Annotated in this window: 51 protein-coding genes and 1 pseudogene (1 of these 52 running past the window's edge); 31 read left to right on the top strand and 21 right to left on the bottom strand. The window is 61.0% G+C overall.

Translation table 11 applies throughout. The features are described from left to right. The 3 genes from JQ566_RS16955 to JQ566_RS16945 form a co-directional block, all read left to right on the top strand. Nucleotides 1-50, top strand: the end of a protein-coding gene (locus tag JQ566_RS16955; protein ID WP_212373651.1) for a GumC domain-containing protein. It extends 1525 nt beyond the left edge of the window; the window shows 50 of its 1575 coding nt (coding positions 1526-1575); its start codon lies beyond the left edge, outside the window; the stop codon is at nt 48-50. 73 nt (nt 51-123) lie between these two features. Further along, nucleotides 124-1047, top strand: a complete 924-nt coding sequence (locus JQ566_RS16950) for a glycosyltransferase family 2 protein (protein WP_212373650.1) — start codon at nt 124-126, stop codon at nt 1045-1047. A gap of 72 nt (nt 1048-1119) precedes the next feature. Beyond that, complete coding sequence (locus tag JQ566_RS16945) at nt 1120-1845, top strand: FkbM family methyltransferase (RefSeq protein WP_212373648.1); 726 nt, start codon at nt 1120-1122, stop codon at nt 1843-1845. A 28-nt stretch (nt 1846-1873) separates the two neighbouring features. On the opposite strand, the gene JQ566_RS16940 is transcribed toward JQ566_RS16945, so the two are convergent. From JQ566_RS16940 to JQ566_RS16930, 3 genes are all read right to left on the bottom strand, one after another. After that, on the bottom strand, nt 1874-3160 hold the full coding sequence (locus tag JQ566_RS16940) for a lipopolysaccharide biosynthesis protein (protein ID WP_212373646.1): 1287 nt from the start codon (nt 3158-3160) through the stop codon (nt 1874-1876). A 215-nt stretch (nt 3161-3375) separates the two neighbouring features. Next, nucleotides 3376-4395: a glycosyltransferase family 2 protein gene (locus JQ566_RS16935; protein WP_349643330.1), complete on the bottom strand. Its 1020-nt coding sequence runs from the start codon at nt 4393-4395 to the stop codon at nt 3376-3378. A 285-nt stretch (nt 4396-4680) separates the two neighbouring features. After that, nucleotides 4681-7173, bottom strand: a complete 2493-nt coding sequence (locus tag JQ566_RS16930) for an Ig-like domain-containing protein (RefSeq protein ID WP_212373643.1) — start codon at nt 7171-7173, stop codon at nt 4681-4683. Nucleotides 7174-7940: 767 nt separating this feature from the next. On the opposite strand from JQ566_RS16930, the pseudogene JQ566_RS34600 reads away from it, so the two are divergent. After that, nucleotides 7941-9050: pseudogene (locus tag JQ566_RS34600) on the top strand (acyltransferase family protein); the annotation flags it as partial. A gap of 261 nt (nt 9051-9311) precedes the next feature. Continuing rightward, nucleotides 9312-10181, top strand: a complete 870-nt coding sequence (locus tag JQ566_RS34595) for an aldo/keto reductase (RefSeq protein WP_249139536.1) — start codon at nt 9312-9314, stop codon at nt 10179-10181. A gap of 50 nt (nt 10182-10231) precedes the next feature. Here the strand turns inward: JQ566_RS34595 and JQ566_RS16920 are convergent, their stop codons facing one another. Beyond that, complete coding sequence (locus JQ566_RS16920; protein WP_249139519.1) at nt 10232-11389, bottom strand: acyltransferase family protein; 1158 nt, start codon at nt 11387-11389, stop codon at nt 10232-10234. A gap of 254 nt (nt 11390-11643) precedes the next feature. On the opposite strand from JQ566_RS16920, the gene rfbF reads away from it, so the two are divergent. From rfbF to JQ566_RS16900, 4 genes are all read left to right on the top strand, one after another. Continuing rightward, a complete protein-coding gene (gene rfbF / locus JQ566_RS16915) occupies nt 11644-12486 on the top strand; it encodes a glucose-1-phosphate cytidylyltransferase (protein WP_212373641.1) in 843 nt (280 codons plus the stop codon). A gap of 13 nt (nt 12487-12499) precedes the next feature. Next, nucleotides 12500-13558 (top strand): NAD-dependent epimerase/dehydratase family protein, encoded by a 1059-nt coding sequence (locus JQ566_RS16910; RefSeq protein WP_212373640.1) that lies wholly within the window; start codon nt 12500-12502, stop codon nt 13556-13558. A gap of 297 nt (nt 13559-13855) precedes the next feature. After that, on the top strand, nt 13856-14656 hold the full coding sequence (locus tag JQ566_RS34975; RefSeq protein ID WP_212373639.1) for a LuxR C-terminal-related transcriptional regulator: 801 nt from the start codon (nt 13856-13858) through the stop codon (nt 14654-14656). A gap of 766 nt (nt 14657-15422) precedes the next feature. After that, nucleotides 15423-16088: a Crp/Fnr family transcriptional regulator gene (locus JQ566_RS16900; protein WP_212373638.1), complete on the top strand. Its 666-nt coding sequence runs from the start codon at nt 15423-15425 to the stop codon at nt 16086-16088. Between the two features lie 147 nt (nt 16089-16235). Here the strand turns inward: JQ566_RS16900 and JQ566_RS16895 are convergent, their stop codons facing one another. Then, complete coding sequence (locus JQ566_RS16895) at nt 16236-17630, bottom strand: glutamate-1-semialdehyde 2,1-aminomutase (protein ID WP_212374113.1); 1395 nt, start codon at nt 17628-17630, stop codon at nt 16236-16238. A gap of 543 nt (nt 17631-18173) precedes the next feature. Between JQ566_RS16895 and rfbC the strand changes: the two genes are divergently transcribed. From rfbC to JQ566_RS16875, 4 genes are all read left to right on the top strand, one after another. Then, the gene (gene rfbC / locus JQ566_RS16890; RefSeq protein ID WP_212373636.1) at nt 18174-18749 is read left to right on the top strand and encodes a dTDP-4-dehydrorhamnose 3,5-epimerase; all 576 of its coding nucleotides are present in this window, start codon (nt 18174-18176) and stop codon (nt 18747-18749) included. Nucleotides 18750-18921: 172 nt separating this feature from the next. Then, on the top strand, nt 18922-20157 hold the full coding sequence (locus JQ566_RS16885; protein ID WP_212374111.1) for a class I SAM-dependent methyltransferase: 1236 nt from the start codon (nt 18922-18924) through the stop codon (nt 20155-20157). A 28-nt stretch (nt 20158-20185) separates the two neighbouring features. Next, complete coding sequence (locus JQ566_RS16880) at nt 20186-21547, top strand: DUF4910 domain-containing protein (RefSeq protein WP_212373634.1); 1362 nt, start codon at nt 20186-20188, stop codon at nt 21545-21547. Nucleotides 21548-21670: 123 nt separating this feature from the next. Further along, on the top strand, nt 21671-22051 hold the full coding sequence (locus JQ566_RS16875) for a VanZ family protein (RefSeq protein WP_212373632.1): 381 nt from the start codon (nt 21671-21673) through the stop codon (nt 22049-22051). A gap of 45 nt (nt 22052-22096) precedes the next feature. On the opposite strand, the gene JQ566_RS16870 is transcribed toward JQ566_RS16875, so the two are convergent. Together JQ566_RS16870 and JQ566_RS16865 are read right to left on the bottom strand one after the other, a co-directional pair. Beyond that, nucleotides 22097-24130 (bottom strand): HlyD family type I secretion periplasmic adaptor subunit, encoded by a 2034-nt coding sequence (locus JQ566_RS16870; protein ID WP_212373630.1) that lies wholly within the window; start codon nt 24128-24130, stop codon nt 22097-22099. Nucleotides 24131-24199: 69 nt separating this feature from the next. Beyond that, complete coding sequence (locus JQ566_RS16865; protein ID WP_212373629.1) at nt 24200-26341, bottom strand: type I secretion system permease/ATPase; 2142 nt, start codon at nt 26339-26341, stop codon at nt 24200-24202. Between the two features lie 348 nt (nt 26342-26689). On the opposite strand from JQ566_RS16865, the gene JQ566_RS16860 reads away from it, so the two are divergent. The 4 genes from JQ566_RS16860 (at nt 26690) to JQ566_RS16845 (ending at nt 31503) form a co-directional block, all read left to right on the top strand. Then, on the top strand, nt 26690-28045 hold the full coding sequence (locus JQ566_RS16860; protein ID WP_249139518.1) for a glycosyltransferase family 4 protein: 1356 nt from the start codon (nt 26690-26692) through the stop codon (nt 28043-28045). A 1-nt stretch (nt 28046) separates the two neighbouring features. Next, nucleotides 28047-29180, top strand: a complete 1134-nt coding sequence (locus tag JQ566_RS16855; protein ID WP_212373628.1) for a radical SAM protein — start codon at nt 28047-28049, stop codon at nt 29178-29180. A gap of 17 nt (nt 29181-29197) precedes the next feature. Continuing rightward, the gene (locus JQ566_RS16850) at nt 29198-30397 is read left to right on the top strand and encodes a glycosyltransferase family 4 protein (RefSeq protein WP_212373627.1); all 1200 of its coding nucleotides are present in this window, start codon (nt 29198-29200) and stop codon (nt 30395-30397) included. 389 nt (nt 30398-30786) lie between these two features. Then, nucleotides 30787-31503, top strand: a complete 717-nt coding sequence (locus JQ566_RS16845; protein WP_212373626.1) for a hypothetical protein — start codon at nt 30787-30789, stop codon at nt 31501-31503. Nucleotides 31504-31536: 33 nt separating this feature from the next. Here JQ566_RS16845 and JQ566_RS16840 read toward each other — a convergent pair whose 3' ends face one another. The 6 genes from JQ566_RS16840 to JQ566_RS16815 form a co-directional block, all read right to left on the bottom strand. Next, nucleotides 31537-31764 carry a cold-shock protein gene (locus tag JQ566_RS16840; RefSeq protein WP_212374107.1) on the bottom strand — a complete coding sequence of 76 codons (228 nt, stop codon included), beginning with the start codon at nt 31762-31764 and terminating at the stop codon, nt 31537-31539. Between the two features lie 621 nt (nt 31765-32385). Further along, nucleotides 32386-32631, bottom strand: coding sequence for a DUF1488 family protein (locus tag JQ566_RS16835; RefSeq protein ID WP_212373625.1), 246 nt, complete (start codon nt 32629-32631; stop codon nt 32386-32388). Nucleotides 32632-32842: 211 nt separating this feature from the next. Continuing rightward, a complete protein-coding gene (locus JQ566_RS16830) occupies nt 32843-33658 on the bottom strand; it encodes an IclR family transcriptional regulator (RefSeq protein WP_212373624.1) in 816 nt (271 codons plus the stop codon). A 114-nt stretch (nt 33659-33772) separates the two neighbouring features. Next, a complete protein-coding gene (locus JQ566_RS16825) occupies nt 33773-34867 on the bottom strand; it encodes an extracellular solute-binding protein (protein WP_212373622.1) in 1095 nt (364 codons plus the stop codon). 32 nt (nt 34868-34899) lie between these two features. Continuing rightward, nucleotides 34900-36690 carry an ABC transporter permease subunit gene (locus JQ566_RS16820; protein WP_212373621.1) on the bottom strand — a complete coding sequence of 597 codons (1791 nt, stop codon included), beginning with the start codon at nt 36688-36690 and terminating at the stop codon, nt 34900-34902. Beyond that, on the bottom strand, nt 36687-37841 hold the full coding sequence (locus JQ566_RS16815; RefSeq protein WP_212373620.1) for an ABC transporter ATP-binding protein: 1155 nt from the start codon (nt 37839-37841) through the stop codon (nt 36687-36689). The genes JQ566_RS16820 and JQ566_RS16815 overlap by 4 nt, the downstream gene beginning before the upstream one ends. 245 nt (nt 37842-38086) lie before the next feature. Here JQ566_RS16815 and JQ566_RS16810 point away from each other — a divergent pair, with 245 nt between their 5' ends. From JQ566_RS16810 to JQ566_RS16770, 9 genes are all read left to right on the top strand, one after another. Further along, a complete protein-coding gene (locus JQ566_RS16810) occupies nt 38087-38896 on the top strand; it encodes a CoA transferase subunit A (protein ID WP_212374105.1) in 810 nt (269 codons plus the stop codon). Then, complete coding sequence (locus JQ566_RS16805) at nt 38896-39654, top strand: CoA transferase (protein ID WP_212373619.1); 759 nt, start codon at nt 38896-38898, stop codon at nt 39652-39654. The genes JQ566_RS16810 and JQ566_RS16805 overlap by 1 nt, the downstream gene beginning before the upstream one ends. Then, a complete protein-coding gene (locus JQ566_RS16800) occupies nt 39651-41963 on the top strand; it encodes a molybdopterin-dependent oxidoreductase (RefSeq protein WP_212373616.1) in 2313 nt (770 codons plus the stop codon). The genes JQ566_RS16805 and JQ566_RS16800 overlap by 4 nt, the downstream gene beginning before the upstream one ends. Nucleotides 41964-41977: 14 nt before the next feature. Further along, a complete protein-coding gene (locus JQ566_RS16795; protein ID WP_212373614.1) occupies nt 41978-42547 on the top strand; it encodes a peroxidase-related enzyme in 570 nt (189 codons plus the stop codon). A gap of 21 nt (nt 42548-42568) precedes the next feature. Continuing rightward, entirely contained in the window at nt 42569-43333 is a 765-nt protein-coding gene (locus JQ566_RS16790; protein WP_212373613.1) for a hotdog family protein, read from the top strand. A 19-nt stretch (nt 43334-43352) separates the two neighbouring features. After that, a complete protein-coding gene (locus JQ566_RS16785; RefSeq protein WP_212373611.1) occupies nt 43353-44045 on the top strand; it encodes an L-fuculose-phosphate aldolase in 693 nt (230 codons plus the stop codon). Nucleotides 44046-44077: 32 nt separating this feature from the next. Continuing rightward, nucleotides 44078-45040 carry a carbohydrate kinase family protein gene (locus JQ566_RS16780; RefSeq protein ID WP_212373609.1) on the top strand — a complete coding sequence of 321 codons (963 nt, stop codon included), beginning with the start codon at nt 44078-44080 and terminating at the stop codon, nt 45038-45040. Nucleotides 45041-45093: 53 nt separating this feature from the next. Then, nucleotides 45094-45840, top strand: a complete 747-nt coding sequence (locus JQ566_RS16775; RefSeq protein WP_212373608.1) for an SDR family NAD(P)-dependent oxidoreductase — start codon at nt 45094-45096, stop codon at nt 45838-45840. Between the two features lie 179 nt (nt 45841-46019). Then, nucleotides 46020-46211, top strand: a complete 192-nt coding sequence (locus tag JQ566_RS16770) for a hypothetical protein (RefSeq protein WP_212374133.1) — start codon at nt 46020-46022, stop codon at nt 46209-46211. On the opposite strand, the gene JQ566_RS16765 is transcribed toward JQ566_RS16770, so the two are convergent. From JQ566_RS16765 to JQ566_RS16755, 3 genes are read right to left on the bottom strand one after another with little or no spacing between them, the layout of a single operon-like run. After that, nucleotides 46193-46405, bottom strand: coding sequence for a universal stress protein (locus JQ566_RS16765; protein ID WP_249139534.1), 213 nt, complete (start codon nt 46403-46405; stop codon nt 46193-46195). The genes JQ566_RS16770 and JQ566_RS16765 overlap by 19 nt on opposite strands. A 48-nt stretch (nt 46406-46453) precedes the next feature. Further along, nucleotides 46454-47215 (bottom strand): dienelactone hydrolase family protein, encoded by a 762-nt coding sequence (locus JQ566_RS16760; RefSeq protein ID WP_249139517.1) that lies wholly within the window; start codon nt 47213-47215, stop codon nt 46454-46456. Further along, nucleotides 47137-47565 carry a DUF2267 domain-containing protein gene (locus tag JQ566_RS16755; RefSeq protein ID WP_212373606.1) on the bottom strand — a complete coding sequence of 143 codons (429 nt, stop codon included), beginning with the start codon at nt 47563-47565 and terminating at the stop codon, nt 47137-47139. The genes JQ566_RS16760 and JQ566_RS16755 overlap by 79 nt, the downstream gene beginning before the upstream one ends. Nucleotides 47566-47739: 174 nt before the next feature. Here JQ566_RS16755 and JQ566_RS16750 point away from each other — a divergent pair, with 174 nt between their 5' ends. Then, a complete protein-coding gene (locus tag JQ566_RS16750; RefSeq protein WP_212373605.1) occupies nt 47740-48306 on the top strand; it encodes an HPF/RaiA family ribosome-associated protein in 567 nt (188 codons plus the stop codon). Between the two features lie 31 nt (nt 48307-48337). Continuing rightward, the gene (locus JQ566_RS16745; protein WP_249139516.1) at nt 48338-49366 is read left to right on the top strand and encodes a ribose-phosphate diphosphokinase; all 1029 of its coding nucleotides are present in this window, start codon (nt 48338-48340) and stop codon (nt 49364-49366) included. 6 nt (nt 49367-49372) lie between these two features. On the opposite strand, the gene JQ566_RS16740 is transcribed toward JQ566_RS16745, so the two are convergent. Then, entirely contained in the window at nt 49373-50554 is a 1182-nt protein-coding gene (locus JQ566_RS16740) for a hypothetical protein (protein WP_212373604.1), read from the bottom strand. Between JQ566_RS16740 and JQ566_RS16735 the strand changes: the two genes are divergently transcribed. Further along, on the top strand, nt 50553-51218 hold the full coding sequence (locus JQ566_RS16735; RefSeq protein WP_212374100.1) for a phosphoribosyltransferase: 666 nt from the start codon (nt 50553-50555) through the stop codon (nt 51216-51218). The genes JQ566_RS16740 and JQ566_RS16735 overlap by 2 nt on opposite strands. A gap of 90 nt (nt 51219-51308) precedes the next feature. On the opposite strand, the gene JQ566_RS16730 is transcribed toward JQ566_RS16735, so the two are convergent. Then, nucleotides 51309-52199, bottom strand: coding sequence for a helix-turn-helix domain-containing protein (locus JQ566_RS16730; RefSeq protein ID WP_349643329.1), 891 nt, complete (start codon nt 52197-52199; stop codon nt 51309-51311). 1069 nt (nt 52200-53268) lie between these two features. Between JQ566_RS16730 and JQ566_RS16725 the strand changes: the two genes are divergently transcribed. Then, nucleotides 53269-54243, top strand: a complete 975-nt coding sequence (locus JQ566_RS16725) for a tripartite tricarboxylate transporter substrate binding protein (protein WP_212373602.1) — start codon at nt 53269-53271, stop codon at nt 54241-54243. Nucleotides 54244-54276: 33 nt separating this feature from the next. On the opposite strand, the gene JQ566_RS16720 is transcribed toward JQ566_RS16725, so the two are convergent. Further along, nucleotides 54277-54603, bottom strand: a complete 327-nt coding sequence (locus JQ566_RS16720; RefSeq protein ID WP_212373600.1) for a hypothetical protein — start codon at nt 54601-54603, stop codon at nt 54277-54279. Between the two features lie 110 nt (nt 54604-54713). After that, nucleotides 54714-54938: a hypothetical protein gene (locus tag JQ566_RS16715; protein WP_080135715.1), complete on the bottom strand. Its 225-nt coding sequence runs from the start codon at nt 54936-54938 to the stop codon at nt 54714-54716. Nucleotides 54939-55203: 265 nt separating this feature from the next. On the opposite strand from JQ566_RS16715, the gene JQ566_RS16710 reads away from it, so the two are divergent. Continuing rightward, complete coding sequence (locus tag JQ566_RS16710) at nt 55204-56163, top strand: N-carbamoyl-D-amino-acid hydrolase (protein ID WP_212373598.1); 960 nt, start codon at nt 55204-55206, stop codon at nt 56161-56163. A 73-nt stretch (nt 56164-56236) separates the two neighbouring features. Here JQ566_RS16710 and JQ566_RS16705 read toward each other — a convergent pair whose 3' ends face one another. Beyond that, nucleotides 56237-56401, bottom strand: coding sequence for a hypothetical protein (locus tag JQ566_RS16705; RefSeq protein ID WP_212373596.1), 165 nt, complete (start codon nt 56399-56401; stop codon nt 56237-56239). Between the last annotated feature and the right edge of the window lie 646 nt (nt 56402-57047).

Here is a 57047-nt window from a genome sequence, read left to right as displayed (position 1 = left end):
GCGTCGCGCTTGGCGCACGATCGCCCAGAATGCCTCCCTTGAAGGGGTGAATACAGTGATGCCACGCGAGTGCTGCCATGTGAGGCGTCGGTAACCGTCGCCGGCACCAAGGGGGAGCCCGACATGAAAATATTCAGCATTTGTTGCGTTCGAGACGAAAATGACATCGTCGGAGAGACGCTGAAAGCGGCTCTCGACTGGAGCGATCGGATCTTCGTCTTCGACAATGGAAGTGTCGATGGCACCTGGGAGAGGCTTCAGGATCTCGCGAAATGCCATCCCAGGATCGAGCTTGTTGGCCATGACGATCGGACCTTTACCGATGAGCTCCGGGGAGAAATATTCGAAACGCGGCGGCACGTCGCTGCACCGGGAGACTGGTGGTGCAGGCTCGATTCTGATGAGTTCTTCATCGATGATCCGGCGCAGTTCCTTGCGAACGTGCCCCAGAGCTATGGATTCGTTCTTTCGGCGACGATGAACTTCTACTTCACGGATGCCGATTTGAAGAACTACGAAGAGAATCCGACGGAATGGCTCGCCCGTCCCGTGCAAGAACGGCTCAGGTACTATCAGAACAATTGGAGCGAACCGCGCTTCGTTCGCCATCGGGCCGATCTGCGTTGGGGAGGACTGATCTGGCCCCACAATCGCGGGCGGACGTTTCCATCGCGGATACGTTTGAGGCATTTCCCCTATCGCTCGCCGGCGCAGATATCCAAGCGATTGGCGATACGTCAACAGCAGCCGGGACTGTTCAAGCACGAGGCGAACCGGGCGCTTGCGAAGGGTCTGCAGCCCGACTGGACGGACAAGGGGACGATGCCCCTGCACGAGCTCGCATCCTGGCGCGATCGCGTGAGGGAGGCCGCCGAATGCGACGTTGATCGGGGCGACGGGAATTTCGTCACACGCGATGATCTGATGCCTCCGCTTCCATCGCCGGCCTTCGACCTGGTGAAGGTCGGTCTGCGGCGGACCCAGGTTGGGAGAGCCATCGTGTCGCCGCTCCTGAGATGGCGTCGGAGCCAATTCGGCTGGCGGTGAGCCGCTTGCCCAACCCGTCCGCGATATCAACGGCCTCGCCGAAGCTGGACCGAAATTGACAGGAGGAGAGACATGCTGGTGAAGGACAGACTGAAATCATTCGTGAGGTCAGCAGGATACGAAATTCGCCGTCATCATCCGAATTTGGCGGAGTTCCTCCAATCTCGTTCCGTAAATCTCGTCCTGGATGTCGGCGCGAACGAGGGCCAGTTTGCGCAAGATCTCAGGTTGCAGGGGTATACGGGGAGGGTCGTCTCCTTCGAGCCCGTGCTCGATGTGTTCAAAAGGCTCGAGAAAAGGTGCGAGGCCGATCAGAAATGGGACTGCCGAAATACCGCTCTGGGCGATGTCAATGGTGTCATCCAGATCAATGTGAGCAAGAACACGGCCATGAGTTCGATAGTCAACCAGACCGAGATCGGCCGGAACAGCATCTACGAATCCGAGGTCGTCCGCATCGACGAGGTCGAGATCGCCACGCTCGATTCGATATTCGAGGAGTTTGCCGGCGAACGCGTGTTCCTGAAGGTCGATACGCAGGGATTTGAGCAGAGTGTCCTGCGCGGGGCGGCAAACTCGCTTCATAGCCTGCTTGGCGTTCAACTGGAGTTGCCCCTGGTCCATCTTTATGAGGATACCTGGAAGTTCGATGAAGCACTTCGCTTCATGCGAGAGGCTGGCTTTACCCTGAGTCAGTTGCGCCCTGTGACCTACTACTCCCAGGATCCTGCGTCACTGCTCGAGGTGGATTGCCTGTTCAGGCGGACCGATTACGCCGATGGTCTCAGCTACCACTAGGATTTCCGAGGTCGCTCCAGACCTGCAATCAGGCGCCCACGCGGCGGGAATAGCCGTTCGAGATCGGGAAGCCGAACAGCAACGAATAGCGCCACAGTAGCATGATGAGCGCCGTCAACAGGATTGCTGCTCCGGCGCCATGGAGTCCGGCGAGCGGCAGCAGCGCCAATTGTGCCATCACGAGAACGCCCACGGAGGTCAGGTTTGTGACCGTCACCAGGCGGTCAAGATGCGCCGTGAACAGGGCCAGGGTGCCGAAATCGGCCATATAGCGAACAGCCAGTCCTGCGACGATCAGCCAGAACGCCGACCACTGGGCGGTGAGCGCGGGCTGAGCGACCCATGGCAGAAGCACCTGGAATGTAAATCCGACCGCGGTGCTCAGCGCCGCAGTCGCGAGTGCGGTCGTCTGCAGGAAGCGCCAGGCCAGTTGGCGGTGCGCGGAGGGGCCGCTGGTCCGATAAGCGCTGATCAGCGATGGCCGCTGCCTTTGTTGAAGGACCAGCGCCAGGAAGGTGGTTGCGGAGCTGCCGACGGTCCAGAACAGGAAGTAGATGCCGGCGACCTTCAAACCCAGGAACAGTGTGATCAGGTAGCGATCGATGTACTGGCTCGTAATGAAGCCGAGGTCGCTCAACAGCATGAGGAAGGACTTCTGGATCGCCTCGGTGATCACGGACAGCCTGAATGGCTGAGAGAAGGATGCCAGCCACGGCCATGACCGGCTGAGGAAAGCGAACAGCCCCACCGAAGCCATGCATCCCACCAGCCAGAAGCCGAACAGATACGGAAGCGATCTGAAGCTGGAGTCCCAGATCGCGAGCGGAACATAGATGAGGATCCAGGCCGCCCCGCGGATGAAGCCGATGGCGTTTGCCCAGACGTGGCGCTGCAGGCTGGAAAGCAGGTAGAAGATGTCGTTGCCAACATGTTCGAACATGATCACGGCGACGATGAGGATCCAGAGAGACGGAGTGCCGAACAGGACGGTCACCAGCGTCGCTATCGTCAGAAGAACCGTGTACGCAAACGTCACGAAGCCCCAATAGTGGCGCATGCTGTCGATCATCTCGCTGGGGGAGGCCGTGACGGCGTCGCGCATCAGCAAGTGGTTCATACCAAGATTGACCACGATCGGAACGGCCGCGATCGCGCCGGCGGCGAGGCCATAGAGACCCAGCGACGAAAGGTCGAGATAGCGGGCAATGAACAGGGCGAGGCCGAATTTGCAGCCCATGACGCTCGCCCGCATGGCCATGACCATGAGATCGACGAGAAGGCGGCTGGGGGAGTCGGGCAGGGCTGGTGCGCTCATGATGCAGTCAGTGAGTTAGGCATAACAGGCCACCATCGCTTGAACTCGCGTCCGGTCCGCTTGATCTAAGAATCTGACTCTCGGCGCAGCCTATGGGTGCCGCAGTCGGGCGAATTTGAGAGGTATCAATAACGGTTTAAGCCGAGAAACTGCGGCCGGCCGCGCGCGTGGCGTCGGTCTCGTCCAGAGACGGACCATAATCCGTACCGTTGCGGTCAGGCGAGTTGTTCCGGGATGCTTCGCCTCAGACGGCGCAGGCGAGCGGCGAGAGACGGCGGACAAAGGGTGATGGCAGCGAAACGAAGGATGGCTTGCACGCTCGCGCCCTGGAGATCCCGGCGAAAGTGCCAAGCCATGCTCAACATGTCGAGCATGCTCGCGCCGCTCTTACGAAAATCCGTCAACGTGATCAGGCCTCGACGCGCAAAGCAACGCCAAGCCTGGAGCTGGATGGTCTCACGCAATTGCGCGTCATGAACATGAGTCTCCGCAGTGTGCGCAATCAAATCGGCGACCTTGCGTCCGTCGTGCAGAAGCCGCTCCACCCCCAATCGGGCCGTCTCGGAATCGTCATGATAGGTGTAGGTCGCGCAGGCCTCGTTGACGAGACCGGCTTTGCCGAGAAGGAGCAGCGGCGCCCACGCAGCGACGTCGGCGGTGTGCGGCAGATCGAGCGGAATGCCGCCGCGTTCGCGCAGAAAGGCCGTACGCATCACCACGCCGCACATATTGACGGTGATCTGGTCTGTGAGAAACTCATTCAGAATCGCAGAGCCGTCCCGAATGCCGGTATCGAGCGTCCGGCTGGCGCGCGGGGAACGCGTTTGACCGAGCGAAGCCGCGTGTAAATTGCTCAGGGTGATGACAATCGGAAGTTGCGGGTGTTGGTCGATAAGCGCCACGCATCGCTCGAGCAGCGCCGGCATGATCCTGTCGTCATCGGATACGAAGATGATGTAGTCGCCTCTGGCATTCGCAAGGCATGCATTCCAATTCGGGAGCAGGCCGATATTCGTTTCCTGGGTGATGACGCGCAATCGTGCGTCGCTGAACTGGCCCAAGATCCGTGCCGTATCGTCTGGCGAAGCGTTGTTCGAGACGAGAACCTCGAAATGAGGGTAGGTCTGCGCCAAGGCGGATGCGATGCATCCCTTCAGAAGCGTGGCCCTGTTGTATGTAGGAATTGCGATCGTCACGTAAGGGCGGGCCGTCTCGGCCGGAAATGCGGTGCTCACGGCCCCGCTCGCATAAGGCGCGGGTGAACACTCCGTGATTTGTCCCGAGTGTGTCATGGATTTCGATTGTCAGACCTATCGTCGCGGCAATCGCCATGGAGAGGCTCGCCCCGGCATCATCTGAACTGAAACCAGCACCCCCGAGTTGACGGCTATCAATTCCGCTGGGTAGCTCGTAGAGCGGCACCTGCTGGCTGCAGGGCATTCCTCCGGGGCGGTCCCAATGCAAAACGCGGGGACGCAAATCTGCGCCCCCGCGTCTACTCACAGCCTATCGCCGGAAAACTAGTGTTGGGCAGGCAACGAGAGCGTCTGCGTGAGCAAGGCGTTCGTATCGGTTGCGAGCGGCCCATTCGTCACTGCGGCGGTCGTGATTCCGTCGGTCGCGGCAAACTGATTCATCAGGGCGACTGCCTGACTTGTACTGCTCAGCAGAGTCGCCGAGGTGGAGCTCGACGGCTTTGCAACCAGGGAGACATTGTCATAGAGAGCGCCGAGCCCATCACCGCCCTGGCCCGCAACCTCGCGGAATGTCAGGCGGTCCTGTCCGCCTGTTCCGGTCACCGTGAAATCATAGTTCTTCCAGTTGCCGTCGGGCGGAACCACGCCAACGACCGAGCCATTCCACAGGACTTCGATCGAACAGGTCGAGCTAGAGAAACCCGGCCGCGAACGCGCATCGAAGGAAAGAACGTATTGCTGACCGGCGACGGTCTTCACATCCTGATAAAGTCCATCACGGGCTCCGACATAGTCCAGTTCGCCGAAGTTGACGCCGTCACTTGCTTTCACGCCGTTCAGATTGTTCCAGAGCTCGATGGTTCCGCCACTGATGGCGTGCCAGCCTGGAATGGCATCGAAGGCCCCCCAGCGGCCGCCTCCGTGCGGCGCCAATGAAGACGACTCGAACGATCCGTTCACCAGGAGATTCGGATCCGCGGTCCCGGGAGTGGTTGGCGTCGCGGTGGCGACGGTGAGTTCGATATTGTCGTAGAGAGCACCCAAGCCGTCGCCACCCTGGCTGGCGACCTCTCGGAAGGTCAGGCGATCGTTGCTGCCAGTGCCCACGACCTTGAAGTCGTAGCTGTCCCAGGCGGTGCCAGGCGGAACAGTCGCGACGACTGAGCCATTCCACAACACCTCTATCGAGCAGGTCGCGCCGCTGAAGCCAGGTCGCGAGCGTGCATCGAAGGACAGTTGGTAAACTTGTCCCGCGACGGTCTTTACGTCCTGATAGAATCCATCGCGCGTGCCGACATAGTCGAGCTCGCCATAATTGCCGCCATCGCTCGCCCTGACTCCCCCGAGATTGTTCCAGAGCTCGATCGTGCCGCCCGAGATCGCGGTCCAGCCCGAAACCGACTTGTAGGCTCCCCAGCGTCCGTCAGCGTAGGGTGCCAAGGTGCTCGCTTCGAACGACCCGTTGACCAGCAAGTTCTTGCCATTTGCCGGCGGCGAGGTGACAGCCCCGCTGACCGTTACATTCAGGGCAGCAGATTTCGTGCTGACATTGCCTGCGGCGTCAGTGGCCATCGCAGTAAAGGCGTGGCTCCCGGCAGCCAACTGTGCCGTTGTCAGGCTCCAGGCGCCGCCCGCGTCGGCTTTGGTCGTGCCGATCACGGTCGTTCCCTCAACGACCTTGACCGTACTGCCTGCCTCCGCCGTACCACTCAGCGTCAACCGTCTCGCATTCGTGGTCTTGTCCCCGACGGTACCACTATCCGGCGTGAATTCCGTGATCTTGGGAGCCCCCGGCGCAAGCGTGTCTACGCGCATGCTGAGGGAAGCGGATTTTTGACTGACGTTGCCTGCAGCGTCCGTGGCGGTCGCATTGAAGGTATGATTCCCGTCTGCCAATTGGGCTGTGGTCAGACTCCAGGTGCCATTCGCACCGGCCTTGACCGTGCCAACGACGGTCGTCCCCTCGAATACCTTGACCGTGCTGCCCGCTTCTGCCGTTCCGCTCAACGTCAATTGCTTGGCGTTGGTGATTTGGTCACCGGCGGTACCCGTATCCGGCGTGACTGCCACGATCTTGGGCGATGCCGGCGCCAATGTATCGGAAGGCTCGACCGGAGGCGGTTGAGTCGATCCAAGCAGCGGCGGAGGCAGGTTTGCCTGGAAGGCCGCAGTGCTCATGGAATAATAGCCGATCGTCTTCCATTGGGTCGATAGCTCGATCCAGTTGCTGCCGCCGATACCCGGATTGTTGCTGTGGTCGGCAAGATACGGAGCTGTCGCGTTACGCCACCAGTCCACGCCGACCATGCCCACCAGCTTCGCGTTGGGATCGGTCGTCCTCATGTCCATCTGGACGTAAACGCCGTCGACGGTGCCAGCCGTGTAGGTCCCGCGCGCTCCATACCAGAAATGATCGTTGTATCCCGTCGGAGGCGCATCAAAGCTCGCCGCTCCGCTTGACAGGCGAGTCACCTTCATCGGGTAAGCTGAATTGCCGGAGAAATCAGGGACGAAATGCCCGCCTGCGATTCCAAGCTTGGACTGGTCCTGGACGAGCAGCCACTGACCGGTCTCCTTGATATGCACGTAGGTCTTTGCGTTCGCGAGCTCGACGTCCGCATTTGGAGACGCGGGAGCCCCTTCCTCCGTATAGACCTGTCCCCAGCCTTCGACCGCGGTGAAGCCGGCAGGCGGGGTCAGCTGACCACCCGGATTCCAGCCCTTGTACCAACTATAGCTGTGCGGAACATCGGCAGGATATCCCTCGCTCTGCCCAAGCGTGTTCTGTTTGATCAGCTCTGCTAATGAAATCCCCATTTCACCTTCCCAGTTGTTCGAATGTGAGTGTGTGAGACAGCATTCAAGGGTGACCACGACGATGCGAGGCCAGAAGGTGTGATCGACATCACACCGTTCGCGCCAACCAATCGCTGCTTCTGCTGATACTCGACAGTGCAAGAACCGGCCGAACGCCCCGCGGCCACTGTCCTACATTACCGAAATCGGGCTTACCGAATCACGTTGAGCCTTTCCCGAAAGCATGAACCAAGCCGGCGTGAAGTTCAATCGACCCGTCGCAACGAACTCTTCGCGGTTCTTGTGGTTGCACTCAATTTGAGCAGGCGGTTGTCGGAGCAACGCCCTTTACGAAGGCAACCAAGCGCATATGCAAATTCACGCTCGCAACAGATTCTGTCATCAATGTGATTGCTTTGTTGCGGAATGGGGTGCCAGTGAGGCCTTCTCCCAACATTGCCCTCCAATGGTGATGTCTGGCTCTTGAAGCAGCAAGAGCTGCGCGATCACTGTCGTTGCTATCGCAAGGAAACGTCGGCTGTTTTTGGCGTTTGCTCGCCGTGGCACGATCGAAGATTGAGCACATTGCGTCGAATTGTCCCGCCTCGGAGACACGCTTGCCGCTTCCGACGTTTGAAGCTTAGAGCACCGTCCCTCGCCGGCGAGAGCGGTACTCGCGATCCGTGCGACGACAGGTCTCCGCCTCACACTCTTGCACCGTCCATTATTGAGCATCGTCAACTCGATTGGAAAGGTCGGAGCTAAGCGAGAGGAATGGCGTCTCTTCTGTGTTCGCTGAGAGGGTTCGAGACGGAAGGCATCACGTGATCGGCTTTCGCGCGCAAACCGGAGTATCGAGCGGTCTGTCGGACTGGCTTGACCTTGCGCGTGGCCTCGCCGCCGTCGAGGTCCTGACGTTTCATTCCTATCAGTTGATGTTCATGGAGAAGCTGCCGGGCGAGAGTTACGACCCGGCGATCAGAATGGTCTACTCCATCCTGTGGGCGGCCAGCGCGAACGGCCCCGCCGCTGTTCTCGTGTTCTTCGTCTTGAGCGGTTATCTCGTGGGAGGCCCCGCTCTGGTCAGGGGCTTGCGAGGACGATTGAGTGCCGCCGACTATTTCTCTGCGCGCTTGTCGCGCCTCTATGTCGTGCTCCTGCCCGCGCTGACGATATCCTTCTGCCTCTATGTCTCCGCGCGGCAGTCAAGCGGGTGGCAGGCCTATGTGACCTCGCATCAGGACATCTACGACAGTCAGGTCATCTTTCACGCGCCTGTTGGCGTGGCGGCTGCGATCTGCAACAGCCTGTTTCTCCAGACGATAGCTTGTCCGGAATTCGCAGGAAATGTCGCTCTGTGGAGCCTGTCGAACGAGTTTTGGTACTACGTGCTGTTCTTTGCGCTGATTTCGGTACGCAAGAAGCCGGGGTATATCGCAATGATCGTCACCGTCCTGGGACTGTTTGCGCTCGCCGAACACCTTGACGCCGGAGGCACGCATATCGGCCTCAAGCTTCTCTTCTTTTTCTTCGTCTGGTGTCTCGGCGTGATCGCCTATGCGCTGGTTATTCCGGCCTGGGCGTGGTGTTGCGGCTTTCTCTTGAGCATGGCGGGATTGTATCTTCTCACCTCGAAAGGCCTCTTCCCTCAATGGGCCTCGTTCAGCATGGCGGTCGGGATAGGCACGGCCGCATGCATTGTTGCCATAGACCATCTGAAGGTGCGTCTGCCTTCATTTCTTCGAGCCGGCAGGGAACTCGCAAAGTTCAGCTTTTCCCTCTATGCGGTTCACTACCCGATCCTGCTGTTTCTGAACGTCACCGTTGCCAGTGATCGGCAGGAATTCACGCTGGGCTCGGTCGGGCTCAACGCAAGTTTCATCCTGGCCTGCCTGCTCATAGCGGCAATCTTCTATTTCGCTTTTGAAAGCCGCACGCCGACAGTCCGTGACTGGTTGAAGGCCAAGATGCTTCACGGCTGGACCGGTGGCCGTCCGCTGCATCCGACGGTGGTTGTTGACGCTGCCGCTTTGCCATACGCGCTGGCATCCGATCTTGCCATGGTGCCCGCTGCTGCTGCTGGAGTCGGGCCGTCCTTGCCATCGGCGGCCTCCGGGGGGCCGTTGAAGCAGACGGAGCCGACGCGGGAGCACCTTGCCATGACTGCAACCCGGGTGCCGATGGTGTTGCTCAACGACGGTCATGCATTGCCGCAACTCGGCCTCGGAGTCTGGCAGATCGATGACGCGATAGCGCCGGAAGCCGTTACATCCGCGATCGGCGCAGGTTATCGCCTGATCGACACCGCCGCAGACTACGGAAATGAGAGCGGAGTCGGCGCGGCCCTGAAGCGGGCGAGAAATCAAGTCTACGTCACGACCAAGCTTCGAAACGAGGACCAGGGATACGATCGGACAATGCGTGCGTTTGACGCAAGCCTTGCAAGGTTGCAGCTCGACGTCGTCGATCTCTATCTGATCCATTGGCCATGCCCTGAGCGGCGGGCTTATGTCGAGACCTGGCGCGCGCTGGTCGAGCTCCGGAAGCAGGGGCGCGTTCGGTCGATCGGCGTATCGAACTTCATGGCCGATCATCTGGAGCGCATCGTGGACGAGACCGGCGTCGTACCGGCGGTCAACCAGATCGAGCTGCATCCGGCCTTCCAGCAGCGCGAGCTGCGGAATATCCACGAGCGCTATGGCATCGTGACTCAGGCATGGAGTCCCCTCGGAAGGGGCGCGGCTCTCGACAATCCGAGAATACTGGCCATCGCGGAACGGTGCGGCTGTTCGCCCGCGCAGATCGTACTTCGCTGGCACCTCGAAAATGGCACGATCGCGATACCGAAATCGGCAAACGCGGCCCGCATGGCCGAGAACATCGACCTGTTCGACTTCGAGCTGACCAGTGAGGACCACGACGTCATTTCGAGGCTCGACCGGCCTGATGGAAGGATCGGCCCCAATCCCGCGACCTATGGGCAAATGAGCCTATTTCGTCGGCTGGCCCGTCGCCTCTCGGGGACGTGAGGCACGCTGGATTGTTTTTCCTGGCTCCCGGCTGGGGCTTCCCATATGGCTCAGTTTGTCGGAGCCGGCGGCTGCTTGGAAGCTTCCGTAGGACGCCGAAACAGCGAACTCCACACGGTTGCGATCATGTATCTCACTCGATCCACGAGCATTGAGACGAACGCCAGGATCGGCTTCTTCCCCGCCATCACCCTGGATTCGAGCAGATGCCAGGATGAAATTGCGAAGATTGAAGTCACGGCAAGGCTGATCCCGAAATTTACGTACCAGACGCGGTAGTTCGGCAAGAGTTGGGCAACTGTCTGCTGAATCGGAAATCCGTAGAGATAGATGCCATATGAGTAATCGGCCAACCGGGTGACAGGTCCGACTTTGAAATTGAGCAGTCCGAGATACACCGTGAGGTAGCTGACGAAGAGCGCGGCCAGATCCTCGCCGGTGCGGTTCGAGGCGAGCACGGAAGCAACGAAGCCAACGAGGCTGGCCAGTAGCAGCCAGTGCGAGAACACGATCCGGGTTCGATTCAGGAACAGCGCCACTCCGCACAGGAATGCGAGAACTAGCATCCGGCCAGGCGGAGCGGCAGGCGAGGCGGGCTTCCCGCCACCGATGTCACGCAGCGCCAATGCGGTCACGACGAAGAGGACCGCGAATAAGAAGAGCCGGTGACGCCTCGTCAAACCGATTAACGCGGCCGCACTGATGGCAACATAACATTCGAGTTCGTGCGGAACGGTCCAAAGCTGGCTGTTCACCATGTTCGGTACGGGCAGGTCCGAGAATACGCCGGGCAAATGGAAGTGAATGTCACCGATTGTATTGAGGAAATAGCGATAGAAGTCGGGATCGGAAAAATATTGCGACAGGGCGAGGTTTGTGAAGATCGGGCCGATCAGCATCGCCGAGATCACGACTTCTGCAGTCAGGGCAGGGAATATCCTGATAACCCGCAGCGTGACGAACGCCGGAAGGCTGTTCCGCTCGAGGCTTCCCGCAACGAGAAGCCCGCTGAGGGCAAAAAAGGCGGGGACAATAAACCAGACAAGAGGCTTCAATAAGCCGCCATAGAACCAATGTTCGGCGGATACGCCGTAGCAGACTGCGACTGAGTGCCAGAGGATGACGGCGACTGCCAATGAGATGCGCAGGAGATCGAAGCCCGCGGGTCGTCCCTTCGCCGCTTCCCACTTGTCACCGATCGATGTCAACGTGTGTTCCGCTAGGGTGTTAGACGTTCGCCTCGAGCTTAGAATATCGGCAGCGTAGATCGGCGAGTTGACGAATGTCATATCGTCACGTGCGCGAACGCTTGTGATGACGAGGAGTAGCGCATCGACCGGCGCCGCTTTGCCGAGTTGACGGTCATCAACTCGGTCGTGCCGCAGCGAACTACGGTCCGGGCTGCGCCATCCGAAGATGCATCCGCGCATGTTCGGTGGGGAACCCAGGATAGGAGATCCCTATGAAGGTTGTTATTCTCGCCGGTGGCTACGGTACGAGATTGAGCGAGCACACTTCGGTGGTCCCGAAGCCGCTGGTTGAAATCGGTGGTCGTCCGATCCTGTGGCATATCATGAAGCTGTATTCCCACCACGGCCTCAACGAGTTCGTCATTTGCTGCGGCTACAAGGGTACGGTGATCAAAGACTATTTCATGAGCTATTTGTCCCATCAGGGAGACTTCACGCTCGATCTTCAGCGCAACCGCATCGAAATGCATCGAAACGGATCGGAGCCCTGGCAGGTGACGCTTGTCGATACCGGGGAGAAGACGATGACCGGGGGACGCGTCAAGCGCGTGCGCGAGCATCTCGGGAATTCGACCTTCTGCATGACATACGGCGATGGCGTCAGCGACGTCGATATCCGTGCGCTAATCAAATTCCACCATCAACAGGGTGCCCTGGCGACGGTTACCGCGGTCCAGTTGCCCGGCCGCTTTGGCGCGATCAATCTCTCGTCTGACCGTCCCCGCGCCGCCGGCTTTCGCGAGAAGGACGCGAGCGACGGCCAGGTCATCAACGGAGGTTTCTTCGTCGTCGAGCCTCAGGCCCTCGATCTCATCGACGATGACAGCACGAGCTGGGAAAACGAGCCACTTGCCCGTCTGACCGAGCAGGACCAGCTCGCCGTCTACAGGCACCGCGGCTACTGGCAGAATATGGACACCTTGCGCGACAAGGCCATTCTGCAGGATCTCTGGGACAGCGGAGATCCACCCTGGTGCGTCTGGAACAAGGGCGGCGCCGCGAATGGAGGCGCCAAGATACCGCACCCCGCAATTCCCGATCGGGCAACCCTCTGAGGAGATGAATCAGATGCGCGTTCTCTTCACCGGAGCTGACGGATATATCGGAGCGGTGCTCGGCCCGAGATTGCTCGAGCACGGTTATGATGCGATTGGGATCGATACCGGCCTCTACCGCCGCGGCTGGTTGTTCGATGACGGCAGGACACGGCCGATGGTCATGTCGCGGGATACGCGGCAGCTGTCACTGTCGGATTTGGAAGGCTTCGACGCTGTGGTTCATTTGGCGGAGCTCTCCAATGATCCGCTGGGAGAGAATGATCCCGCGATTACGATGGAGATCAACCATCGCGGGTCCGTCGGATTTGCCCGCATGTGCAGGGAAGCAGGTATCGGGCGATTCATCTACGCGTCCTCCTGCAGCATCTATGGCGCCGCCGGCAGCGAGGTGAAATCCGAGACGTCTTCCTGCGAACCTCAGACGGCCTATGCGCGATGCAAAGTGCTCGTCGAACGCGATCTCGTCGAGCTGACCGACTCCCGGTTCACGCCCGTGTTTCTGCGCAACGCCACCGCGTTCGGAGCGTCTCCCCGACAGCGCTTCGATCTCGTCCTGAACAACCTTGCAGGGTGGGCGTTCACAACGGGAAAAATCCGCGTCATGAGCGACGGCACGCCTTGTCGCCCGTTGGTCCACATCGAAGACATCTGCCAGGCCATCCTGTGCGCCCTGGATGCGCCCCGCGAAGCGGTTTGCGCCGAGGCGTTCAATGTCGGCGACGAAAGTCAGAACTACACGGTGCGAGAGATCGCGGAGATCGTGAACGATACTTTCACCGGTTGCGATCTTTCGTTCGGCCCGAGTGGTCCTGACAATCGCAGCTATCGAGTCTCCTTCACGAAGATCAAGGCCCACATGCCGAATTTCCGCTGCCAATGGAATGCGCAGCGCGGCGCGAGTCAATTGAAGGGCGTGTTCAAGCGCATCCAACTCGACGAAGCGACGTTCAATGCCGCGCCATTTACGCGTCTCTCCGAACTGCGACACCTGCAGCAAACGGAGCAGTTGGATCCCCATCTGCGGTGGACGCCAATCCCCGAAATCCTTCCGGCGATTGCGCGCACTTAGTATCTTCTGCGACGGAAAGGTTCACGCATTTGTCTGCCGACGCTATGGAGCCAACGAGGCTCATTGGGGCGGCAACATTTGGAAACCATTTGTTGTAATCTGTTGACTTTTCCCCGGCTAGTTATAACATTGTTGCAGCGCGGCAATTCCTGTTTGAGGGGAGGGTGGCGTGTAGCCCGGAGAGAGGGGATACCGAGCAAACGTGCCGATCGAAGGTGTTTTGCCGCTTAATCAGTTCAAGCTGCCAACGGTGTGAGAGTCCCGGGTAAGAGTACGGGATTGCTCGGAGATTGAGCAGTGCCTGCAATTCTAATTGTTGATGAGCATAGTGTTTATCGCAGTGGCCTCCGAGAGGTAGTTGAGGCACGGTTTAAGAAGTCTCGCGTCATAGACGCGTCGCAGCTCGCGAATTTCGAGCTGCAGACAGATATCGATCTGATCCTGATTGATCGAGATTGCCTCAATCAGCGTTCGCTTGCCGTTCTCTCCGAAATCGTCGACTTGAGGCCGGCTACTCGTATTGCGGTGATGTCGGCTTCGAGCAGCCGCGCGGACGTGCTGAAATGCCTTTCGGCTGGGTTTCACGGGTTTCTGCCCAAGCTTCAGTCGGATGAGGAATTGCTGTCTGCGATCGGCGACCTGTTGACCGGACGCATTTATGTTCCGCGGTGGCTGGCCGATGACGACGTCAGCCGGCCGGAGCCAGCTCAAGCCGTCAACGTCAAATTGGAGTCTCTGCGATTGACGCGCCGGCAAAACGAAATCCTTCCGCTGCTGGCTCAGGGAATGTCGAATAAAGAGATTGCGCGCGAGCTGAGCATCGCGGAGGGGACTAGCAAGATCCATACGGCGGCGCTCCTGCGCGCGCTTTGTGCCCGCAATCGGACGGAGGCAGCCTTCATAGCCGCCAAGCTTGTCGGGCCCAGGGACAGGTTGACCACCAGCAGAATGAGAAGCAATCGGTTCCTGATCGACCAGGATAATAGCCAAGGCCCGGAAGTGGTCGTCGGCGACCGACGAGCGCAGACCGATGGACCGATTTCTGCTTCGAAGGCCGATCGGGTGACCGCTGCATTTTCTCGACTGCGGTCGCTTTGATGTGGTTCCGGGGCTCTGTTTTGGTGGTGGCGGAGCTCGCTCAAGCAGTGTCGACCACGCCAGGATCCCGTAGTTTGCGGGTTGGCGACTTCGCGACGCGGGAGCCTCGTGATCGAAGGCGAGGGTGCCTGGCGACGTCTGCCGGTCGCCGTGCCCTCGATGAAAGATGCTCCAGCAGGGATGCGTCGTCTCGGCCGCGGTGAGCGTGGTCGGCGTCGGTTGCGGCGTCCGGCGCACGGTTGTCGCCACCGAATATCGCTTGAAAGAAGAGACGCCGCGCGATGTCGGTCGATCCGGAGCGATTTTGCCCGACGGCCTCTATGAGGACATCACGGCGGAGCTGATCAAGATCTCAAAACCATTTGCACCCGTTGCGGCGCCGACTTGCGCGCAAGGCGCTGGCGCACGCGATTGGTGCCATGAGGACTGTGGGACGGCCCCCAGGGCGCTTGTAGCTTTCGATCGAACCGGTGCTACGCGGACAATTGTGGCTCCTCAAACGCAAGCTCTTCGAGAATTCCGTCCGGGAAAGGACGCTGTGCCATTGGGCACAGGTGGCATAAATGCGAGCGCTTTCGCTGCAAGTCTGCACGAGTCTTTTGCTCTTTTGGACGTGGCATAGGCAACGAATAGTTTCTTCGCCGGATGGACTAGTCCAAACGGCTTAGGCGGAACCGGAAAAATCCTACTGCATCAGCCTGAATATCCTTCGGATCAGGAGCGCCTACACTTCAGCGTATTGGATTACGTGCTGAGGTGAGTTCAAATGCTTAGAGAATCCACTTCGATCCAGGATAGTAGATCGCCTTCGCTAGTTCATAGGTCAACCAATATTCCCGATTTCCGGCGCCCGTCCACGTCTTTCGTCCCTCGTTGCAGGGCTCTCTTTTGGGAAGGCGAAGAAGAAGCTCAGAAGATTCAGATCGTCGAGGGCGTCGTGCGGGCCGTGCGCCTGCTCGAGAACGGAAATCGCCAAATACTTGCCTTCTACTGGCCCGGCGATGTCGTCATGCCGAGCCATCCTACCCATCAACAGTTCACTGCGGAGGCCGTGACGGATTGTCGCGTCATCCGATCGAAGACTTCCGGGGTGTGCCGGAGCGACGAGCCGTGTGGTGCCCATCAGGTGCTGGCAGATACGCTCACCCTGGTGATGACCATGAGCCAAAAGAACTGCGTGGCCCGCATAGCTTGGCTCTTGCTGCGCATTCGGCCGCACTTGCGCGCGGACCCCAAACGTCCTGGCGCGCTTCGGCTTCAGTTGCCCCGAGCCGATATCGCAGACCACGTTGGGACGTCGCTCGAAACGGTTTGTCGTACCCTGGCCGAGTTCAAGGCGAAGAAGGTCATCGACCTTCCCAATCGCAAGACGATCAAGTTCATCGATCTTGAGGGACTTGCGAGGATTTCGAACGGACGAGCCGCTGATTGAGCGGATATAGCGTTACGAGCGTCCCGCCGCGAACTGCTTCTTGTAGTTCGCGGCGATTCATTTTCGGATGCCGGGTGCGATCATATGGAGATCGAAATAGACACAATTGCTGGCGCGTTAGGCTTTGATCGATCAACCGGATTCTCGCTAGCCTGAACGGCGAACTTCGGATTTCGGCGTTGCGATCGCGCCAAGCCCGGCTCGTCGACGGAATACCGGCGCGACCGACCGGCCAATCAAATGAGCTTCCGGCCCGTCCTCCAATGCCCTCCGATATACGGCGAGTGCGCCGTCGATGGCTTCGATGGACCGGTCGATATCATCGTTGGAATGGGAATAGCTCGTGACCAATGAGGGCGCCAGCAAGCCGCGGCGGATTGTCTCCTGGAGAAACAATGTGCGGAAGATCTGTGATGGTATGCCGTCGCGATCGCAACAGGCATAGACCAGATTTGACGCCCGGCCCGCGAGCTTGAAGTAGCTGGTCAGTCCACGGCGCTGCGTGGCCTCTTCGATGCCCGCCTTGAGGCGGTGTCCTTGGCGGTGGAGCGTCTCGATGACCGGCTCGTCCCGGTAGGTATCCATGACGGCCAAGGCCGCAGCCAATGCGTGAGTCTCGGCGCCATGTGTCGTCGAAAGCAGGAAGACGCGATCGCGATCGTGATCGAGGCCGCCCAGCTCCATGATCTCGCGCTTGCCGAGCAGCGCAGAAATGGCGATGCCGTTGCCCATCGCCTTGCCGAAGGTCGATAGATCGGCCTCTATTCCATGGTGACGCTGGGCAGAGCACTCCGGCCATCGAAAGCCAGTGATCATCTCGTCGATGATCAAAAGGGCACCGTTCCGATGACAGAGCTCGCGCAGCGCGGCGAGATAGTCTGGAGCCGGCGGCACTTCCTTTTCGGCTTCGAGGATCAGGGCTGCCATCCGACCGGGGTGCCGGGCGAAGAGCGCCTCCGCGGAGGACAGGTCATTATATCGGAAGCCCTGTGTCAGTTGCGCCGTCGCCTGCGGAATGCCGGCGTTCATGGGGGTCGTGCAGATCGCCCAGTCGTCGTAGGAGAAGAAGGGATGGTCGGAGCAAAGCGCTATCATGTCCCGGCCCGTGTATGCTCGGGCAAGCCGGATTGCAGCCGTGGTGGCCGTCGATCCGTCCTTGGTGAATTTCGCCATGTCGGCGCCGGGGACGAGCGCGATCAGGCGTTCCGCACATTCGACCTCGAGCGCCGAAGGCCGCGTAAAGTTCGTGCCTCGTGACAGTTGCTCGACTGCGGCGTTCACGACAGCGGGAAAGCCATGGCCCAGCGACACTGCGCGCAGTCCCATTCCGTATTCGATGAACTCGTTGCCGTCGACGTCCCATACATGGCAGCCCGAGCCTCTTGAGATGAAGCCTGGCGCGAGGAGCGGGTACTGATCGTCGCCCTTCGCGTAGGTATGTGCTCCGCCTGGAATCGCAGCTCGCGCTCGAAATCGCAGCGCTCCCGATCTTGCGAAACTGTCCTGGTTTGCTTCCGAGAAAAAACGTGACCGAATGTTCATCGTCAAAGCCCTCTCAACGCGTGATTTGTGAAAACCGCAATTGCGCGCCGCCCGAGCGCATCTGATGACACAAGAACGCCACGAATTTGAGGGTTCTCAACTTGGCGCCAGCCCCGACCGGGATTCCGGGCGATCTTTTCCGATTGCCGCAGTGCGGTTCGAGCGGAGCGCAGGTCGCCGACTTTTCGGCATTCCCCCCCCTGGGGGATCGAGCCAGGCCCGGCGGGGAGCAGCCCTACCCACGGCGTCGTTTGGACGCCGCCCTTGTGCAGCCCCCGTTATTGAGCTTTGTCAGATTTGCGAGCCTGGCTTTGGCTAAGCTGCCGTGAGGTCACGTCACAGATTGCGCGGGCAATGTCTGAATTCGATCAAATCAGGACCGCATCCTACGCAACCCAATTCAGGGCCACCCTCGATTGGCCCGTCCTCGCCATCGCAGTTGCGCTGGTCAGTGTCGTTGCGTGGGATCTCGCCCTGCTCTGGCTTGCCATCAAACTTTGTCGGATCGTGTTTCTGTCGTAGCTGAACAAATTCGTCCGTCGCATGATATTTTCCGAAACCATCCTCGCCGGCGCCTACACGGTGGAGATCGATAGGCATCAGGACAACCGCGGATACTTCGCTCGGGTATTTTGCGCCGACACATTCCTCGCGCACGGCCTCAAGCCCGTGGTTGCGCAGGGAAGTATCAGCTACAACGCAAAGCGCGGGACTTTGCGCGGTCTGCATTTTCAGTATCCGCCCGCTGCCGAAAGCAAGTATGTCCGATGCACCAGGGGGGCGGTGGCCGACGTGATCGTCGACCTGCGGCCGGAATCGCCAACCTATCTGCGGCACGTCACCGTCAACCTCTCCGCGGACAATGGCCGCGGGCTCTACATACCGGAACGCTTCGCGCATGGATTCGTCACGCTCACCGACGACACGGAGCTGATTTATCTCATAAGCAACTATTACACGCCAGGCGCAGAAGGTGGGCTGCCGCATGACGATCCTTCGCTCGGAATTTCCTGGCCGGCGGAGGTGCGCGTGCTCTCGGACCGTGACAGGGCATGGAAGCCCTACGGCGACATCGGGGACGAACTGAAGGCCCGCATGAATGTCGTCGCATCCAGGTAGGTGAGGGCCCCGCGTTCGCAAAAAAAGCGAGTGTGACTTGACGACCGTCAATAGCTCTGCCCCGGCCAACGCTAGCCTTTCGGTGACATCACAGATTGCCACCGGCAGGAGCCATAGAATGCTGAAGGAAGCGGCATCCACCCTTAACGTCAAAGCGCCAACCGCGCATGCAATGGAGTTGAGCTGTTGTCGTTTCTGCAACGCGCCCCTCGAACGCGTGTTCATCGATCTCGGAATGTCTCCGTTGGCGAATTCCTATCTTCGAAACGAGAAGGCCAAGCAGGACGAGCGTTTCTTTCCGTTGCGAGCCTTCGTTTGCGGAGAGTGCTTCCTCGTCCAACTCGAGGAATGGGAGGCGCCGGAGAATATCTTCGGGGACTATGCCTACTTTTCGTCCTATAGCGATTCATGGCTGCAGCATGCCAAGTCCTACGTCACCCGCGTCATCGAAAGGTTCGGAATCGGAGCGAACAGCAAGGTCGTCGAGATCGCAAGCAACGACGGCTATTTGCTGCAATATTTCGTCGAAGCCGATGTGCCGGTTCTCGGCATCGAGCCGGCCCAGAACGTCGCCGCCGTGGCGCGCGCGAAGGGCATTCCGACCCGTGTGGAGTTCTTCGGCGAACGTGTGGCTCGTACCTTGCGACGCGAGGGGCTGCGCGCCGATCTGTTGATCGGAAACAACGTCCTGGCTCACGTGCCGAACTTGAACGACTTCGTCAAAGGCATGAGCGTTCTTCTCGCTGATGCCGGTGTTATCACGATGGAATTCCCCCATCTGATGCGTCTGTTTGACGAATGTCAGATCGACACGATCTATCATGAGCACTTTTCATACTTCTCGCTCATTGCCGTCGAGAAGATCTTCGCGGCACATGGCTTGACATTGTTCGATGTCGAAGAGTTGCCGACCCATGGTGGTTCGTTGCGGATCTATGCTCAGCACGCCAACAAGGGATGGCACCCGATCTCCCATCGGGTCCTGGATCTCAGACGCCGCGAGATCGACGCCGGATACGCCAATCTCGACTACTACGACGCGTTCGAAGATCGCGCCCTGCAAACCAGGCAAAAGCTTCTTTCCTTCCTCGAGGAGGCGAAGCGACAGGGCAAGCGCGTCGTCGGGTACGGCGCCCCTGCCAAGGGCAACACTCTCCTGAACTACTGCGGCATTACCACTGATCTCATTGAGTATACGGTCGACCGAAACCCGCACAAGCAGGGGTCGTTGCTGCCGGGATCTCACATTCCAATTCTCGAGCCCGAGCGCATCAACGTGACAAAGCCGGACTACATACTCATTCTGCCCTGGAACCTGAAGCGGGAGATCGTCAGCCAGCTGTCGTTCGCCCGCAGCTGGGGCGCACAGTTCGTGGTGCCGATTCCCGAGCCCAGGATCGTGGATTGAGTCAATCGGGATCCCGGGGAGGGGACGCATGGATGATATAGCAAGGCATGCAGACCTCTCTGATCTCAGGGAGAGTGACGCGGCCGTCGACCTGTCGGCGGACAAGACCGGACGTGCACTCCACGCGTTTATCGCAGACATGTATCCTATTGCCCGAAGCATAACGGGGGATGGGGTCCGAAGAACGATCGATCTCATCCGAAACCATATTCCGCTCACCACCTGCGAAGTGCCGTCCGGCCTCCAGGTGTTTGATTGGACCGTTCCACTGGAGTGGAACGTGCGCGATGCGTACGTCAAGAACAGCGCCGGCGAGCGCGTGATCGACTTCAAGGAGTCGAACCTGCACCTTCTTGGCTACAGCATGCCGGTGAGGGCGCGCATGACGCTCGAGGAGCTCAAGCCTCACCTCTATTCGGATCCGGATAAGCCGGACTGGATCCCCTATCGGACCAGCTATTACAAGCAGACCTGGGGCTTCTGTCTGTCGCACGATCAACTATTGGCGATGCAGGAGGACGATTACGAGATCTGCATCGATGCGGATCTCGCTCCGGGCCATCTGACTTATGGGGATCTGAGACTGCTTGGGCGGACCTCGGAGGAGGTGCTGATCTCCTGCCATATCTGTCACCCGTCGCTCTGCAATGACAACCTGTCCGGAATCGCGGTGGCAACGGCGCTCGCCCAGCACCTGCGGAAGATGGAGCTCAGGTACACTTATCGCTTCGTGTTCGTTCCCGGCACGATCGGGGCGATTACCTGGCTGGCGCTCAACGAGGCTCACGTCGGTCGCGTGAAGCATGGATTTGTGTTGACCTGCGCCGGCGATGCGGGGGCGATGACCTATAAGAAGAGCCGCCGCGGCAACGCGGAGATCGATCGCGCCTGGTCTTACGTGCTTGAGCAGAGCGGCGAACCGCACGAAATCCAGGAGTTTTCTCCCTACGGCTACGACGAACGGCAATATTGCTCGCCCGGCTTCAACCTCCCGATCGGGACCGTGATGCGAACGCCCTTCGGCAAATTCACGGAGTATCACAGCTCGGCCGACAATCTGGACTTTGTTCGTCCCGCCGCGTTGTACGATACCCTGACGAAGGCGATTGCAGCTATCGATGTCATCGAGAACAACGCCTGCTTTCGGAACGAGAAGCCATTCTGCGAACCAAAACTGGGCAATTATGGCCTCTACCGTGGACTCGGCGGGCTCGCGGCCGGAGACTTCCAGATGGCGGTGCTGTGGGTCCTGAATATGTCGGACGGGGATCATTCGCTCCTCGATATCGCCGAACGATCCAAGTTGCCTTGGGGTACAATAAAGGAGGCCGCGGCCGGGCTGAGGGCGGCTAGTCTCATCCAGCAAATCGAGCCGCGCCCGAAGAGTTAGTGTGGTCAAGGCTAGGCGCATTTGGCGCGCCGACAGGACCCGAGACGGCCGAATGCCAGCCGGTTGGACGCGTTTGCTGGCGATCGCTCGCTTGCCCGAATTCGAGCCGGCACGGACGAGCAAATGGCCATGATCCAAAGGGCCGCCATCATCTTCGGGTGGGCGGCACTCGTATTTATCGCATTTGCAACGCTATCCCCGATTCAGAGCCGTCCGACATTGGCCGGCCTTCGGCTCGAGCACTTCGCTGCCTTTGCCGTAACGGGCTTTGCCTTTGCGTTCGGCGCGCCACATCGCACGCGAGGCATCTTTGTCATGATGATCCTCAGCGCGCTTATTCTCGAAAGTGTCCAGCTGCTAACGCCAGATCGGCATGCCCGGCTTCTCGATGCCCTCGTGAAGGCCATCGGAGCGGTGTGCGGGGTCGGCGCCAGCCGTTTGGCTCTCGGCTTGGGGTATCTGATTGAAGCCCGCATGCCGACATCCGCGAAGCGTCATCGGTAGCAGCGGGATATTGCGACCGGCAGCGTGTGCGCTGCAGCTGGCTCGCTATCGCTCGCGCAAGCTTTCCTGCTTGTACCGCATGATCGGTGACAAGAGATAACCAATGACGCTGCGTGAGCCGGACTTGATCTCGACGGTGGCGGCCATGCCGGGAGAAAGGCCGACGCGCTTGTTCTCGACGTTCATGTAGTTGCGGTCGAGTGACACGCGTGCCGAATAGACCAGCTCTTGCCCCTGCGGCTCGCTGCTGGCCGTCCCCATGCCCAGCGACTTCGCGTTGTTGTTTTCCGGCGGTTTGTTGCGGGGAATGGCATCCTGGGAGATACTGATGACCTTGCCCTGTATCAGTCCGTACCGGGTAAAGTTGAAGGTATCGATCTTGATCGCTGCGTCCTGGCCTGCTTCGACGAAGCCGATATCCTGATTTGAGATCATGGCTTCGACTTCGAGATTGCTCTCGAGCGGAACGATCATCATGACTGGTTGCGCGGGCGTGACCACACCTCCAACCGTATGAACGGCGAGCTGCTGTACGACGCCGTCGATTGGCGCCGTCAGGCTTTGCAGGCCGGTGTGTCGCTCGGCCTTGATGACGTCCTGACTGAGGCCGGCGGCCTTCTGTTCCGCCTTTACGAGCTCCTCGAACAAGGTGCGTTCGAACTCGGCAATGGTCTTCTTGCGGGTCTCCGCCAGGACCGCGATGGCCGCATCCGCTTCGCTGAAACGGCTTTGCTGAACGAGTATTTCCTGCCGTTGGCCGAGAAGTTCCTGGTAGTCCGCCAAATATTGCAACTTGGATCCGAGTTCCTTCTGGTACAGCTGCTCGCGTATTTCGACGCGCTGCTGCAGCGGGCCGATCGTAGCCTTCAGCTTGTCGATCGACGCTTTCGAAGTGGCTCGTTCAGCTTCCCTTTGCGAGATCTGGCGGTCAATTGCGGCGAGCTTCGTGGTCTGCTCGGCGGTTTGGCTGGCGAGAAAACGACGATGCAGCTCGATCAGCGCAGGGGTGGCGGCCGGTGGCGGGTCAAAGGCCGAAGCAGCGTCGGACTTGTTCGACAGTAACGCCTTCAGGCGGGCGACATCGAGCTGCGAACTCAGCAGATCGCTCTTGAGGCGATTCAGCTCTGCAGCGGTCATGGTCGCATCCAGATCAATCAGGCGATCACCGGCTCTGACGGACTGGCCGTCTTGAACGTGGATTGTACGGACAACGGCGGTCTCGAAGGGCTGGACGGTCTTGGTGCGGTCGCTCGGGATGATCTTGCCAGGAGCGATCGCGACGATGTCGATGGTTCCAATGCAGGCCCAGATCAGGGCGACAACGAAGCCCGCCGTTATACTGACGACGATCGAGCGTCCAACCGGCGAGGGGGGAGTCTCGACGATTTCGAGCGCCGCAGGGAGGAAAGCGAGTGCTTCGCTGGGATGAGTGCTGCGGGACGGCGTGAGCCCGGCAACGGCGCGTCCCAGCTTGCGGGCGTGATCCGCGAAAACAATGACGGCGTTCCCGCTGTTTGCATTCTGGGGCGGCTGCGCCTGCGCCGCTGCCCGGGGCTTGGAGATTGCAGGCGCGCGACCGGCGAGGGACGACAATGCTGCCGCCATCCTTGCCGCCACGAACAGGAAGCGCTCTTTTGAACGTCGGAGGAATTCCAGGACGGATCGCGAAACGCGCAGAAACCAGCTGGTGATGGCGCGTCGTCGGGTGATCACGACCAGTCGTCCGTCCCAATTGGACTCGAGATCGTGTCTTGAAATGATGGATGGCCTTTCGGCCCCCGAGGACATCACTACGGCCTCGTGGCCATGCACCTTTCCGAGCAGGAGAAAGCTCCCACCGCGAATTGGCAGGATGCCGGGCAGGGCCAATCTTGAAAGCCTATCCCAATCGGTTCGCACGCAGGTTGCGGAAAGATTGAGCTCCCTCGCATAGGCCAGCATTTCCGGGACATCGATGGGCGCGGAGCCGAACCGCTGGCGAATGTGATCGAGGCTGCTGTCGACGCCACGAAATCGAAGCAGCAGGTCGAACACAAACAGCCCGGGATCGTCGAAAATCGATGCAGTCGTCTGTTTCATGCGGCCCCGTCAATACCGGCGTGAACTCGACCGTGTTGCCAGTTCGTGTCGCCGCAAACGAAAGGAAACTTACATGAGGTCATGGAAGCCTGCTTGCAGGCGGAAGAGCTTTGAATAACGTCCTCCGCGTTTGATCAGCTCCTGATGAGAGCCATCCTCGACCAGGCGGCCATCTTCAATCGTGACGATCCGGTCGGCCATTCGCAAGGCCGATAGCCGGTGCGCAATGATCAGAACGGTACGGCCTTGCACGATTTTTGCCATGTTCTGCTGAACGATGTGCTCGCTCTCATAATCGAGTGCGCTGGTCGCCTCGTCGAAGATCAGGATCTGGGGATCGGTGACCAGCGCGCGTGCAATCGCAATGCGCTGACGCTGTCCGCCCGAGAGGCTGCTTCCGCGCTCGCCCACTATCGTGTCGTACCCGTTCGGCAGCTGCAAAATGAAGTTGTGCGCACCGGCCATCGTGGCCGCTTCGACCACTCGTTCCGTCGACGTCCCAGGATCTGCGAAGGCGATATTATCCCGGATCGAACAGTTGAAGAGCACGCTGTCCTGGAGAACCACGCCGATCTGTCGTCGCAACCAGGCAGGGTCTACCTGTGTCACGTCAATCCCGTCGACCAACACCCGGCCCCGCTCCGGGACATACAGCCGCTGCACCAGTTTGGCCAAAGTGCTCTTCCCCGATCCCGAGGAGCCCACTATTCCAATGACCTGCTTTGCCGGGACGCGCAGCTGCACGTCTCGAAGGATCTCCGGTCCATCGATGCGGTAGCGGAACGTCACATGTTCGAACGAAATTTCGCCTCGGATGGTGGTTAGCGCCATCTTGCCAGGGCTGTAAACAGGCTCTGGCTCTGTATTCAGGATGTCGCCGAGACGCGCGATCGAGAGCCGGGCCTGATGGAAATCCTGCCAGGTTTGCGCCACGCGCAGGACCGGAGCGCTGATGCGGCCGGAGATCAGATTGAAGGCAACGAGCTCACCGACGGTCAGATCGCCGGCCATGACGAATCGCGCGCCGAAATAGAGGATGGCGACGCCGACCAGTTTGTTGACGAGCTGGACCGACTGGCTCGACACGTTCGCCAGACTGATGACGCGAAAGCTAGCTGCCACGTATCCGGCGAGCTGTTGCTCCCAGCGGCGTTGCATCTGAGGCTCCACGGCCATTGCCTTGAGCGTTTCCATCGCGGTTACGCTCTCGACGAGAAATGCCTGGTTCTCCGCACCCCGCTGAAATTTTTCGTCGAGCCGCTGCTGAAACAGAGGCGTCGCTCCGGCCGAAATCGCGACGTAGATCGGAAGCGATGCAAGAACGATCCAGGTGAGAGCCGGCGAATAGAAGAACAGCACAGCAATGAAGACGATCGAGAAGGACAGGTCGATAATCAGTGTCAGGGCTGAACCCGTCAAAAAATTGCGGATGTTTTCGAGTTCCCTGACTCTTGCGACGGAGTCACCCACCCGCCGAGCTTGAAAGTAGCCGATCGGCAGTGCCAGTAGGTGACGGAACAGCCGGGCGCCGAGCTCGACATCGATCCGATTGGTGGTGTGCGAGAAGAGGTATGTGCGTAGAATTCCAAGGATCGTTTCAAAGACGGCGGTCGCTACGAGGCCGATCGCAAGCACGTCCAGCGTGCTCATGCTGCGATGCACTAGAACCTTGTCTATAACGACCTGGAAGAAAAGGGGCGAGACCAGGGCAAACAGCTGGAGGCAGAAGGAGGCAGCGAGAACCTCCAGCAGTAACCGCCGGTATTTTCGAATCGCTCCGAGGAACCAGGTGATGTCGAATCGGCGTGCAAGATCGGAAAGGGAAGCTCGGCGTGTCATCAGGATGACCGCGCCGTCCCAGGCGGCTTCGAGTTCCATTCGAGAGATGGCGACCGGCTGCGGCCGACCAGGCTCGAGCGCAATCACCCGTTCCTCGGTGGCCTTTCCGAAGATGAGAAATTGGTCCCCTCGAAGGATGGCGAGCGCTGGCATCGGGAGAGCGGATAGCTTTGACCAATTGGTTCTGACGACGCGAGCCTTCAGCCCGAGTTCCTTGGCGCAGCGGAGAATCTCGGCGACCCGGATGATGGTCCCAAACTGATGACGGATGCGCTCAGGATCTATGGCAAGGCCGTTGAATCGGAGCATCATGACCAACGCAATCAGCCCTTGATCGGGGATTGCGCCAGCTGGCTCAAGGTGCTCGGGCATCCTCGCTCCGCCTTGCATCGAGCAGTTGCGACTCGGCAATTCCGTTGCAGTTCTCACCGGTCATGAAGATGTGCCGTTTGGGCGCCCTGGCATGTCCTTGATGGACCCCGGTATCCGGCGAATGGGGCTGCATTCCGACCCGAATGGGGCCAGCACCTCATCTTAGGTCGCGCGCCAGTGGCAAGTTGACGGCCGTCAATATCGGCGCATGGCGGCCGCCTATCATCCAACGATGGTTGTGGTTGCGACGATATCAGCCTTGCACGGCTCGACCGAAAGCGACTGTGATGGCATCATTGCTGGCCTCGCAGTGCACCCTGTTCCGATCTCCAGGTTGGGGCTGCGCCGATGACGGAACCCTCGTACGATTGCAGCGATGATGTCGCCGTTGCGGCGGCGCGTTCGAGGTCGGCTCTGGAACGAGATGTCGTTCTTTCTGAACGGGAACTGCTCGGAGCACCGGACCGGCGTGCTCTGAAGGTGCTATTCGCGAACAAGTTCTTCTTTCGGAACGGCGGCTCCGAAGTCGTCATGTTCGACGAGATGGATTTGATGCGGCGGCGGAATGTCGACGTCGCCGAATTCTCCATGCATGACGATCGAAACATCCCATCACGCTTTCAGTCGTACTTCGTATCTCGGAAGTCGTACCGCACATCGTCCAGGCGCGATAAGCTTAGATCGGCACTGTCGTTCATTCATTCGTCCGAAGCCGTTTCGAACATTACGCGTCTCATCCGCGATGAAAAGCCGGACATATTGCACTGTCATAACATCTATCACCAGCTCACTCCCTCGATCATCACTGCCGCGGCCGAAATGGGAGTGCCGGTCGTCCTCACCCTTCACGACTACAAGCCGGTGTGTCCCGTCTATACGCAGCTCAGCGGTGGACAGCCCTGCGCGAGATGCGGTGACGGCGCCTTCGAGGCGATCCTCACTCGCCGTTGCGCCGACGGATCCCTCGGACGAAGTGCGTTGCTTTGGGCGGAGGCGCGCTATCACGCGCTGCTCGGAAGCTACCATCGCGTCGGAAAATTCATTGCGCCGAGCAGGTTCATGTATGATGCCGTCGTCCGTCGGTTCGGCGGCGAGAAGGTAGTTCATATTCCGAACGGGATAGATGCATCGCGTATCGATGCCTCCATCGGCGATGACGGATACGCATTGTATTTTGGGCGCCTCTCGCCCGAGAAGGGCGTCGAGAACCTCCTCGAAGCTCACGCGGCAGCTCGAGGCGCCTGGCGGCTGGTGATCGCCGGGACCGGGCCGCTTCTCGACGAGTTCAAGCGGAAATACCCTGCAGTAGATTTCAGAGGGCATCTTACGGGCATCGACCTCCAGCGAACGATCGCGGAGGCCGGGCTGATTGTCGTGCCCTCGGTCTGGCACGAAAATAGCCCGCTTTCGATCCTCGAAGCGATGGCGCATGGCAAGCCGATCGTCGCTTCGCGCATTGGTGGAATTCCCGAGCTGGTCAGGGACGGGACCACAGGTCTGTTGTTCGACCCCGGCGACGTCATCCAACTCTCCGAAAAGATCGGAGCGCTTCTCATCGATCGCGGTCGTCGCGAGGTCTTCGGGCGCAACGCACGGACTATCGTCGAGAACGAATACTCGCTCGAGGAGCATGGCTCGGCGTTGTTCTCGTTGTACGAGGATCTGATTGCATCAGTCGGCTCACATACGAAAGTTGGATCATAAAATGGACCTTACCGTCATTTCCACGTTCCGCTGCAATTCCAAGTGCCAGATGTGCTACATCTGGCAGAATCCGACCGAGCCAAAGGAAGAGGTGTCGCTGGCCACGTTGTCGAAGCTTCCTTCCGGATTCGACAATCTGAACGTATCGGGTGGAGAACCGACGCTTCGCAAAGACCTCGGAGAGATGATCGACCTTCTCTATCCGAAAGCAAGAGTGACGGAGATATCTTCGAACGGGCTGCATCCGGAGCGGCTTGTTCCGATCATCAAGAAGCATCCCAACATCAAGGTGCGCTTCTCGCTGGAGGGTGATCAGGAGACAAGCGATAGAATTCGCGGCGAGAAGGACGGATACTACACCAAGATTGCCGGGCTTCGTATGCTGCGCGAAGCCGGAGGCACCGACCTCGGCTTTGCCATGGTCATCCAGGACGAAAACGTCGATCAGCTCGTCAATGTCTACGAGTTCGCTCGCAAGGAAGGGTTCGAGCTGGCAACGTCTACGCTTCACAATGCGTGGCAGTTCTACAAGAACGACAATTACTTCTACGATCGCAAGGCGGTCGCGCGCAAGGTTGAGGGGCTGATTTCGGCGATGCTGCGCAGTCCGAAGCCAAAGAACTGGTTTCGGGCCTATCTGAACCTTGGTCTGATCGAGAAGATTCTCGGTCATGATCGGCTGATCCCATGCAGCGCGGGAAAAGATTTCGCCTTTATCGACCCCTGGTCGGACGTGTGGGCCTGCAACGTCCGCTCGGATCTGCCCATGGGAAATCTCGCGCGGGAATCATGGAGTGAGATCATGAATAGCGAGGCCGCTCAGCAGACACGGAAGAAGGTCGCGAGCTGTGGGCAGAATTGCTGGATGGTGACCACCGCACGGACCGCGATGCGATCCAACCTGGTTCCTCAGCTTCCGAAGAGCGAGCCTCTGCTATGGGTCCTCAAGAACAAGCTCAAGGTCTCGATGGGCAAGAGCATATGCTTTGACAGCTACATCAATTATTCCGATGTGCGCCCGTCGCCGCACGTCGAGCGAACGTCGTTTTTGAACAAGAACGTCAAGGCACGGTTGGTCAAGGGCCGCATGACCCCGGACGAGCATTACCCGCTGCGGACCTTTATGAACAATTAGATTGGGAGGAAGTCCAGATGAGCAGGCGTGAGATCTACATGTTCGGCTTCCGCGGCTTCCCTCAAGTTCAGGGTGGTATCGAGACACATGCAGAAAATCTCGCACCGAGGGTGGTCGAGCTCGGCAGGCGGGTTACCGTCTGCATGCGGTCGCCCTATGTCGCGCCGGATGCCCCCAAGATATGGAGGGGGGTGCGGGTCCTGCGGCTGTGGACCCTGAGCAACAAGTACCTCGAGACCCTGCTGCATTCCGTCGTCTGCGCAATTGTCGCAATGGTGCGGCGGCCGGCATTGGTCCACATTCATGGCATAGGTCCTGCGATTGTAACGCCATTGCTTCGTGCCGTCGGCCTACGGGTCGTGGTCACGCATCATGGCGAGGACTACAACAGGGAGAAATGGGGCTGGGCGGCGCGCATGGTGCTGAGGACCGGCGAAGCTCTTGGAATGCGCTATGCCAACAGGCGCATCGCGGTCAGCCGCAGCATCGGTGACCTGGTCACGTCCAAGTATGGCAAGCCATGCGAGGTGGTGCCGAATGGCGTGGTGTTCTCGGATCTGCCACAGCAAAGCGAAAAGGTGATCGAGTTGGGATTGGAGCCAGGACGATACATATTGACGGTCGGCCGGCTTGTTCCCGAGAAGCGACAACTCGATCTGTTGCGCGCATTTCTGGCCACTGCACTGCCGGGATGGAAGCTCGCCATAGTTGGAAAGATCGACCACAGGAACGAGTACGCAGACCAGCTGGCTCGAGAAGCGGCCGGCCACCAGAACGTTGTCATGGCCGGATTCCAGACCGGAGACGGGTTGCGACAACTCTACGCCCACGCCGCGCTGTTCGTCTTGCCGTCGTCGCATGAGGGATTGCCCATCGTGCTGCTCGAAGCGCTCAGCTATGGATTGCCGGTGCTGGTAAGTGATATCGCTCCCAACCTCGAGGTGGTGGGCGATCCCGATCACATTTTCCATGTCGGTGATTGCGAGGAGATGAGTGCGAAGCTGTTGGCGCTGACGGAGACAGGTTCGAGCGCAACGGAGCGCGAAGTGATGCGCCGCGAAAGCGCCGCGCGGTACGATTGGTCCGATATTGCATTGCGAACGATGGACATTTACGATGACCTGCTCGGCCGCAAGCGACAGCAAGGTAACCTATCGCGCGCAAGCTGGGCCACAAGGGCGCAACATTCGGCATACGGCAGGCCAGCCAACAATTGAGGTATTGCCAGCGCCCTCGCCGATAAAGTCTGGCAGCATATTGGCGCGCTCCACGCGTTGACCGGGGTTGAAATCTGTCCCCGAGATCTCGGCTTTTGTGGCCGTCTCGCGACGATCGGCTGGCGATAGCGCCGGCCGTGATCTATGCGCCTGCTCTCCAGGATCTGCAGCCCGCGATCGAATCCTGGCGAAGCCAAGAACTCTGCGACCGGATCCGATTGGCCGGCCAGCCGCTAGCAGACGCTGGATTTCTCCTCCTGCCTAGATAATAGACATAGATTGGGGCTTCCGAAAACAGCAGAACCCTGAGAGGCTCCGCGTCGGGGACTCGCAAGCTCGATGAAGTTGGCCAGGTGCCAAAGCGCCGGGCGTTGGCCGGATGTATGAAAATGAGCAGGGTGGATGAACTAACGACCGGTGAGATTGACGAGCGGATTGTCTCGATTATCGAATTGGCCGGTGAAGAATTGATGCGCTTGTCCGATCCGTCATTCGAGTTCGTGCCCGAGCAGATGGCAGGCGGTATATTGGCCGTCCACCAGCGCCTGAAAGCGGAGCTTGCAGCGCTCCTCAACCTGCGGACCGTCTACGGCGATCTCATTGTCTGTCGCGTTGTTGCCGGTAATTATCCCTGGATTCATAACCAATTGTCGCCGTACCAGCATTTGAGACTTGCGTGGCTTCAGCTCAAGCAGCTGACCAGCACGTTCGATCATTCCATTACGGAACTTCATCGCCTCCACGACGAAACGCTTGAGTTGCTCTCTATCGACATCGAAAGGGAAGTTGTTGGTGGCTCGCCTCGAACGAGCGCGGTTGAGCGGAGTGCGCGGGCAGATCGCTGGTTCCAAGTTATCCCGCAGCGTGAAGCGTCGACGGTAGAGACTATGAGAATTGCTAGCGAGCTGGCGATCGCTGACGGGCTCGTTGCGGAATACTGTGACGCTGCGCGCCGAGAACTATTGGAGCAGATCGACGCGACCGTACAAATCGTTCATTCCAGCATTGCTGGTTTCTTGTCGGGCCGTGGGTGCGAGCTGATGGACCTTATTGGTCGTTACAACGACATGATCAGGAACCTTCAGCCCCGGTATGACCGGAAGTGACGCGAACAGCTCAAACGAACACGAAAACTCCATTCATCCTACAGATTTGGATTCCGGGGGGCCGACTCGCAGGCGGCTGGCTGTTACCTTGCCGGCAACGGATGCGAGCTCGTAGCTCACTCTTTGCCCTTCGATGAGCGTCGACAGTCCGGCTGCCTCGACCGCGGACATATGAACGAATACGTCCTTGCCGCCGCCGTCAGGCCTTATGAAGCCGTAACCCTTAAACCTATTGAACCAGACAACGAATCCGTTAGCCAAAATTCCTCCGGCATTCGCCTGATCTAGTCCTATGCAATCATTGCAAGCTCGGAAATCTACACCGGGCTTGGATCTCTTCATGCTTCAACCCTGACTGCTATGCTTTAGTCCGGGGAGGGGCTGAGTTTTGTTCATTCAGATCGGGCCTGCGCGCCAAAATGCCGCGGGTAGGGAGGCTCCAGAACTTGAATGATACGCATTGGTTGTAAAACTCAATCAAATGTGATCGCGATCCAATAATTAGGCAAATTCAAGGAGAGCTGCAACAATATTGAGCTCACCATGCTTCTGTCGCGACAGCCGGCCGGAGCTGGATCGGGAGCGATCCACCGTATCCGTTTGAGATGGCGTCGGTCGGCGCTGGATTGCGACAGAGTCACCTCATGAGATGAAGAGGTCGAAGCGGAAGCTTTAGCCTGCTGGCAATTTTTCTGACGGCTTGTGGCGTTCTTCCAAGGCGTCGCGAGACTGCATGCAAGCTCTTTCCTTCCAGAATGAGCAGCCGTACCTGCTCGATTTCGTGATGGCTCCATGGCGGAGCAAGCTTTTGCTTGTCGGTCTGCAGGGACGACATTGTTGCGTTCCTTTCCAGGCAGTTACAAAGCGGCCAGGGTCTCGGAGTCAGGAAAGCGGAGTGAGCTGGTAAGTCGTCACAATCGGACTTGCTTGCCCCGCATCATAGTTTCGGCTGGCGATCGCCTGGATGGCCTCGCGATGCCGATCATAGGTCGCGCTAATGTCCGTTTCGTCAACGCCATCGACCGTTGCACGATCGACGAGAGCGTCCCAATCGACTTTGCAGATCACTCGCTTGGGACCGTCGAACATCGCGAACGAAATGCCGGAGCGCGGGTCGACAACCGTCATCTCCTGAGAGGGGTCATGCCGAAGGGGCATTGCAACAGATCTCCGTTGCGCAGCCGTTCAACGCTGCTTCGTTGCTGTTTACTACGCGGCTCAGGAGGTGCTCGCGACGTCCTCGGACCGCTTTGCATGAGTAGGACGCTATGGGAATAGAGCAGTATTGAATCTGATCACCGTCAAGTTGCGAGGCGAGCGCCGGTGTCAAATAGCCTCATCAGGGGGTGCGTCGTGATTGATGTGAAGGCGCGGGATAGCCTCTCACGGCGGGGTATGCCGCCGGCCTATTGGAATAGCCGAGGGCAGCGCCGATGGTGCGGGCTGCCTCCATCACGTGAACCGAGTACTCCTTGATCTGCTTGCGCTTGATGCGGGTGTCGGGGCCGGACATGCCGATCGCTCCCACGAGTTCGCCGGAGCGGCCGAGGATCGCACAAGCGCAGGCCGCGATGCCCTCGCGCCACTCGCCATGCAGCACGGAGGAGTAACCCTGCGCGCGTGCCAGCTCGATGTCCTCGCGCAGCTCCTCGATCGTCGTTCGCGTCGTCTCCGTGTAGCGCCTGAGATGCGGCCGGAACCGTTCCAGGTAGTCATCAGGCATATGTGCGAGCATCGCCTTCCCGGTCGCCATGGTGAAAGCGGGTGCGCGCATGCCCACGCTCGTATGGGCGCGGATATGGTGCGCGCTTTCGATCTTGTCGACGTAGACGACATCGGTATCTTCGAGCACGGACAGGTGAATGGTTTCGCCGGTGATCTCGGCGAGCTTGGTCATTGCCGGCCGCGCGACGTTGATGAGATCCATCCGGTGGATGACGTGGCTGCCGAGCGCCCAGATCTTGGTCGTGAGCTCGTAAGTGCTGTGCGGGGGGATCTGGCGCACATAGCCCTGGGACTGCAAAGTCATCAGCAGCCGATGCACGTTGCTCTTGGTGAGCTTCAGCTCGCTCGCAAGGTCCGTGACCCCACGGGGCTGCTCGCTCAGAGCAAGTGCTTCCAGGAGACGCAATCCCTTGACAAAAGCCTTATCCATCCACCAGCCAAAATAGAATGATCTTTCACTCGATCTAGCATGGCCTCGCGATCGGCAATAGCCCGCGTTTGGGATCGGCCCCGATCCCTCTCGGATCGGGGCCGACCGGCCGGCCTATTGGGCCAGCAAGGCGTTGAGCTTCTCCTGCCCGTACTCTTCGTTGGTGGAGTTTCCGGCCGGCGAAGCCGCGCCCCAATAATCCGGACTCCACTCGATTGCTTTCGAGACATTGTCCGGGTTGTTGGCCCAGTAGCGGGCGAGCTTCTTGTCGGTCGCTGCCGCGAATACGACCGTGGAGGGAAGGGCGACCGGGAAGGTCGAGGTGAGCTGCGCCGCGCGCTTGGGTTCGAGCCGCCAGGAAAGCAGTTTCAGCGCGTTGTCGTAGTTCGGCGCTCCCTTGGGTATCGAGAAGAAGTCGTAGTAGACGAAGCCCTGATTGAAGGTCAGCTCGATCGGGGCGCCCTCCAGGGCGAGCTTGCTCATCGAGCCGGTGTAGGCCATGCACATGTCGGCCTCGCCATCGAGCAGGAGCTGCGGCGGCTGTGCGGATGTCGTCCACCATTTGGCGATGTGTGGCTTGATCTCCTTGACCTTCTTCAGCGCCCGCTCCATGTCGATCGGGTAGAGCTTGCTCTTCTCCACGCCGTCGGCCATCAGCGCCGCTTCGAACACGAAGCGCGGCCAGGCAGGCATGCAGCGCCGGCCGGGAAATTTCTTCACGTCCCAGAAGTCGGCCCAGCTCGTCGGTACATTTTCCCCCTTGTACTTGTCCTTGTTGTAGACGAGGCCGACGCCGATCACCTGCAACGCCACGCCCTTCTTGCGCTTCAGATTGTCCGGCATCGCCGCCAGCGTCTGTTTCGCCGCGTCGGACAGCTTGGAATAGTCGATGTCGGCCAGGCAGCAGTCGCCGAGCAGCTTCGTCTCCTGGTCGAAGATGAAGGTCAGGTCCCATTGCGCTTTGCCGGCTTCGGCTTGAGCCTTGATGCGCGGGCCGCTACGGGCTTCCTGGACGGTGACGACCTTGATACCGGTCTCCTTCTCGAACGGGTCGTACATGACCTTGCGCAATGCATCGCCATATCCGCCGCCCGGATCCTGCATGATCACGACGTTGCTCTGCGCTTGAGCCAGACCCGTTCCCATCGCGACGAACAGCGCCGAGGCCAATGCGGAAGCCGATAGTCGCCAGCGTTTCATTCCCAGCATTTTCTCTTTCCTCCAGTTGAAATTGATATGTGTCACGTTGCCCTCCGCGACGTGGCGAGAACGGGTCGTGCAAGGACGAGCCCTGCGATCACCAGCAGCACCTCCAGCGTCGAGACCACGGCCAGCACCGGATTGAGCCGATAGTTGATGTCGCCCCACAGCATGAGCGGAAGCGTCTTCAGCTGCGCGCTCGACAGGAACAGCGTCAGCACCAACTCGTCGAACGAGTGCAGGAAGGCGAAGAACGTCGCTGCCGCGAGGCCCGGCATGATGGCCGGCAACGTCACCAGGCGAAACACCGTCAAGGACGACGCGCCATGGACGGCGGCTGCCTGCTCGAGCCTGGTATCGACGCCTTGAAGCGAGGCGGACAGGATCACCACGACGATGGGAAGGCCGCCGATCGCATGCGCCGCGGCAAGGCCGACGGTGGAGCCGACGAGATCGAAACGCAGGAACAGGCTGTAGAGCGACAGGCCGAGCACGACCGGGGGAACGATGATCGGGCTTACGAGGAGCAGCATGATGGCTGACTTGCCGCGAATGTTGCTCCTGACGATGCCGAGGGCCGCCGAGGCGCCCAGCACGACCGCGATCGCGGCCGACATCGCCGCGACGACAAGGGATGTCCAGAACGCCCGCATCCAGTTCGAATCGGAAAAGAACTGCTCATACCAGCGCAGTGAAAAGCCCGGCGGCGGGAAGGTCAGGTAGCTCGCACTGCTGAACGAGATGATCATCACCACGATGATCGGCAGGATGAGAATGGCGATGACCAGGCCGCCCATGAGGCGAACGGTCCAGGTCCCACAGCTCGCCGGCAGGCGCCCGAACAACCGCAGCAGCGGCCAACCGAAGAGGTCGGCAAGCGAGGCGCCGAAGCTACGGCGGCCGCCATCGGCGGCGTGACGGTCAGTCGCTTTTGGCGCGGCCTCCGTCAGCTTGCGGCCGCCCCAAATGAACTCGAAGCCGAGGAAGCGTCCGGCCACCGCGACCACCGCCAACGTGATCGTCAGCAGCACTACGCCCAGGGCCTGCAGGAATCCCTCCGACGTGACCGAGTCTGCCTGCTGGGTGATATGCATGGCAAACATCTGGTCGCCGGGTCCTCCGAGCAGGGTTGGCGTAATGAAGAAGCCGATGGCGGCGACGAAGACCAGCAGGAAGCCGGCGCCCATCCCGGGCAAGGTCAGCGGCAGCAACACGCGCCAGAACGCCGCAATGGGCCCGGCGCCGCTGGCCAGCGCCGCGCGGGTCAGGCTTTGATCGAGGCGCGCCACGCTGGAATAGATCGTCAGCACCATCAGTGGCAGAAGCACCGCGGTCATGCCGAGAAGCACTGTGCCGCGATTGAAGAGAAGCTGCACGGGCTCGCTCAATATGCCGATCGAAACCAGCAGCTTGTTGACCGGCCCGTTGCGGCCGAGCAGGACCATCCAGGCGTAAGTCCGGATCAGGATGGCAATGAAATAGGGCAGCACGATCGCGGTCGCGATCAGCACCTGGACGATGCCGCGACTGCGGTGAATGAGCAGCGCAGTCGGATATCCGAACAGCAGGCACAGGCCCGCGACCGTGACCGAGATCTGCATCGTCCGCACGAGCGAATCCCAATAGAGCGGTATCGCGAACACCCGCTGGAAATATGACGACCACGATGGCCCGCTCACGCTGATGCGGATGAGATCGATCAGCGGGAGGAGATAGATGAAGGCGAGGAAGGCGAGCGCGGGCAGGAGCAGCAGCGCGGGATCTCTCAACCTCCTGACGAGATCAAGATCCGCAGGACGGCCTGCCTGGACGCCGATCGATGCCGAGGTCATGCAAGCACCCAGCAGTCCGCGGCGCCCCAGCTCACGTGCAGACGATCCCCGATCGCCGGCAGGGGCCGGCCGGCCATATCGGTGCACCTGATAAGGAGCGGCTCTCCGCCCTCCATTTGGGCCTCGATCCGCAGGATCTCGCCGAGGAAGATCGCAGACGTGACGCTGACGGGGGTGGAATTCGCATTTGGTTCGTTCGACACCGCAATGCGTTCCGGACGCACGAGCACGGTTGCGCGCCCGACGTCGATCGTGTCCCGGCTCTCGGCGCTGAACACGTATCCCGCGCGGTTCTTCATCGTCAGCGTCGATCCGCGCTTCTGCAGAATCTCCGCCTCGACCAGATTGCTCTCGCCGACGAACGAGGCGACGAAGCGATCGGTCGGATGTCGATAGATGTCCAGCGGACGGCCGATTTGAACGATCCTGCCGGCGTTGAGCACCGCGATGCGGTCGCTCATGGTCAGGGCTTCGCCCTGGTCATGCGTGACGAACAGGATGGTGCTGCCGATGGTCTGGTGAAGGTCGCGGATCTCGATCTGGATCTGCTCGCGCAACCGCCTGTCGAGGGCACTGAGCGGCTCGTCCATCAGCACGACCTTGGGCCGCCTGACGATGGCGCGCGCGATCGCGACGCGCTGCTGCTGCCCACCAGACATCTGAGAGGGAGATTTCGTCGCATGCTCGGTCAGCCGCATGATCTCCAGCGTTTCGGCGACGCGTCGCTCCGCAGTCGCCCGGTCGACGCCCGCCATGCGAAGCGGAAACGCGACGTTCTGGCTCACCGTCATGTTCGGAAACAGCGCGTAGCTCTGGAACACCATGCCGAAGCCGCGCTTGTGCGTGGGCACGTTGTGGACCGGCTTTCCGTCGACGAGGATCTCGCCGCTGTCGAGGCTCTGGAATCCGGCCACGAGATTGAGCAGCGTGGTCTTTCCGCTGCCGGAGGGGCCAAGGAGCGTGATGAATTCGCCCGGCATGATGTCGATGCTGATCCGGTCGACGGCATGAAAGCTGCCGTAGGTTTTCACCGCGTCGCGGACGGCGATGCTCGATCCGATCGCGTCTCGTTCCCGGAGGCGGCCGGTCAGCAATGTCCGAACGTTCGCATCGCCGGAGCGCATCGCGCGCTGAGCCGCGGGCTCACCCATTCTTTCCTCCCAACGTGTTCTATATTGTAGAACGTTATTCCAATTATTGTTGGCGTAGCGCGGCGTCTTGTCAAGTCGAGCTGCCTGATCCCGGCGCAATGGCACGCCGCCAGCGATCGGTTGCGCGAGCGCGGACCTCTGCAAACAAAGGCCTCGCCGGCGAAGCCGGATTGACAGTGTCGTCCAAATCCGCCTAACATAATTTGGAATAGCGTTCTACAATATAGAACAAAGCAGGGGGGATGATGGTGTTGAGTGAGCCTCGCGCGATGGCGAAGCACATCGAGCCAGGCATGCGCGTGGCGTTGCCGGTCGATTACGCCGGCGTCTCCATGGCCATGACGCGGCCAATCATCGAGCATGGCGCGGGCGATCTCGATCTCGTCTGCGTGCCAACCGGCGGATTGCAGGTCGACCAGCTGGTCGGCGCGGGTCTGGTCCGGACGGTGGAGACCAGCGCCGTCTCGCTGGGCGAAGCGGGTGGAGCGCCCCGGTTCAACGCGGCCGTCAAGGAAGGCGCGGTTCGACTGAAGGACGCGACGTGTCCCGCCATCCATGCGGGCCTGATGGCGGCGCAGAAGGGCAGTCCCTTCATGCCGCTTCGGGGGCTGATCGGAACGGATCTGCTGCGCCATCGCGGCGATTGGCGCGTCGTCGACAATCCGCTGGCGGACGGAAGCGATCCGATCGTGCTGATTCCCGCCATCAAGCCCGACGTCACGATCTTCCACGTGCCCATGGCGGATCGCTTCGGCAATGTCTGGATCGGGCGGCGTCGCGAGCTTGCCGCAATGGCCTACGCTTCGCGCACCGTTCTGGTCACGGTGGAGCGAATAGTCGAGGAAAATCTGCTCGCCGATGAGATGAGCGCCGCCGGCGTGCTGCCGGCGCTCTACGTCACCGCCGTCGCGCGCGCTCCGAAGGGGGCGTGGCCCTATGGTCTGTGGGGCGAGTATCCGCCCGACAGCGCGGAGATCGCACGCTATGCGAAGGCCGCGCGAACGGCCGACGGCTTCTCCGCCTATATGGCCCAGGCGCAGATGGAGCCCGCGTGATGGCCGAGGTTCTCCCTCGCGAAGTGCTGATTTGCACGATCGCGCGGCTGCTCGACGGTGTCAGGCACGTCGCCGTAGGCGCGTCTTCTCCGATTCCCGCCGCCGGCGCGATGCTGCTGCGCGCAATGAAGGAAGCGGGCGGCGCCGTCGGCCCACGCATCTCCATCCTCGGTTCTGTCGAGCATAATTTCTTCACCAACGGTTCGGCGGAGCTGTTCGATTGCGCGGGCCAGGGCCGGATCGATGCGTTCTTCCTCGGTGGCGGCCAGATCGACGGCTTCGGCAACGTGAACCTCGTCGGGGCCGGGGACTATCCGCGTTCGAGCGTGCGCTGGCCGGGCTCGTTCGGGTCGGCCTATCTCTATTTCGTCGTGCCGCGCGTCATCCTGTTCCGCGAGGAGCATACCCCGCGCGTCTTCGTCGAGAAGGTGGACTTCATCAGTGCCCCGGGTGTCAGTCCCGAGGGAGTCTTCCGGAGCGGCGGCCCCATTGCTCTCTTGACCGGCAAGGGACTCTTTCGATTCGACAAGACGCGGCCGGGGTTCGAACTGGAGAGTGTTCACCCCGGGCACGATCTTGCGGAGATCAAGCAAGCGACCGGCTTTCGGTTCGCCCATGACGCCGAGCCGCGGCAGACCGCGCTGCCCGATCGAGCGACGCTCGACCTGCTCCGCGGCCGCGTCTTCGACGAGCTCGCCGAGACCTATCCCGAATTCGCCGCGCAGATGCGGCGCGATCTTGGGGCGGTCGACGCATGAGCAGGATCAAGCGGGTCCCGCATTGCAGCCATTGGGGTGCGTACACGATCCTCGTCGAGGATGATCGCATCGTGGGTGTGGAGCCGTTCGAGCACGATCCGGCACCTTCCCCGATCATCCATTCGATCGCCGAATGGGCGAACCCGGAGCGGCGCGTGCTGCGACCGATGGTTCGTTCCGGCTGGCTGGACAAGCGCGAGAAGAGCGATCGCCGGGGCCGCGGCCGGGAAAAGTTCGTGCCGGTGAGCTGGGACGAGGTGACGACGCTGGTCGCCGACGAAGTGCGCCGCGTCGCCGGCACCTACGGCAATGCGTCGATATTCGCGGGCTCGTATGGCTGGACCAACTCGGGCCGCCTGCACCATGCCTCATCGCTTCTGAAGCGCATGCTCAACCTGGTTGGCGGCTTCACCAGGCACGTCGATACCTATTCCATCGCGGCAGGTCCCGTGATCCTGCGCCACACGCTGGGCAGCGACGACGCCTGCGGCGGCCGCGCCAATACGCTCGACACGATCGCGCAACACACCGAGACGCTGGTGGTGTTCGGCGCCCTGTCGCCGCGAACCGCGCAAAACGAGGCCGGAGGAATCGGCAGCCACCGGCTCGAAACCTATCTCAGGCAGATCGTCGAACGCGGCGTCAAGGTCATTCACGTCTCTCCTCTGAAGGACGATCTGCCCGACTGGGTCAACGCCGAATGGTGGCCGATCCGGCCGAACACGGACACGGCGCTGATGCTCGGCCTTGCCGGCGAGATCGTGAAAGCGGGCCGGCACGATACGGATTTCCTCGCGCGCTGCACCAGCGGTGCGGATCGCCTGCTCGGCTATCTCGAAGGCAAGGCGGATGGCGTGCGCAAGGACGCCGCGTGGGCCGCCGGCATCTGCGGCCTCGATGCGGACAGGATCGCGGGGCTGGCAAGGCGCTTGGTCGACACGCGCAGCATGCTGACCGTGAGCTGGAGCCTGCAGCGGGCCCATCACGGCGAACAGCCGTTCTGGGCGGCGCTCGGACTTGCATCGGTTGTCGGCCAGATCGGATTGCCGGGCGGCGGCGTCGGTTACGGCTACGCTTCCCTGGGGGGTGTGGGGGCCCCGCTCAATCTGAGCCGCTCTCCCGCCATTTCACAGCTGACCAGGCCGATCGACAGCTTCATTCCGGTGGCGCGGATCAGCGACATGCTGCTCAATCCCGGCAGGCCGTTCAGCTACGAAGGCGAGATCCGCACCTATCCGGACACGAGGCTGGTCTATTGGGCGGGCGGCAATCCCTACCACCATCATCAGGACCTCAATCGCCTGTCGGAAGCCTGGACGAGGCCCGAAACGATCATCGTGCAGGACCCGATGTTCACGGCGACGGCTCAACGCGCCGATATCGTGCTGCCGGCAACCACGTCGATCGAGCGCAACGATCTTGCCGGCAACAGGCGTTCCGACTTCATCCTGGCCATGAAGAAGGCGATCGAGCCGCTGGGCGAATCCCGTTCCGACTTCGAGATCTTCAACGCGATTGCAGTCAAGCTCGGTGTGGCCGATCGGTTCAACGAGGGCCGAGACGAAATGGGCTGGATCCGGCATCTCTACGAAGCCTGCCGCAGCGACGCCTCGCAGCGCTTCGGCTTCGCGATGCCGGATTTCGATGCGTTCTGGAAAGCCGGCTATGCCTGCTGCCCGGTCAAGGCAGAACACACCTTCCTTGCCGACTTCCGCAACGAGCCGGAGCGGCATGCGCTCAAGACCGAAAGCGGAAAGATCGTGCTCGGCAGCGAGGCCCTGGCCAGGTTGGACTATGCCGACTGCCGCTCGCATCCCGCGTGGATCGAGCCGGCTGAATGGCTCGGCAATGCCGCCGACGCGGGCCAGATGCACCTCATCTCGCATCAGCCGGCCGGCCGTCTTCACAGTCAGCTCGAAACCGGCGCATCGAGCCGGGCCATGAAGCGCAATGGCCGTGAACAGGCTCGCCTTCATCCTGACGACGCGGCTGCTCTCGGCATCGCCGACGGCCAGACGCTTCGCATCTGGAACGGCCGCGGGGAGTGCCTTGCAACGGCAGAGGTCACCGACAAGGTCCGTCGGGGCGTGCTGGTGCTTCCGACCGGTGCCTGGTTCACACCGACAGGCAATAGCGGCCTCGATGTCGCCGGCAATCCGAACGTGCTCACGCTCGATATCGGCACGTCTCAATTCGGCCAGGGCTGTTCGGCCCACACCTGCCTCGTGCGAGTCGAGCCGCACGCCGCCGATCGGGGCGATGCGTTCGAGGCCTATCAGGAAACGCTCGTCGCGCTCGCGGCAGTCTAACAGGAGCTTGGAACATGTCTGCGCCCGCCATCAGCCGCTTTCCCGTCCCCGACATCGCGACGCTCCCTACGGATATACGCTCGCGCATCGAGGCGGTTCAGGAGAAGTCCGGCTTCGTCCCCAACGTCTTCCTGACGCTTGCGCATCGTCCGGACGAGTTTCGGGCGTTCTTCGCCTATCACGACGCGCTGATGGACAAGCCCGGGCCGATCACCAAGGCCGAGCGCGAGATGATCGTGGTGGCGACCAGCAGCGCCAATCAATGCCAGTATTGCGTCGTCGCACACGGTGCCATCCTGCGCGTGCGCGCGAAGAATCCGCTGATCGCGGACCAGGTCGCGGTCAACTACCGCAAGGCTGATATCACCGCGCGGCAAAGGGCGATGCTCGATTTCGCGATGAAGGTCTCGGCGCGCGCCTATGAGGTGGACGACGCCGACATCCAGGATCTCAAGGGACACGGATTCACGGAAGAGGACGTCTGGGACATTGCCGCCATCGCTGCATTCTTCGGCATGTCGAACCGCCTCGCCAACGTCACCAGCATGCGTCCGAATGACGAGTTCTTCGCGATGGGACGCTGAACGCCTCGGACGAAGACTGCAATGGTATCGCTTGTCATCGACAGTCGCTTCCGGGGACCGCCGAACTCCGGCAACGGTGGCTATGTATGCGGACGTCTCGCAAGGCACGTCGCCGGAGACGCCGAAGTGACGTTGCGTGCCCCGCCGCCGCTGGAGCGGCCGCTCGACGTCCTGACGGGGACCGGCGGCGGGATCGAGTTACGCGAGAACGGCAGGCTGCTCGCGACAGCGCGTGTGGCAGGCATCGATGTTCCGGACATTCCCAGGGTGAGCTACGAGGCGGCCGAAGCAGCGGTCGGCAGAACACCCTACGACGAGCAGACCCACAACCTTCCGACTTGCTTCGTCTGCGGCCCCGCCCGCGCCCATGGCGACGGTCTCCGGATCTTCGCAGGTCCGCTGCAGGCGGGGGAAGTCCCGGGCAAGCCCGTCGTGTTCGCGGCGTCCTGGGTGCCTCATGTCAACCTGTCCGGCGAGGACGGCCATGTCGCGCCCGAATTCGTCTGGGCCGCTCTCGACTGCCCGACCGGCTATTGCAGCGTGGGCGCACGTCACCTGGGGTTGAACGGTGACGAGACGGCCCTGCTCGGACGCATGGCAGCACGGGTCGATCGCCGGCCGCGTCCCGGAGATCGATGTGTGGTGGTGGCGTGGCCGACCGGGCGGGAGGGCCGCAAGCTCTTTGCCGAAAGCGCTTTGTTGAGTTCGGAGCAGGACGTGTTGGCGATGGCACGAACCACGTGGCTGCTGGTCGACCGGCAGGTTCAGCTTGGAGCAATGGCATGAACGAGAGTGGAGGCAGCGAATGACCGGCCGCCAAGCAGAGCTCGAGCTTCGTCAATCCATCATCGACGCCTGTCGCGAGATGGCGGCGCAAGGCATCAACCAGGGAACGTCCGGAAACATCAGCGTCCGAACCGACGACGGCATCCTGCTCACGCCGTCCGGTCTTCCATACGACCGCATGAAGCCCGAAGATATCGTGGCCATGAAGTGGGATGGCTCATGGACCGCGTCGGCCGGCAACGTGCCGTCGACGGAATGGCGTTTTCACCTCGACATCCTGAAATCGAAGCCCGAGGTTGGCGCCGTCGTTCACGCCCATCCGGTCTTCTGCACCATCATCGCGATCATGAATCGCTCGATCCCTGCGATTCACTACATGATCGCCGCAGCCGGCGGCAACGACATCCCCTGCGCGCCCTATGCCCAATACGGCACGGCCGAGCTGTCGCAGGCGGCCCTGAACGCGCTTCGCTATCGCCGCGCCTGCCTGCTCGCACATCACGGGCTGATCGCCATCGGTCCCAACCTGCGCAAGGCCATGTGGCTCGCGGTGGAGGTCGAGATGCTCGCCAAGCAGTATCACGGCTGTCTCCAGCTTGGTTCTCCTCCGCTGCTGCCGGACGAGGAAATCGACAGCATTTTGAAGCGATGGGGGCAGTACGGTCTGCGCGATAACGACGGCACGCCCAAGATCCCCCAGCGTTCGAGCTAGATCACGATCAAACCACTGTCCTGCGAGAACTCATGGCACACTCTCACGACGTCAGCGTCTGCGGCACTTATATTCTGGATATTCTGGGGGTCCCGGTGACCGAGATTCCGCCCGGTGGCGGCCGCTTGCTGATCGAAGAAATTCGGCTGGCGGTCGCAGGCACCGCCGGCGGAACCGTCGTTCCTTGCGCGCGACTCGGTCTGAAGGCGCTCGCGGTTGGCGCCGTCGGCTCCGACGAGAAGGCCGACTGGATGCTGAACGCGCTGGAGCGTGAAGGCATCGACATCTCTCTCATGGAGCGGATGGCCGACAGTCCGACCTCGGCCACGATCCTGCCGATCAGGCCCGACGGCTCGCGTCCGGTCATGCACGCAAGAGGCGCTTCCGCCCGCTGGCGGATCGCACCCGAGACGCAAAGGGCCGCTTGCCGGAGCAAGATTCTGCATCTCGGCGGGGTCGGCTCCCTGCTCGCGATGGATGGAGCGCCTTCCGTCGCATTGCTGCGCGAGGCGAAGGCGGCCGGTTGTACGACGACGCTCGATCTCATCCAGGCGCGGCGTGAAACGCTGGCGCTGGTCGAGCCGCTGCTGCCCTATGTCGACTTCTTCATGCCGAGCATCGATGAGACCAGTGCCATGGTCGGAACCGACGATCCCGCCGCGTGTGCGCGGTTCTTCATCGAGAAGGGCGCGCGGGCCTGCGCCATCTCTCTCGGTGCCGATGGTTCCTTCGTGATGACACGCGACGGACGTCAGTTCACGGTGCCGGCGTTCGACGTCGCGGTCCGCGATACCTCGGGATGCGGCGATTCCTACACGGGCGGCTTCATCGCGGGTCTCGCCCGCGATTGGGACCTGCTCGACTGCGCCAAGCTTGCGACCGCGACGGCCGCGATCGTCGCGACGGGGCTGGGTTCGGGCGCCAATCTCGTATCGTTCGAGGAGACCGTGAGGGCCATGAACACGCTCCCGGTCCGCAAGCCTGCTCGCGCCTGATCTTTTCACATCGGCAAAAAACCATTCATCCGAACAACAGGGGAGAACGCAACATGGCCCGACATGCGATCGTGACGGGAGCAAGCCGCGGAATTGGTCGTGCGATTGCCATTGGCCTTGCCAGGCGCGGTTACGATCTCGCGCTGACCGACATCGCCGCCCAGGAGAAGGTCCTCCTTGAGACCGTCGCAGAGGTCAAGGAGCTGGGCCGCCGCTGCATTCCAGTGCTGGGCGATGTCAGCGACCTCGGCGATTGCAGGCGGGCCGTGGCCGAAGCCGTTCAGGGGCTCGGTCACATCGATGTCCTCGTCAACAATGCGGGGATACTCAGGCTGGCGACCATCGACGAATTGACGACCGATACGTGGGATCAGACGTTCGCCGTCAACACGCGCGGCGTCTTCCAGATGACCCAGGCCGTGGTGGCACATATGAAGGAGCGCAAATACGGGCGGATCGTCAACATCGCCTCGCTCGCTGCCCGAACGGGCGGTCCAGGACAGTCCCACTACGCCGCATCGAAGTCGGCGGTGGTCGGCTTCACCCGGGTTTCGTCCATGGAGTTCGGAGGCTACGGCATCACGGTCAATGCCGTATGCCCGGGCATCATCGTGACCGAGATGGGGATGAACAATCTCCGCGATCCCGAGCGGGTCGCCTACTTCGAGAAGGTCACGGACCTGCATCGGCTCGGGCAGCCGGAGGACGTCGTCGGGCCCGTGGCGTTCTTCGCGTCTGATGATTCTGCGTTTGTGACCGGTCAGGCCCTCAACGTCGACGGAGGTATCTTCTACAGCTAGCAACGCGGTCGATCGCCCCAAGAGCTTGCTACCCGGCCGCTTCAGCGCGTCGCTTCTGGTCCGAAGGGCGATGAAGACAGGGCCGACAAGACGCACGCGTGCGTTGATCTACGTCAACGCGCGCGAGACCGCTAGTGAACACATTTCAAGTCGTTCCTGGACACTTCGAGGAGAGAACGATGCGAAAACTCGCCATGTTCGCCGCCGTCGTGGCAATCGTCGCGCTTGGCGCTCTGGCACCTACCAGCGCGGTGGCGGGTTGCTACCGTTTGGGCGAAACTGGCTATCACTGGTATCGCTCGTGCTGGGGCCCGCGCTGGATTTATCCGCATCATCGCGTCTGCCGACGCGGTCATTGCTGGTATCGCTGAGCGCGGGAGCCTACCTGGCGAGCAACTTGATCGCGGCCGGCCGTGGCTCCAGTGTGGGGAAGTTGTCGGACCTCCTCGCCGAGCAGTTGATCCGCAACCGTCACGATCAGGAGATCGCATGCCAATGCTTTGGCAAGTTCTGCTGCCACATCAACCGCGCGGCATGCGCCTCTCGATCCGTCGGTTGCTACCATAATGTTCGCCATCAGGGTACGCTCGACATGAGTTTCATGGTTCTTCTCCTAGCTTGCGGCGCGGACTAACGGTGGCGTTCGCAGATATCGCTCGAACCATCGACCGGCATGGTCGATCACGGCATCCATCGCGCCCGGCTCGGGAAACAGGTGCGTTGCGCCAGGAATGATCTCCAGCGCGGTCGGCCCGCGAAGCCAGGTGAGCGCCGTCTTATTGAGCTCGATCACGCCGAAATCGGCGCCTCCCACGATCAACAGGGTTGGCGCCCGGACATGGGGCAGGGCCTCGCCGGCGAGATCGGGGCGTCCGCCACGCGAGACCACCGCGGCAATTCGGTGAGGGAGCTGAGCCGCCGCGATAAGGGCAGCCGCGGCACCGGTGCTGGCGCCGAACAATCCGACAGGAAGGCTGGAAATCGCGGGCTCCTGGGTTTGAAGCCAGTCAACCGTCGCCGCCAGCCGCTCTCCGAGCATTCCAACATTGAAGACGTTCGAGCGATCATGCTCCTCCTGCTGCGTGAGAAGATCGAACAGCAGTGTCGCAAAGCCGCGCTCGTTCAGCGATCCCGCAACCATTGTATTTCGCGGGCTGAATCGGCTCGAACCGCTGCCGTGCGCGAAGGCGACCAGACCGCGGGCGTTGATCGGGAGCGTCAGTGTTCCTGACAATCCAAGCGGTGGAATGAGAACGTCATGCGGTCGATCGATGGGCATGGATGCCCCCGCTCCGGTCAGCCCTGCAAATTCCTCAACTGCGCCGGCAGGTGTGACATCAGCTTTTCGAACTCGCCGGGATCCAGCTTTTCCCAAAGCACCTCGTAGACGCCGCGGGCCGCGGTGAGCGGATTGATGGGAAACTGAGGAGGAAGCTCCCGGGCGACGTGCGCTGCAAATTCCTCGACGTGCCGTTCCTTCGTCGGGGTCGCCGCCATGTGCCAGCCTTCGTAGTAGAGGCCGCGCACCATGATCGGCAACTGGGCACCGAGCTTGACGGCGACCTCCGGCGGCAGACGATCGCGCAGCGCGTGCAGCACGGCCCGTAGCGCATTGTAGGCCTGATGACGGTTCTCCAAGGCCAGCTGCTCATCGATGGCCTTGAGCCAAGCGTTGGTCTCCTGGACCGTATGGTCCAATGCAGTCACACCGGTGGATGCGCTCATGATGTTACTCCCGGGTCGGAGGCAGATTGTCGATTAGTTGCAGCCTTGCGCTGGCCTGCCTTGACGTGCCTCAAGGTTCCGTGCGGGAGTTGGCCATCGGGTTGGATTGATCTTGCGCAAAGCCATGGGCGTGCGGCGTGCTCAGATTGCTCGCTTTATCTGAGGAGCGAGATCATGCAAACCCCGGCGCAAATCGAATTCGAAGACCTGACGCCGTCCTCGGACCTGCAAGCGGCGATTGACCAGCACATCTCCGAGCTGGAGAAGCGCTTCGGTCGTGCGACCGCAGGGCGCATCATCGTGCGTGGCCCCGGCGAACGTCACAAGACGGGCGGTCAGTACCAGGTCAGCATCCGACTCGCCCTTCCCGAAGGGCGCGAGGTCAATGTCGGACGAACGCCCACGAAGGATGAAAGGTATGCCGACCTGACCTTTGCGGTGGATGATGCATTCAAGCGCGCGCGACGCCAGTTGCAGGACCAGGTTGGCGTGATGCACGGCCAGACCAAGCTGCATGAAGCGGAGCCGGTGGGGACGGTGCTGCGGATCGATCCAAGCGGCGAGTTCGGCTTCCTTGAAGCGGCCGACGGCCATGAGGTCTATTTCAATTGCAACAGTGTTCTGGAAGGTCGCGCAGGCATCGCCGCCGGCACGCGCGTCAGCTATGTCGAGGAGCTCGGGGAAAAGGGGCCTCAGGCCAGCACAGTCAAGCTCCTCGGCAAACATGGCATGCGGGAGTAGATGATTCCTCGTCTCAATGGGTGGTGTGCCTATGATGGACAGTAGCTGGATGCCCCGTACCGCATTGACGCGGAGCGATCGGCTGCGCCTGTTCGCGCTGAATGGAAGCACGGAGCTGGGCGAGAAAATCGCGACCTCGTTGGGCTGCTCGCTGGCCGCCCATGAAGAGCGCAGCTTTGAAGACGGCGAGCACAAGATCCGTCCGCTCGATACGGTCGCCGGTTGCGACGCCTTTGTCGTTCACAGTCTTCACGGCGGTCCGGTCGAAAGCCCGAACGACAAGCTTTGTCGCCTGCTGTTCTTCATCGGAGCACTGAGGGATGCAGGTGCTGCGAGCGTGACCGCGGTCACGCCCTATCTCTGCTATGCGCGAAAGGATCGCCGCACGAAAGAGAATGATCCCGTGACCCTCCGCTATCTGGCGTCTCTGTTCGAGGCGGTCGGCACAACCAGGATCGTCACGCTCGATGTGCATAATGAGGCTGCCTTCGAAAATGCATTTCGCTGTCCGTCCGTTGCACTCACCACCGCACCGCTGCTGATCGAAAAGATCAAATCGATCGCAGGCGACAGGCCGATCAGCGTTGTCTCGCCGGATCTGGGCGGTGGGAAGCGAGCCGATCTGTTGCGGGAAGCGCTGGAGCAGGCCCTGGGAAGGCCGATAGGCAAGGCTTTCGTCGAGAAGCATCGCAGCTCGGGTCGCGTGTCCGGCGATTTGTTTGCCGGTGAGGTGACGAATGCGTTCTGCGTCGTCGTCGACGATCTCATCAGCGGCGGCGGCACCCTGGTTCGTGCTGCCAGGGCAGCGCGGGCTCATGGTGCGAGAAACGTCGTTGCGTGCGTTGCCCACGGCCTGTTCATGCCGGGGGCTGAAACCGTACTTGCGGACGCGTCCGTTGACCGCATCATCGCCACAGACACCGTTCCGCCGTTCCGGCTTCCTCCGGGGCCCGTGCTTGCCAAGCTCGAGGTGATCTCGGCAGCTCCGCTGCTGGCCGAGGCCATGAGACGGTTGCATCAGAACGAATCCATCGCCGACCTCCTGATGTACCAGGCCTGAACGAGATCAGCTCGATCTGCCCGAGAGAAGCCGTTCAAGCCGCTTCGCATCGGATGCGGCGAGCGTGAGATAGGTCTGCGCAAGTCGAGGCCATTTTTCAGGCGTGCGCGGATGCGCGTCGAACAAGTGCGCGATGGACAAGCGCGCTCGCAGCATCGCGCGGCCAAGTCGATAAAACAGGAATACGCCGCTCGCGGGGGCATCGTGTAGCACGCGCGCCAGCCGCTGTCGGATCGCATCGCCGAACCGCCGGCCGCCAAGCCTCTCGCATTCCAGGTGCAGAAATGCGATCTCATCCAACGCATCGCTGGCCCGCAGACGGGCATTGAACTCGAGACAGTCGATGATGGGATGGGGAGGTGTTAGCCAGAGGTGCTCCGGTCTCAGGTCGCCGTGGCCATCGACGATAAGCCTTCGCGAGACCCGGTCGATGAGCATTGAAGCCCTCTCTTTGAGAAATCGCTTTTGGACGGATGCGATACGCAAGATCTTGCCGCATGGCAGGTCGAAGCGGGGATTCAGCAGTATTTGCCAATCAAGCACGGCTGCTTCGTGCAGCGAAGCCAGGTAAGTCTCCGGAGCGATCAAGATCCGCGCGGCGTGCGAATAGAAGCGTGCGAGAACCACGGCCAGTTGCTCGGCGTCGGTCCGGCGAGCGCTGCCAATGCGGAGCCTGGCGTCGAGCGTTTCGTCCTCGCTCAGCCTGCGCATCACGACGAGCCAATCAGCCACGGGACCAGGGCCGTCAATCGCGTATCCCGAGGCCGTTTCGGTCAGTGGAACGACGCCAAGATAAACGTCGGGTGCGAGCCGGCGGTTGAGGGCAGCTTCCGCCAGGCACGCCATCCTGCGGCGAGCCGGCGTCGAGAAGTCGAGATAGGGAAAGCGGACCGGCTTCTTGAGCTTGTACACTCGGGCGCCATTCATGAAGACCCAGGACATGTGGGTCTCGCGTGTCTGAATGCGATCAGGGACGGGGGTGTAGCTCTCAGGGCGATTCAGGAACGCCACCTTGCGCGCAAGGGCAGAGATGCTGTCGTTATCGGCATCCCGGATCGAAGGTTCGTTCTGGCGGTCGTCCAGCATGACGACCTTTTGCCAAACGAAGTGAGAAGCGGTTTGACGCCGATCAACGATCGGGGGCAGCGGAGCAATAGTCTGTCCGAAACTCAAGCGGATGACCGACATGCTGTTTCAGGACAGAGAAGACGCCGGCCGCCAGCTGGCTGGGGCTCTCTTGAAGTACAAGAGCCGCCATCCCGTGATTCTGGCACTGCCTCGCGGCGGAGTTCCCGTGGCGGCTGAGATCGCTGAACGGTTGGAAGCGTCTCTCGATCTGGTCCTGGTGCGCAAGATCGGCGCGCCCGTGCAGCCGGAACTTGCGATGGGCGCCGTCGTCGACGGAGATCAACCGGTCGTCGTTCGCAACCAGGACGTCATCGATTTCACCGCCGTGAATGAGGAGACGTTCGACGCCATCTGCACGAAAGAGCTTGCCGAGATCGAGAGGCGTCGCGAACGTTATCTCGGCGACCGCGCACGGTCCGACGTCAAAGGGCAGGTCGCGATCGTCGTCGACGATGGTATTGCGACAGGCGCGACAACGCTCGCAGCGATCCGGGCGCTGAGAAAGCGCGAGCCCAGGGAATTGGTCCTTGCCGTGCCGGTCGCGCCGCTCGACACGTTGCAGAGGCTGCACACGGAGGTCGACGCGATCGTTTGCCTGGATACGCCGCGGGATTTTGGTGCAATCGGCTACTATTACCGTGATTTCAGCCAGGTCAGCGACGACGAAGTCGTCGCAATCCTGAAGCGGTTTCCGGCAAGGAAGATGGCGACACCGGCCTCCTGATCTCGGGATTGGCCATGGATGCGTCTTCGAGCTGATCTTCGCTCGCGACAAGGATCGCGCAGAGGCAGGCGCGCGCTTTCGTCCGTTCTGCTACGCTTCACGGGCATCCTCGCGAAGCATCGATCGCGGCGATCTGGTCAGTGTCTCAGAAGGCGCCTCGCCGAACTGCGAACGATAGGTCCGCGCGAAATCACCCATATGCCAAAATCCGCAGGCAAGTGCGCAGGCTTTGACGGTGCCGGCCCCCGCCAGCAATTGTTGTCGGACAAGCCATAGCCGCCTCAGGCGTAGATATCGATGGAGGCTCATTCCCCGGAACCGCTGAACGGTATCGTGCATGGTTCGTACCGAGACGCCAACTTGGCGCGCCAGCTCTTCGCTGTAGACCGGCCGGCCTATGCTCCCGGACAAGACGGCCTGAATGTCCCGGAAGATCCTGAATTGACGAATGGAGTTCGCGCGAGAGGCCCACTTCGCATCGACAATTGCGGCGAACGCGGCATCGATCGCGGCAAGAAGGGACTCACGGATCGCAAGCGAAATCCCGTTCGCATCCGAAGCGGCGATGTTCCCGGAATTGAACAGGATCTGCCTCACCAGTTCGCGCAGCCGATGTTCTGCGGTCGCGTCCGTTTCAAATACCTTCCAGTTGGGTCCTGTTTCGGGCCAACCACGGTCTTGCATGTCCTTCGTGAAGACGATTGACGTGTACTGGTGCGCAGTTCGTTCAACGGTGGTGTAAACCGAGCCGCCCCCGCCGATCGTAATGACCGACCGATCTCTCTCCACGCCGTTGAACCGAATTGGCGCCCCGTCATCCATCGAGAACGCTACGGCGGTACAATTCGGGCCGAGCTGGCCTTCGACTATTCGTGGAAAGGATTGCGTGAAATTGATGTCGCAACCCGGCAGGCTCAGAATGACCTGCGCAGCGGAGATTTTCCGCACGAACGGTGTAAATTCAACGTCCAGGTTTCGCACTGCGCTGCGGAACTCGTCGACATCGCTGAAGCGAAAGAATCGAGGCGTAAGTATCGGTAGACCGTCCCTGCACATCGGGCCTCTGAGTGGTTGCATCACGATATGAGTGCTACCACTTCATGGCCGCTTGATCTGCCGCAACGTTTGATCCCCGGAGTATTACGGGGCCAGGCTTTCCATCTCCCACGCCTGCAGAATTTCGACATCGATTCTTCTGGTGTGTTCGGTATTCGTAACCGCTTGCCGCTCAGGATATAGCCGCTGTTAACAGGTTCCGCGTGAAAGTTACTTCACGAGAGCGCGGTTTGTAGCTTGTCCAATTTGTTTGCTTGTTGCTTTTGATGCGAAATGGGCATGAAGCCCAGAGATTGCAGAGCTCATGTCTACGGTCTTGAAATTCCGTGGGCTTCGCCCATGCCCACACGGTCGGGCAAAGCCGTGGCACTACGGGCCGTCAACTGTTTTGGCGCAGGCCGCTACGCTCGTCTCAATAGTTGAAGGTCGGCAGCTTCGGTCGACTGAGGATCTGCGACGAGCGATCTTCGTGCTCGATCTCGCGAACTCCTGCATCCGATCGTTCATCGACCAATTGCCGAGCGGGGCCACGACAAGTCAGTTGCTGTCTCAGTCCGAGCGGCTTGAACAGCTCCTCACGGCTGCGCGCAGCGCGCTGCATGGGTCCGGCGCGATAGGCAGCTCGTAGAATGGGTAGAGCCTTGCGAGACCCATCACTTGATCTCGTAGAGGTGATTTCGATGGGTTTCGCTTCGCTCAACCCGTCCTGCGCGCTGTCACAATGTTATTGCAGTTGCGGCGGGGACGGACCTCGCCTCCAGGATGTCAGCCTAGCGATGTCGTTTGTGCCAAGCGTGTGAAATGGTTCACACGGGCAATAAATTAAGCCGCAATGGCGGCGGCCGAAGGCAACTCGTCCCGCCGTCGCTGAAGTCGCTGGCGCGCGGCGCAAGCTCCCGCGCGGGAGACCGGTTGCCATCCCATCATGCCGCCGGCTAAATGCGCCAAGAGCCGGTTGCGCAATCGGCCAATAACAAGAACAGGGTTGGAAATCATGAATAGGACAATCGTCGCGCTCGTTGCAGCGTTTGGCTTTGCCGCCTCCGGATCGGCATGGGCCGCGTGGCCGGACGACAAGCCGATCGAGGTCGTGGTCGGCTTTGCGCCGGGCGGCGGCACCGATGTCATGGCTCGCAAGCTGCTGCCCTTTGTCGAGCGCGCGCTTGGCGGCAAGGCGAAATTTGTCGTCCTGAACAGGCCCGGCGCCGGCGGCGAGATTGCGTTTGCCTCGATCGCGCGCGCAGCGCCCGATGCCTATGCGATGGGTGTCGTCAACGTGCCGGGCTACAATTTCCTGCCGATGACCCGCAAAACCCAATACACCACGGACGAGATTCGGCTGGTCGCACGGGTCGTCGAAGATCCGAACGTGATCGTGGTGCCCGCGAACAGCAGATTTGAGGATCTGTCGGCTGTCATAGCCGCGCTTCGCAGCAAGCCGGGCTCGGTGAGCTTCGGTCACAACGGCGCCGGCACGAACGGCCATCTGGCCATTCGCATGCTCGCGGCCGTCGCGAAGGTCGAGCCCAACGAAATCTCCTACAGAGGAACGGCGGCACAGCGCACCGATCTTTTGGGTGGGCATCTGGAAGTCGGAATGGTCAGTCTCAGCGAGATTCCCGAGCTGCATGGCACCAACAAGGGACCACTTCGCGTCATCGCGATCCTGTCGAAGAAGCGCTTTGCATCGCTGCCCGATGTTCCGACGGCAGAAGAGGTGGGCTTTCCGGTCACGTCGACGGCCGAGCGCGGCTTTGCGGTCCCCAAGGCCGTTCCGGACGACATCGTCAGGAAGCTGGAAGCCGGGATTGCGGAGGGGCTGCGCAATCCCGAATACCTGACGGGCTCGCCCGGCGACGAGCCGGTGATCGCCTTCATGCCCGGTGCTGAGTGGCAGAAGCGCCTCGACGACATGTCCGTGGCTTTGCGTCCCTACGCCGAAGAGATGAAAGCAAACGAGCAGAAATGATCGATCCTGCCGTAGCCGGCGGTTGTTGCAGGACTACCGCCGCGCCACCAACACCCCCACCAGAAACGCCACCAGCAGCGACGGCAGCGGAGCTTCGCGCACCATGGCGCGCACGATGTCCGGCCAGTGCTGCTCCGGGACCAGTCTCGGCGATCGCACGTGGGGCGCCGGCTCGATGCCCCAGCTTGATGCGAGCTCGGCGATCTCGCTTTGCGCCAGGCGCACGCCATCACGGACGCGGAAGACGGCGGCCTCGGATCGTTCGCGCGGCGCGAGCAGCATCAGCGTCTCGACGGCCGTGCGCAGCGTCATCTCGCCGTAGCCCTGCAACCGCACCGACTCCTCGGGGTCCGATGTCATGCGAAATCCCTCACAGCGCGATGTGGCGCGATGATCTTGCTCCATGCTCTGCATGGAAATAGCCGCCGTGGAGCTTGGTTCCTTGCACGCGATGCGAATCGGCGGCCGGACTACTTCCGCAGCAGCTCGCTCAAGGCCGCCGTCGCCTCGGCGCAGCGGATGTCGTCGATCTCGCGCGACAGGCGGAGCGCGCTAGATCTCAGCTCTTCGAGCTTCCAATTCTCCGGATTCTGGTTTTCGAGTTGGCTGAGACGCTTGTTCAGGTCGTCCAGCCTGGATTGGAGCTGCCCGATGCTTGCGGCCCCATTCACTTTCCAAACGCGTTGTGCACGCATCGTCATTCCCCTGATAGTCTCACGGCCTTGTGAGAGCGGTTCGTGGCCGGAATGGGAGTTTGTCTTGTCCGGCTTCAGACCGTGGGGAACCGTTGCAGATCGGCAACGAAATTCCCTGAGTTTCGGCGCGCGCTCGTCTGGCGTCCGCACGAAGATACCCGCAGGCACGAAATTTGATTGTGCCATCAGGACGAAGGGCCGAGGCGGCCTGTGCGTGCGGCGTCGGCCCAAGCCCGGCGCACTCGGAAAAACGAAGGAATGACACGTGGCGAGATTTGTGACCATCGCAGCCGGCCAGCTTGGCCCGATCGCGAGGAGCGAGAGCAGGACCGCGGTGGTCTCGCGGCTGATGGCGTTGATGCGCCAGGCGCGGGCTTGCGGTTGCGACCTGATCATCTATCCCGAGCTGGCGCTGACCACGTTCTTTCCGCGCTGGTACTTCGAGGACCAGGCCGAGACCGACAGCTTCTTCGAGCGCGAGATGCCGGGGCCGGAGACGCAAGCCCTGTTCGACCTCGCCCGTGAGATCGGCATCGGATTTTACCTCGGCTACGCCGAGCTGACGACCGAGGCCGGCATCGCCAGGCGCTACAATGCCTCCATTCTCGTCGACAAGAGCGGCGCGATCGTCGGGAAGTACCGCAAGGTCCATCTGCCCGGCCACGCCGAGCACGAGCCGTGGCGCGCGTTTCAGCATCTGGAGAAGCGCTATTTCGAGCCGGGCGGCGGCTTCGGCGTCGTCGATGCCTTCGGCGGCAAGATGGGCATGGCGATCTGCAACGACCGCCGCTGGAGCGAGACCTATCGCGTGATGGGCCTGCAGGGTGTCGAGATGGTGCTGATCGGCTACAACACGCCGGTGCACAATCCGCCCGCGCCCGAGCATGACGATCTCTCGCTGTTCCACAATCACCTGGTGATGCAGGCCGGCGCCTATCAGAACGGCACTTTCGTGGTCGGCGTCGCCAAGGCCGGCCTCGAGGAGGGCGTCGATCAGATCGGCGGCAGCTGCATCATCGCGCCCTCGGGCGAGATCATCGCGGCCTGCACCACCAAGGGCGACGAGATCGCGCTTGCGCGCTGCGATCTCGATCTCTGCAACTCCTACAAGCGCACCACCTTCAATTTCGACGTCCACCGCCAGCCGCGGGCCTACGAGATGATCGTGGAGCGTAAGGGCGTGACGACGATGGCGGATGGAACGCCGGTGCCGCGGAGGGGGTGACGCTCTCCCTCCTGTCATTCCGGGGCGATGCGCAGCATCGAGCCCGGAATCCATCGGGCGGCAGGGCAATCGGCTAAATGGATTCCGGGCTCGCCGCTTTGCGGCGCCCCGGAATGACGCCGGGAAGCTCGGTGTTTCGCTCCCGTGTCAATCCCACTGCATCGAAATATTCCGCTTTACCGAAATTCGGAAATAACGTATGTGTTGCCCATCCCGGCTCATCCTTGAGGGCGATCATGAGGTCGTCATTGTCGCGAGCTGGGCTTGCGGTGGACGCAGCAGCGTCGGGCGCGACAAGCCAAGGGCAGGGCGGATTGCTCTCCGTGAGCCCGAGGCTTCGTGCGGACGAACGGCGCTGTCAGGTTCGTCTCGCCTGTAAGTTTCCGGCTCCGTCGACGGGGCTGGGAAAACTGCGGCGAAATGGCGGGCCGTGCGTACGGCAAAACCGTGTGGTCCTGGCCGTCGTTGCTACGGTCGAGCCTTGGCGAATGTGACAGTGGCGTCAACCGGCGCGGTGTTAGCGACTTTCGCGAAGGTGAGGGAGGCCAGAGGGAATTCGGCTCCCGGGAGAGCGCGGCATAAGCCGTCCGACCATCGCGCAGGGAAGGCCGAGTGATTGGCTACACCTGTATGCTGCTGTGCGGTTCTTTCTGCGTGCGCTACTCGCGCAGCAGACCGCGGGTGCCAGTCTGCACCCGGCCTTCCCCATAGGCGTTAAGTTTATTCTTGAGTGTTGGAATCACACGTGATTCCAAGGGGCATGGCAGACGAATCGCTTCTGAACGAGGACTGGACGAGAGTGGTTGCGCAGCTGGGTGGAGCTGAGCAGCTTGAGACGAGTGCGCGCCAGACGAAGGCTTTCGTGCGGCGGCGCCAAATTCCAG

It is taken from the genome of Bradyrhizobium sp. SZCCT0231 (assembly GCF_018130245.1).
Taxonomy (GTDB): Bacteria; Pseudomonadota; Alphaproteobacteria; order Rhizobiales; family Xanthobacteraceae; genus Bradyrhizobium; species Bradyrhizobium japonicum_F.
Note: the sequence above shows the minus strand (reverse complement) of the source record. Positions and strands in the feature narration are given on the sequence as shown.

What these genes read in the sequence shown, in the direction of transcription:
- JQ566_RS16950 (WP_212373650.1), top strand. Translation starts at nt 124, where the DNA reads ATGAAAATATTCAGCATTTGTTGCGTTCGAGACGAAAATGACATCGTC.
- JQ566_RS16945 (WP_212373648.1), top strand. Translation starts at nt 1,120, where the DNA reads ATGCTGGTGAAGGACAGACTGAAATCATTCGTGAGGTCAGCAGGATAC.
- JQ566_RS16940 (WP_212373646.1), bottom strand. Translation starts at nt 3,160, where the DNA reads ATGAGCGCACCAGCCCTGCCCGACTCCCCCAGCCGCCTTCTCGTCGAT.
- JQ566_RS16930 (WP_212373643.1), bottom strand. Translation starts at nt 7,173, where the DNA reads ATGGGGATTTCATTAGCAGAGCTGATCAAACAGAACACGCTTGGGCAG.
- JQ566_RS34595 (WP_249139536.1), top strand. Translation starts at nt 9,312, where the DNA reads ATGACTGCAACCCGGGTGCCGATGGTGTTGCTCAACGACGGTCATGCA.
- rfbF (WP_212373641.1), top strand. Translation starts at nt 11,644, where the DNA reads ATGAAGGTTGTTATTCTCGCCGGTGGCTACGGTACGAGATTGAGCGAG.
- JQ566_RS16910 (WP_212373640.1), top strand. Translation starts at nt 12,500, where the DNA reads ATGCGCGTTCTCTTCACCGGAGCTGACGGATATATCGGAGCGGTGCTC.
- JQ566_RS16900 (WP_212373638.1), top strand. Translation starts at nt 15,423, where the DNA reads ATGCTTAGAGAATCCACTTCGATCCAGGATAGTAGATCGCCTTCGCTA.
- JQ566_RS16895 (WP_212374113.1), bottom strand. Translation starts at nt 17,630, where the DNA reads ATGAACATTCGGTCACGTTTTTTCTCGGAAGCAAACCAGGACAGTTTC.
- rfbC (WP_212373636.1), top strand. Translation starts at nt 18,174, where the DNA reads ATGATATTTTCCGAAACCATCCTCGCCGGCGCCTACACGGTGGAGATC.
- JQ566_RS16885 (WP_212374111.1), top strand. Translation starts at nt 18,922, where the DNA reads ATGGAGTTGAGCTGTTGTCGTTTCTGCAACGCGCCCCTCGAACGCGTG.
- JQ566_RS16880 (WP_212373634.1), top strand. Translation starts at nt 20,186, where the DNA reads ATGGATGATATAGCAAGGCATGCAGACCTCTCTGATCTCAGGGAGAGT.
- JQ566_RS16875 (WP_212373632.1), top strand. Translation starts at nt 21,671, where the DNA reads ATGGCCATGATCCAAAGGGCCGCCATCATCTTCGGGTGGGCGGCACTC.
- JQ566_RS16870 (WP_212373630.1), bottom strand. Translation starts at nt 24,130, where the DNA reads ATGAAACAGACGACTGCATCGATTTTCGACGATCCCGGGCTGTTTGTG.
- JQ566_RS16865 (WP_212373629.1), bottom strand. Translation starts at nt 26,341, where the DNA reads ATGCCCGAGCACCTTGAGCCAGCTGGCGCAATCCCCGATCAAGGGCTG.
- JQ566_RS16860 (WP_249139518.1), top strand. Translation starts at nt 26,690, where the DNA reads ATGACGGAACCCTCGTACGATTGCAGCGATGATGTCGCCGTTGCGGCG.
- JQ566_RS16855 (WP_212373628.1), top strand. Translation starts at nt 28,047, where the DNA reads ATGGACCTTACCGTCATTTCCACGTTCCGCTGCAATTCCAAGTGCCAG.
- JQ566_RS16850 (WP_212373627.1), top strand. Translation starts at nt 29,198, where the DNA reads ATGAGCAGGCGTGAGATCTACATGTTCGGCTTCCGCGGCTTCCCTCAA.
- JQ566_RS16845 (WP_212373626.1), top strand. Translation starts at nt 30,787, where the DNA reads ATGAGCAGGGTGGATGAACTAACGACCGGTGAGATTGACGAGCGGATT.
- JQ566_RS16835 (WP_212373625.1), bottom strand. Translation starts at nt 32,631, where the DNA reads ATGACGGTTGTCGACCCGCGCTCCGGCATTTCGTTCGCGATGTTCGAC.
- JQ566_RS16830 (WP_212373624.1), bottom strand. Translation starts at nt 33,658, where the DNA reads ATGGATAAGGCTTTTGTCAAGGGATTGCGTCTCCTGGAAGCACTTGCT.
- JQ566_RS16825 (WP_212373622.1), bottom strand. Translation starts at nt 34,867, where the DNA reads ATGCTGGGAATGAAACGCTGGCGACTATCGGCTTCCGCATTGGCCTCG.
- JQ566_RS16820 (WP_212373621.1), bottom strand. Translation starts at nt 36,690, where the DNA reads ATGACCTCGGCATCGATCGGCGTCCAGGCAGGCCGTCCTGCGGATCTT.
- JQ566_RS16815 (WP_212373620.1), bottom strand. Translation starts at nt 37,841, where the DNA reads ATGGGTGAGCCCGCGGCTCAGCGCGCGATGCGCTCCGGCGATGCGAAC.
- JQ566_RS16810 (WP_212374105.1), top strand. Translation starts at nt 38,087, where the DNA reads ATGGTGTTGAGTGAGCCTCGCGCGATGGCGAAGCACATCGAGCCAGGC.
- JQ566_RS16805 (WP_212373619.1), top strand. Translation starts at nt 38,896, where the DNA reads ATGGCCGAGGTTCTCCCTCGCGAAGTGCTGATTTGCACGATCGCGCGG.
- JQ566_RS16800 (WP_212373616.1), top strand. Translation starts at nt 39,651, where the DNA reads ATGAGCAGGATCAAGCGGGTCCCGCATTGCAGCCATTGGGGTGCGTAC.
- JQ566_RS16795 (WP_212373614.1), top strand. Translation starts at nt 41,978, where the DNA reads ATGTCTGCGCCCGCCATCAGCCGCTTTCCCGTCCCCGACATCGCGACG.
- JQ566_RS16790 (WP_212373613.1), top strand. Translation starts at nt 42,569, where the DNA reads ATGGTATCGCTTGTCATCGACAGTCGCTTCCGGGGACCGCCGAACTCC.
- JQ566_RS16785 (WP_212373611.1), top strand. Translation starts at nt 43,353, where the DNA reads ATGACCGGCCGCCAAGCAGAGCTCGAGCTTCGTCAATCCATCATCGAC.
- JQ566_RS16780 (WP_212373609.1), top strand. Translation starts at nt 44,078, where the DNA reads ATGGCACACTCTCACGACGTCAGCGTCTGCGGCACTTATATTCTGGAT.
- JQ566_RS16775 (WP_212373608.1), top strand. Translation starts at nt 45,094, where the DNA reads ATGGCCCGACATGCGATCGTGACGGGAGCAAGCCGCGGAATTGGTCGT.
- JQ566_RS16770 (WP_212374133.1), top strand. Translation starts at nt 46,020, where the DNA reads ATGCGAAAACTCGCCATGTTCGCCGCCGTCGTGGCAATCGTCGCGCTT.
- JQ566_RS16765 (WP_249139534.1), bottom strand. Translation starts at nt 46,405, where the DNA reads ATGGTAGCAACCGACGGATCGAGAGGCGCATGCCGCGCGGTTGATGTG.
- JQ566_RS16755 (WP_212373606.1), bottom strand. Translation starts at nt 47,565, where the DNA reads ATGAGCGCATCCACCGGTGTGACTGCATTGGACCATACGGTCCAGGAG.
- JQ566_RS16750 (WP_212373605.1), top strand. Translation starts at nt 47,740, where the DNA reads ATGCAAACCCCGGCGCAAATCGAATTCGAAGACCTGACGCCGTCCTCG.
- JQ566_RS16745 (WP_249139516.1), top strand. Translation starts at nt 48,338, where the DNA reads ATGATGGACAGTAGCTGGATGCCCCGTACCGCATTGACGCGGAGCGAT.
- JQ566_RS16735 (WP_212374100.1), top strand. Translation starts at nt 50,553, where the DNA reads ATGCTGTTTCAGGACAGAGAAGACGCCGGCCGCCAGCTGGCTGGGGCT.
- JQ566_RS16740 (WP_212373604.1), bottom strand. Translation starts at nt 50,554, where the DNA reads ATGTCGGTCATCCGCTTGAGTTTCGGACAGACTATTGCTCCGCTGCCC.
- JQ566_RS16725 (WP_212373602.1), top strand. Translation starts at nt 53,269, where the DNA reads ATGAATAGGACAATCGTCGCGCTCGTTGCAGCGTTTGGCTTTGCCGCC.
- JQ566_RS16720 (WP_212373600.1), bottom strand. Translation starts at nt 54,603, where the DNA reads ATGACATCGGACCCCGAGGAGTCGGTGCGGTTGCAGGGCTACGGCGAG.
- JQ566_RS16715 (WP_080135715.1), bottom strand. Translation starts at nt 54,938, where the DNA reads ATGCGTGCACAACGCGTTTGGAAAGTGAATGGGGCCGCAAGCATCGGG.
- JQ566_RS16705 (WP_212373596.1), bottom strand. Translation starts at nt 56,401, where the DNA reads ATGATCGCCCTCAAGGATGAGCCGGGATGGGCAACACATACGTTATTT.